At 59.8% G+C, this 55,148-nt stretch carries 58 protein-coding genes, 1 tRNA gene and 1 other RNA gene (1 of these 60 running past the window's edge); 32 read left to right on the top strand and 28 right to left on the bottom strand.

Features of this window, described 5'->3' with window-relative positions; translation table 11 throughout:
• A protein-coding gene (locus tag PMI09_RS27755; RefSeq protein ID WP_007802213.1) for an AsmA family protein crosses the window boundary here: on the top strand, positions 1-1,455 show its 3' portion. The gene continues 2,289 nt to the left of window position 1, outside the view; 1,455 of the gene's 3,744 nt are visible here — the last part of the coding sequence; the start codon falls outside the window, past its left edge; its stop codon occupies positions 1,453-1,455.
• A 195-nt stretch (positions 1,456-1,650) separates the two neighbouring features.
• On the opposite strand, the gene PMI09_RS27750 is transcribed toward PMI09_RS27755, so the two are convergent.
• The 6 genes from PMI09_RS27750 to cmoA form a co-directional block, all read right to left on the bottom strand.
• The gene (locus PMI09_RS27750; protein ID WP_007802211.1) at positions 1,651-1,869 is read right to left on the bottom strand and encodes a ribbon-helix-helix domain-containing protein; all 219 of its coding nucleotides are present in this window, start codon (positions 1,867-1,869) and stop codon (positions 1,651-1,653) included.
• A 97-nt stretch (positions 1,870-1,966) separates the two neighbouring features.
• Complete coding sequence (locus PMI09_RS27745) at positions 1,967-2,161, bottom strand: DUF4169 family protein (protein WP_007802209.1); 195 nt, start codon at positions 2,159-2,161, stop codon at positions 1,967-1,969.
• 50 nt (positions 2,162-2,211) lie between these two features.
• Positions 2,212-2,721, bottom strand: a complete 510-nt coding sequence (locus tag PMI09_RS27740) for an SspB family protein (protein WP_007802207.1) — start codon at positions 2,719-2,721, stop codon at positions 2,212-2,214.
• A 126-nt stretch (positions 2,722-2,847) separates the two neighbouring features.
• Positions 2,848-3,217: a transfer-messenger RNA gene (ssrA, locus tag PMI09_RS30770) on the bottom strand.
• Between the two features lie 57 nt (positions 3,218-3,274).
• Positions 3,275-4,021: a methyltransferase family protein gene (locus PMI09_RS27735; RefSeq protein ID WP_007802202.1), complete on the bottom strand. Its 747-nt coding sequence runs from the start codon at positions 4,019-4,021 to the stop codon at positions 3,275-3,277.
• Positions 4,022-4,035: 14 nt separating this feature from the next.
• The gene (gene cmoA, locus PMI09_RS27730) at positions 4,036-4,797 is read right to left on the bottom strand and encodes a carboxy-S-adenosyl-L-methionine synthase CmoA (protein ID WP_007802201.1); all 762 of its coding nucleotides are present in this window, start codon (positions 4,795-4,797) and stop codon (positions 4,036-4,038) included.
• 263 nt (positions 4,798-5,060) lie between these two features.
• Between cmoA and PMI09_RS27725 the strand changes: the two genes are divergently transcribed.
• From PMI09_RS27725 to PMI09_RS27705, 5 genes are all read left to right on the top strand, one after another.
• A complete protein-coding gene (locus PMI09_RS27725) occupies positions 5,061-5,855 on the top strand; it encodes a thymidylate synthase (RefSeq protein WP_007802199.1) in 795 nt (264 codons plus the stop codon).
• Positions 5,856-5,867: 12 nt separating this feature from the next.
• Complete coding sequence (locus PMI09_RS27720; RefSeq protein ID WP_007802196.1) at positions 5,868-6,383, top strand: dihydrofolate reductase; 516 nt, start codon at positions 5,868-5,870, stop codon at positions 6,381-6,383.
• Between the two features lie 153 nt (positions 6,384-6,536).
• On the top strand, positions 6,537-7,628 hold the full coding sequence (gene hflK, locus PMI09_RS27715; RefSeq protein ID WP_007802194.1) for an FtsH protease activity modulator HflK: 1,092 nt from the start codon (positions 6,537-6,539) through the stop codon (positions 7,626-7,628).
• A gap of 3 nt (positions 7,629-7,631) precedes the next feature.
• Positions 7,632-8,561, top strand: a complete 930-nt coding sequence (gene hflC, locus PMI09_RS27710) for a protease modulator HflC (protein ID WP_007802191.1) — start codon at positions 7,632-7,634, stop codon at positions 8,559-8,561.
• A gap of 188 nt (positions 8,562-8,749) precedes the next feature.
• Complete coding sequence (locus tag PMI09_RS27705) at positions 8,750-10,345, top strand: DegQ family serine endoprotease (RefSeq protein WP_007802189.1); 1,596 nt, start codon at positions 8,750-8,752, stop codon at positions 10,343-10,345.
• A gap of 124 nt (positions 10,346-10,469) precedes the next feature.
• On the opposite strand, the gene PMI09_RS27700 is transcribed toward PMI09_RS27705, so the two are convergent.
• On the bottom strand, positions 10,470-11,036 hold the full coding sequence (locus tag PMI09_RS27700; protein WP_007802187.1) for a GNAT family N-acetyltransferase: 567 nt from the start codon (positions 11,034-11,036) through the stop codon (positions 10,470-10,472).
• Entirely contained in the window at positions 11,033-11,923 is an 891-nt protein-coding gene (gene serB / locus PMI09_RS27695; RefSeq protein ID WP_007802185.1) for a phosphoserine phosphatase SerB, read from the bottom strand. The genes PMI09_RS27700 and serB overlap by 4 nt, the downstream gene beginning before the upstream one ends.
• A 1-nt stretch (position 11,924) precedes the next feature.
• Here serB and miaA point away from each other — a divergent pair, with 1 nt between their 5' ends.
• Complete coding sequence (gene miaA / locus PMI09_RS27690; RefSeq protein ID WP_007802183.1) at positions 11,925-12,815, top strand: tRNA (adenosine(37)-N6)-dimethylallyltransferase MiaA; 891 nt, start codon at positions 11,925-11,927, stop codon at positions 12,813-12,815.
• A gap of 14 nt (positions 12,816-12,829) precedes the next feature.
• Here the strand turns inward: miaA and PMI09_RS27685 are convergent, their stop codons facing one another.
• Positions 12,830-14,920, bottom strand: a complete 2,091-nt coding sequence (locus PMI09_RS27685; protein ID WP_007802181.1) for an ATP-binding protein — start codon at positions 14,918-14,920, stop codon at positions 12,830-12,832.
• Positions 14,921-15,266: 346 nt separating this feature from the next.
• Here PMI09_RS27685 and PMI09_RS27680 point away from each other — a divergent pair, with 346 nt between their 5' ends.
• Positions 15,267-17,060 (top strand): acetolactate synthase 3 large subunit, encoded by a 1,794-nt coding sequence (locus tag PMI09_RS27680; protein WP_007802179.1) that lies wholly within the window; start codon positions 15,267-15,269, stop codon positions 17,058-17,060.
• A 26-nt stretch (positions 17,061-17,086) separates the two neighbouring features.
• Positions 17,087-17,659 carry an acetolactate synthase small subunit gene (gene ilvN, locus PMI09_RS27675; protein WP_007802177.1) on the top strand — a complete coding sequence of 191 codons (573 nt, stop codon included), beginning with the start codon at positions 17,087-17,089 and terminating at the stop codon, positions 17,657-17,659.
• Between the two features lie 33 nt (positions 17,660-17,692).
• Here the strand turns inward: ilvN and PMI09_RS27670 are convergent, their stop codons facing one another.
• Positions 17,693-18,541, bottom strand: coding sequence for an aldo/keto reductase (locus tag PMI09_RS27670; RefSeq protein WP_007802175.1), 849 nt, complete (start codon positions 18,539-18,541; stop codon positions 17,693-17,695).
• Positions 18,542-18,701: 160 nt separating this feature from the next.
• Between PMI09_RS27670 and PMI09_RS27665 the strand changes: the two genes are divergently transcribed.
• Positions 18,702-19,295: a LysE family translocator gene (locus tag PMI09_RS27665; protein ID WP_007802173.1), complete on the top strand. Its 594-nt coding sequence runs from the start codon at positions 18,702-18,704 to the stop codon at positions 19,293-19,295.
• On the opposite strand, the gene PMI09_RS27660 is transcribed toward PMI09_RS27665, so the two are convergent.
• Positions 19,287-19,763 carry a DUF2269 family protein gene (locus tag PMI09_RS27660; RefSeq protein ID WP_037084390.1) on the bottom strand — a complete coding sequence of 159 codons (477 nt, stop codon included), beginning with the start codon at positions 19,761-19,763 and terminating at the stop codon, positions 19,287-19,289. The genes PMI09_RS27665 and PMI09_RS27660 overlap by 9 nt on opposite strands.
• On the bottom strand, positions 19,763-21,043 hold the full coding sequence (locus PMI09_RS27655; protein ID WP_007802168.1) for an SDR family oxidoreductase: 1,281 nt from the start codon (positions 21,041-21,043) through the stop codon (positions 19,763-19,765). The genes PMI09_RS27660 and PMI09_RS27655 overlap by 1 nt, the downstream gene beginning before the upstream one ends.
• 100 nt (positions 21,044-21,143) lie before the next feature.
• Here PMI09_RS27655 and nthA point away from each other — a divergent pair, with 100 nt between their 5' ends.
• From nthA to PMI09_RS27640, 3 genes are read left to right on the top strand one after another with little or no spacing between them, the layout of a single operon-like run.
• On the top strand, positions 21,144-21,785 hold the full coding sequence (gene nthA / locus PMI09_RS27650; protein ID WP_007802165.1) for a nitrile hydratase subunit alpha: 642 nt from the start codon (positions 21,144-21,146) through the stop codon (positions 21,783-21,785).
• Positions 21,782-22,441: a nitrile hydratase subunit beta gene (gene nthB, locus PMI09_RS27645; RefSeq protein ID WP_007802163.1), complete on the top strand. Its 660-nt coding sequence runs from the start codon at positions 21,782-21,784 to the stop codon at positions 22,439-22,441. Before nthA ends, nthB begins: the two co-directional genes overlap by 4 nt.
• Complete coding sequence (locus PMI09_RS27640; RefSeq protein WP_007802161.1) at positions 22,428-22,799, top strand: nitrile hydratase accessory protein; 372 nt, start codon at positions 22,428-22,430, stop codon at positions 22,797-22,799. The genes nthB and PMI09_RS27640 overlap by 14 nt, the downstream gene beginning before the upstream one ends.
• 3 nt (positions 22,800-22,802) lie before the next feature.
• On the opposite strand, the gene PMI09_RS27635 is transcribed toward PMI09_RS27640, so the two are convergent.
• From PMI09_RS27635 to PMI09_RS27625, 3 genes are read right to left on the bottom strand one after another with little or no spacing between them, the layout of a single operon-like run.
• A complete protein-coding gene (locus PMI09_RS27635; RefSeq protein ID WP_007802159.1) occupies positions 22,803-23,585 on the bottom strand; it encodes an anti-sigma factor family protein in 783 nt (260 codons plus the stop codon).
• Positions 23,582-24,097, bottom strand: a complete 516-nt coding sequence (locus PMI09_RS27630; protein ID WP_007802157.1) for an RNA polymerase sigma factor — start codon at positions 24,095-24,097, stop codon at positions 23,582-23,584. The genes PMI09_RS27635 and PMI09_RS27630 overlap by 4 nt, the downstream gene beginning before the upstream one ends.
• 10 nt (positions 24,098-24,107) lie before the next feature.
• Positions 24,108-24,488, bottom strand: coding sequence for a COG4315 family predicted lipoprotein (locus PMI09_RS27625; protein WP_007802155.1), 381 nt, complete (start codon positions 24,486-24,488; stop codon positions 24,108-24,110).
• A gap of 146 nt (positions 24,489-24,634) precedes the next feature.
• Between PMI09_RS27625 and PMI09_RS27620 the strand changes: the two genes are divergently transcribed.
• Positions 24,635-25,762 carry an ATP-dependent DNA helicase gene (locus tag PMI09_RS27620; protein ID WP_007802152.1) on the top strand — a complete coding sequence of 376 codons (1,128 nt, stop codon included), beginning with the start codon at positions 24,635-24,637 and terminating at the stop codon, positions 25,760-25,762.
• A gap of 16 nt (positions 25,763-25,778) precedes the next feature.
• Here the strand turns inward: PMI09_RS27620 and PMI09_RS27615 are convergent, their stop codons facing one another.
• Complete coding sequence (locus tag PMI09_RS27615) at positions 25,779-26,465, bottom strand: MerR family transcriptional regulator (RefSeq protein ID WP_007802151.1); 687 nt, start codon at positions 26,463-26,465, stop codon at positions 25,779-25,781.
• 425 nt (positions 26,466-26,890) lie between these two features.
• On the opposite strand from PMI09_RS27615, the gene PMI09_RS27610 reads away from it, so the two are divergent.
• Positions 26,891-27,643, top strand: coding sequence for a pyridoxine 5'-phosphate synthase (locus PMI09_RS27610; protein WP_007802149.1), 753 nt, complete (start codon positions 26,891-26,893; stop codon positions 27,641-27,643).
• A 57-nt stretch (positions 27,644-27,700) separates the two neighbouring features.
• Here PMI09_RS27610 and PMI09_RS27605 read toward each other — a convergent pair whose 3' ends face one another.
• On the bottom strand, positions 27,701-28,588 hold the full coding sequence (locus PMI09_RS27605) for an SDR family oxidoreductase (protein ID WP_007802147.1): 888 nt from the start codon (positions 28,586-28,588) through the stop codon (positions 27,701-27,703).
• A 117-nt stretch (positions 28,589-28,705) separates the two neighbouring features.
• On the opposite strand from PMI09_RS27605, the gene PMI09_RS27600 reads away from it, so the two are divergent.
• The gene (locus tag PMI09_RS27600; RefSeq protein ID WP_007802145.1) at positions 28,706-29,122 is read left to right on the top strand and encodes a winged helix-turn-helix transcriptional regulator; all 417 of its coding nucleotides are present in this window, start codon (positions 28,706-28,708) and stop codon (positions 29,120-29,122) included.
• Here PMI09_RS27600 and PMI09_RS27595 read toward each other — a convergent pair.
• The 4 genes from PMI09_RS27595 to PMI09_RS27580 all read right to left on the bottom strand — a co-directional run bounded on the left by PMI09_RS27595 (position 29,108) and on the right by PMI09_RS27580 (position 32,789).
• Positions 29,108-30,337 carry an MFS transporter gene (locus PMI09_RS27595; RefSeq protein WP_007802143.1) on the bottom strand — a complete coding sequence of 410 codons (1,230 nt, stop codon included), beginning with the start codon at positions 30,335-30,337 and terminating at the stop codon, positions 29,108-29,110. The two genes, PMI09_RS27600 and PMI09_RS27595, sit on opposite strands and share 15 nt — an antisense overlap.
• Positions 30,338-30,408: 71 nt before the next feature.
• Entirely contained in the window at positions 30,409-31,026 is a 618-nt protein-coding gene (locus PMI09_RS27590) for a TetR/AcrR family transcriptional regulator (protein WP_007802141.1), read from the bottom strand.
• Between the two features lie 60 nt (positions 31,027-31,086).
• On the bottom strand, positions 31,087-32,004 hold the full coding sequence (locus tag PMI09_RS27585) for a bifunctional helix-turn-helix transcriptional regulator/GNAT family N-acetyltransferase (protein WP_007802139.1): 918 nt from the start codon (positions 32,002-32,004) through the stop codon (positions 31,087-31,089).
• Positions 32,005-32,069: 65 nt separating this feature from the next.
• Positions 32,070-32,789: an aspartate/glutamate racemase family protein gene (locus PMI09_RS27580; RefSeq protein ID WP_007802137.1), complete on the bottom strand. Its 720-nt coding sequence runs from the start codon at positions 32,787-32,789 to the stop codon at positions 32,070-32,072.
• Positions 32,790-32,949: 160 nt separating this feature from the next.
• Here PMI09_RS27580 and PMI09_RS27575 point away from each other — a divergent pair, with 160 nt between their 5' ends.
• Both PMI09_RS27575 and PMI09_RS27570 read left to right on the top strand, forming a co-directional pair.
• On the top strand, positions 32,950-33,414 hold the full coding sequence (locus PMI09_RS27575) for an Lrp/AsnC family transcriptional regulator (protein WP_007802135.1): 465 nt from the start codon (positions 32,950-32,952) through the stop codon (positions 33,412-33,414).
• A 131-nt stretch (positions 33,415-33,545) separates the two neighbouring features.
• On the top strand, positions 33,546-34,817 hold the full coding sequence (locus PMI09_RS27570) for an NAD(P)/FAD-dependent oxidoreductase (protein ID WP_007802133.1): 1,272 nt from the start codon (positions 33,546-33,548) through the stop codon (positions 34,815-34,817).
• A 35-nt stretch (positions 34,818-34,852) separates the two neighbouring features.
• On the opposite strand, the gene PMI09_RS27565 is transcribed toward PMI09_RS27570, so the two are convergent.
• Positions 34,853-35,899: an NAD(P)-dependent alcohol dehydrogenase gene (locus tag PMI09_RS27565; RefSeq protein ID WP_007802131.1), complete on the bottom strand. Its 1,047-nt coding sequence runs from the start codon at positions 35,897-35,899 to the stop codon at positions 34,853-34,855.
• A 187-nt stretch (positions 35,900-36,086) separates the two neighbouring features.
• On the opposite strand from PMI09_RS27565, the gene PMI09_RS27560 reads away from it, so the two are divergent.
• The 3 genes from PMI09_RS27560 to ilvC all read left to right on the top strand — a co-directional run bounded on the left by PMI09_RS27560 (position 36,087) and on the right by ilvC (position 38,865).
• Complete coding sequence (locus PMI09_RS27560) at positions 36,087-36,992, top strand: AraC family transcriptional regulator (RefSeq protein ID WP_037084425.1); 906 nt, start codon at positions 36,087-36,089, stop codon at positions 36,990-36,992.
• A gap of 154 nt (positions 36,993-37,146) precedes the next feature.
• Complete coding sequence (locus PMI09_RS27555; protein ID WP_007802125.1) at positions 37,147-37,797, top strand: TetR/AcrR family transcriptional regulator; 651 nt, start codon at positions 37,147-37,149, stop codon at positions 37,795-37,797.
• A gap of 48 nt (positions 37,798-37,845) precedes the next feature.
• Positions 37,846-38,865 carry a ketol-acid reductoisomerase gene (ilvC, locus tag PMI09_RS27550; protein ID WP_007802124.1) on the top strand — a complete coding sequence of 340 codons (1,020 nt, stop codon included), beginning with the start codon at positions 37,846-37,848 and terminating at the stop codon, positions 38,863-38,865.
• 49 nt (positions 38,866-38,914) lie between these two features.
• Here the strand turns inward: ilvC and PMI09_RS27545 are convergent, their stop codons facing one another.
• Together PMI09_RS27545 and PMI09_RS27540 are read right to left on the bottom strand one after the other, a co-directional pair.
• Positions 38,915-39,502, bottom strand: coding sequence for a class I SAM-dependent methyltransferase (locus PMI09_RS27545; protein ID WP_007802121.1), 588 nt, complete (start codon positions 39,500-39,502; stop codon positions 38,915-38,917).
• Between the two features lie 92 nt (positions 39,503-39,594).
• Positions 39,595-39,852: a GlsB/YeaQ/YmgE family stress response membrane protein gene (locus PMI09_RS27540; protein ID WP_007802119.1), complete on the bottom strand. Its 258-nt coding sequence runs from the start codon at positions 39,850-39,852 to the stop codon at positions 39,595-39,597.
• A 151-nt stretch (positions 39,853-40,003) separates the two neighbouring features.
• Between PMI09_RS27540 and PMI09_RS27535 the strand changes: the two genes are divergently transcribed.
• Both PMI09_RS27535 and PMI09_RS27530 read left to right on the top strand, forming a co-directional pair.
• Positions 40,004-40,465, top strand: coding sequence for a YidB family protein (locus tag PMI09_RS27535; protein WP_007802116.1), 462 nt, complete (start codon positions 40,004-40,006; stop codon positions 40,463-40,465).
• 197 nt (positions 40,466-40,662) lie between these two features.
• On the top strand, positions 40,663-41,883 hold the full coding sequence (locus tag PMI09_RS27530; protein WP_007802114.1) for an aminotransferase-like domain-containing protein: 1,221 nt from the start codon (positions 40,663-40,665) through the stop codon (positions 41,881-41,883).
• 27 nt (positions 41,884-41,910) lie between these two features.
• On the opposite strand, the gene PMI09_RS27525 is transcribed toward PMI09_RS27530, so the two are convergent.
• Complete coding sequence (locus PMI09_RS27525; protein ID WP_007802112.1) at positions 41,911-42,969, bottom strand: aldo/keto reductase; 1,059 nt, start codon at positions 42,967-42,969, stop codon at positions 41,911-41,913.
• Between the two features lie 161 nt (positions 42,970-43,130).
• Here PMI09_RS27525 and PMI09_RS27520 point away from each other — a divergent pair, with 161 nt between their 5' ends.
• The 9 genes from PMI09_RS27520 (at position 43,131) to PMI09_RS30765 (ending at position 52,423) form a co-directional block, all read left to right on the top strand.
• On the top strand, positions 43,131-44,108 hold the full coding sequence (locus PMI09_RS27520) for an ABC transporter substrate-binding protein (RefSeq protein WP_007802109.1): 978 nt from the start codon (positions 43,131-43,133) through the stop codon (positions 44,106-44,108).
• A 17-nt stretch (positions 44,109-44,125) separates the two neighbouring features.
• Positions 44,126-45,820 (top strand): ABC transporter permease, encoded by a 1,695-nt coding sequence (locus PMI09_RS27515; RefSeq protein WP_007802108.1) that lies wholly within the window; start codon positions 44,126-44,128, stop codon positions 45,818-45,820.
• The gene (locus tag PMI09_RS27510; protein ID WP_007802106.1) at positions 45,808-46,836 is read left to right on the top strand and encodes an ABC transporter ATP-binding protein; all 1,029 of its coding nucleotides are present in this window, start codon (positions 45,808-45,810) and stop codon (positions 46,834-46,836) included. The genes PMI09_RS27515 and PMI09_RS27510 overlap by 13 nt, the downstream gene beginning before the upstream one ends.
• Positions 46,837-46,904: 68 nt before the next feature.
• Positions 46,905-48,014 (top strand): endonuclease/exonuclease/phosphatase family protein, encoded by a 1,110-nt coding sequence (locus PMI09_RS27505; RefSeq protein WP_007802104.1) that lies wholly within the window; start codon positions 46,905-46,907, stop codon positions 48,012-48,014.
• On the top strand, positions 48,011-48,760 hold the full coding sequence (locus tag PMI09_RS27500; RefSeq protein WP_007802101.1) for a hypothetical protein: 750 nt from the start codon (positions 48,011-48,013) through the stop codon (positions 48,758-48,760). Before PMI09_RS27505 ends, PMI09_RS27500 begins: the two co-directional genes overlap by 4 nt.
• A 65-nt stretch (positions 48,761-48,825) precedes the next feature.
• Positions 48,826-49,737 (top strand): PhzF family phenazine biosynthesis protein, encoded by a 912-nt coding sequence (locus tag PMI09_RS27495; RefSeq protein WP_007802098.1) that lies wholly within the window; start codon positions 48,826-48,828, stop codon positions 49,735-49,737.
• A 124-nt stretch (positions 49,738-49,861) separates the two neighbouring features.
• Positions 49,862-49,937 (top strand) — tRNA-Lys (locus PMI09_RS27490).
• A gap of 511 nt (positions 49,938-50,448) precedes the next feature.
• Positions 50,449-51,177, top strand: a complete 729-nt coding sequence (locus tag PMI09_RS27485) for a glycosyltransferase family 2 protein (protein WP_443216209.1) — start codon at positions 50,449-50,451, stop codon at positions 51,175-51,177.
• A gap of 979 nt (positions 51,178-52,156) precedes the next feature.
• Positions 52,157-52,423, top strand: a complete 267-nt coding sequence (locus tag PMI09_RS30765; RefSeq protein ID WP_007802092.1) for a hypothetical protein — start codon at positions 52,157-52,159, stop codon at positions 52,421-52,423.
• A 96-nt stretch (positions 52,424-52,519) separates the two neighbouring features.
• Here PMI09_RS30765 and PMI09_RS27475 read toward each other — a convergent pair whose 3' ends face one another.
• From PMI09_RS27475 to PMI09_RS27465, 3 genes are read right to left on the bottom strand one after another with little or no spacing between them, the layout of a single operon-like run.
• Entirely contained in the window at positions 52,520-53,110 is a 591-nt protein-coding gene (locus PMI09_RS27475; RefSeq protein WP_162130403.1) for a Gfo/Idh/MocA family oxidoreductase, read from the bottom strand.
• Positions 53,111-53,119: 9 nt separating this feature from the next.
• On the bottom strand, positions 53,120-54,343 hold the full coding sequence (locus tag PMI09_RS27470; RefSeq protein ID WP_007802087.1) for an NAD(P)/FAD-dependent oxidoreductase: 1,224 nt from the start codon (positions 54,341-54,343) through the stop codon (positions 53,120-53,122).
• 6 nt (positions 54,344-54,349) lie between these two features.
• Positions 54,350-54,664: a MocE family 2Fe-2S type ferredoxin gene (locus PMI09_RS27465; protein WP_007802086.1), complete on the bottom strand. Its 315-nt coding sequence runs from the start codon at positions 54,662-54,664 to the stop codon at positions 54,350-54,352.
• Positions 54,665-55,148 lie beyond the last annotated feature (484 nt).

Here is a 55,148-nt window from a genome sequence, read left to right as displayed (position 1 = left end):
ATGAACGGCATCGCCATGCCGCAGATGGGTACGGGCTTGCCGTTCAAGCTGACGACGAACGCGACCATTGACGGCGACAAGATTGCTTTTGCGAATATCGCGGGACATGCCGCTGACAACGAATTCAAGGGTGCGCTGACCGTCGACCGCAAAGCGGAGAAGACAACGGCGACGGGCGAATTGGCGCTATCCAAGGCTGATGCCGCTTGGCTCGGGGAAGCGGTCTACGGCCCAATGACGGATGCAGCGACGGGCGACCTGTCGGCCGCAGCGCTGGGCCTGCCAGTCTTCAAGGACATGGACGTCAATCTCAAGCTTTCCGCCAAGCAATTCTGGCCTGGCTGGTCGGGCCCGATTTCGGATTTCACCTCTATTGTGGCCTACAAGGGCGACGAACTGCAACTGAACGACATCAAGGGCGGCTGGGATGCCGGCAGCCTGAACGGCAGTCTGCTGTTTACCAATGCCGATGGTACAGGCTTCTTCCAGACAAAGCTGGCTCTGGCGGACGCGGACCTCGCCGGGGTTGTGTGGCCGCGCGATGGAGCTCCCGTCGCAAATGGCAAGTTCGGGCTGGCACTCTCTCTGGAAGCCTCCGGGAAGTCGATGAAGGATATAGCCGGTTCGCTGAATGGATCCGGCGAAATTCGGCTCGGCGATATCAGCGTGCGTGGGCTCAATCTCGGCATGCTGGCGCCGTTACTGGCTGCGACCGATCCGATGCAGGATCAGTTGAACGCCGGCAAAGTCCATCCGATCGTCGAGACATTGCTCAACAACGGCGAGGCGAAGCTGCCGCCGACCGCTATTCCGTTCAACGTGACGGATGGGGTTCTGCGCTTTCAGAACGTCGCCGTGACGACCGATCAGGCAACGGTTGTTGGCAACGGCCAGATCGACCTGCCGCAGGAGCGCATCAACGCGTCGCTCAATATTGCGCTGAATCCGGGCAACGAGGTGCTTCCCGGCGCGGAGCCTGCGATACGCCTCGACTTTTCGGGGCTGCTTGCGTCGCCTGGCCGTACGATGGACGTCACCGATATCACCGGTTTCCTGTCGCTGCGCGCCTTCGAGCGTGAACGCCGACGCGTCGAGCGGTTGCAGTCGAACGTCCTGGAAAAGCAGCGACTGCGCCGCGAAGTCGCTCTCTACAAGTTCAATGACGCAGAGCGCCAGAAGGCTGCCGCCTTTGAGGTACAGCGACAGGCTGAAGAGCAGCGGCTGAGGGATTTGGCCGCTCAGGCCCAGCGTGAGAGGCAAGCAGCGGAAGCGCAGGCGCAGGCTGAGGCAGAAGCCAAGTCGAAAGCCGAGGCCGAAGCGCGCGCCAGGGCGGTGCAAGAGAAGGCGGCCGCGGATGCCGCGCGACGTGCTCAAGAGCAGCTTGCCGTCCCCCCTGAGAACTCGCTCAATTTTGGAACGGTACCGGGGCTGCCCGGTGTGCAGATACCGCAGTAGTGTATTGCGGGAGTACCCTGTGGTGAGCATTGCGATGGGAGCCTGCCCACCTCTGTGCCGGCATGAACTATCTCTTCGGCCAGGAGGGCGTTCTGGCAAAGAATGTGGTCTCGAAGGGCGTGGGTCAACCGAGCTTCCCTTACGATGCGACAATCCGTACATTCGGGCCCGGCCTGCCGAAACCAGGGAGATGATCTAGCCGTCGCGCTTTGATTTCAGCCAATGAAGGACGTAGACACGGAGTGCTGAAGAGAGGTTGCTTTCGGGTTGCCGCTGATCGTCTATTTCGGAAATCAGGACTGCGAGCGGAATGGCGCGCGTCTTGGCGATTGTGTTCAGCTCAGTCCAGAATTCGTCTTCCAGAGAGAGGCTGGTGCGGTGTCCGTGCAGAGTAGCCGAGTGCTTGCGGATCATCGCAAGGCTTCAGAATTCGATTCAAGCTGCTGAGGATATGATTCCGGAAAGCTATCCAGTCGATTGATTTCGGAATATTTTTCGTTTCTCCGGACGCTCATTTGTCGTCTTCGGATTTCTCGATCCGGCCTTGTTGATGAGAGCGTTCGGCCTTCTCGTTGAGCGCGTTCGTGAGCTGCTTTTCGGCCTTGGTGCGGCCGAAGGAGATGCGGTTTTGCTCCGCCTGTTTCTCTTTCTCGGCGCGGGCCTGTTTCTTCTTGAACTGACGGAGATTGACGACTTCGGCGGTCACGGCTGGCCTCGATCGGAATTGAAAAAGGGAAGCAATTGCTTCCCTTCGTTTTACTGCTTCTTTCGGAAAGCGTCGAGCGAGACGACCGAACCAGGCTTCTTTTCCTCGCCATCCGCCTTGCCGGCGGGCGCTTCCTCGGCCTTCTCGGCCGAGACCGGATAAGCCGTGATTTCGGCGTCGGGAAGCTCGTCGCTGTCAGCGAGAGGTACGTCGAATTCCAGCTCGAAGTTGACGGAGGGATCGTAGAAGCCCCGGATGGCGTTGAACGGAATGAACAGTTTTTCTGGAACATCCGAGAAGGAAAGGCCGATCTCGAAGGTCGTCTCAGTGACCTTCAACTCCCAGAACTGGTGCTGAACAACGATGGTCATCTGCTCCGGATACTTCGCCTTCAGGTGCTGCGAGATGCGAACACCTGGCGCGCCCGTGAGAAAGGTAATGAAGAAATGATGCTCGCCCGGCAGGCGGCCCGTCGCGGCAACTTCAGACAAAACCTTACGGATGACGCCACGCAGTGCGTCTTGTGCCAGAATGTCGTAACGGATGTGATCCTGCCCCATGCTTTCCTGTCTTTCTTTGGTTCGGACTCGTTTCCCAAGGCTGTATGGCATGCCAAGACGCCCTGGAAAAGGCCTGAGCCGATTCATGCTTCACCAAACCATACATGATTTGCGCGCAAGGGAGAAGGTGAAGGCTTCTGTTGCCAGGTGCCTTCGGACCCCGCCTAGAGGTGCGAACCACTAGGGCTTTATTTGAAGTGTCACACCGCGATTAAGCAGCGAGACGAGCTTCCGCATAGTTGTCGTTTGCAACTACAATTTTAGCCCGATAACGGCGGTACAATGCCGAGCAAAAAGACGATCTTTACACCCTTGTCGATCCTGTTTCGCCCCCATCAAAAGCCGGCCATCTATTTGGCAGCCCGCCGGTTTTTGGTGGAGGCGCCGGGTACCGCCCCCGGGTCCAATAGGTTTATTACACCGCTCATTTATCGCCATAGCCGGCCCGAAGACCGGCACGGCTGATATAGTGTTTTCCGTTTCGTATGGGAAGAGGCGTCGTCACAAAACCGTGTCGTAGTCAGGCAGGAAAGCAAGAAGATTGCTAGCGGCCCTAGGAGATGGCCTTCGGATCATCGAAAATACCACGCTTCTTAAGCAGACTGACCATTCCGGTCGCGGCTCCGACGACGGCAATAAAGAAGCCAAGAAGACAGATGTAGGGGAGGGGCAACGCATTAGCTGCGCCTGCAACCCGGTAGATCTCGATCAGAAGAACAGCCAGCAGCGCGGCAGAAACAGTCGAATAGTCTTTCGCGATTACTCGCTTCACGTTGAATGCCATCCTGTGGGTCGCCTGCGCAAAATTGCTGAAATGAAGCATCCAGCGAGGGACGTCCGCGCAGTAGGCCCGATATGCATCTCCAAACTTGTCTTCGAGGAACGCTTCTTCGGCATAGACGATGCATTGGTAGATGAACATGAAGAGAGCTATGCCGACAATCACGACGGTCGGATTTCCGTGCAGCAGGAAGACCCCTGCGTAGACCAGCATGTTTCCGACATAGAGTGGATTGCGGCAAACACCGAACATGCCTTCCGTCACGAGGTCGCTGGCGTAGACGCGCTTCTTCAAACCGCCCCGCCGGATATAGGCGTAGCCGATCACTGTTGCCCGCAGGGCCAGGCCGCAAAACACGATCAGAAGCGCGATCACGTCCTTGACACGCTCGGCCGCAACGCTTCCGCCAATTTCCGCTGGTGGCGGTGACATCAGGAACAAGGCGACGATTATGATCGGAAACACCTGATTGCGGTACTTGAAGAAGAAGTTCCCGCTGTGGATCATGGTTGCTTTCATGTTGGCGTCCAGCCTTACTTGACGGCTACGATGCCGCAGAAATTGTACCAGCGGAAAAAGACCTCGACGCTGCGAAAACCGACTTCCTTCAGAAGCTGCATGTTCTCTTCAAGTCGATAGGGGATGAGCACATTTTCGAGTGCTTCGCGCTTCTGCGATATCTCGATTTCTGAGTAGCCGTTTCGTCGCTTGAAGTCGTAATAGTGCTGGATGAACAGGCGGTTGAAGGCGGTATCCTCGCTGGTCAACTTCTCGACAAGCAGCAGGCAACCCTGATCGTTCAGGCCGGAGAAGATCATCCTCATCACGCGCTCGCGAAACAGCGGGCGAATGAACTGCAGCGTCAGCAGCATGGTGACGACGCTGGCGTTCTCCATGTAGAGACCCTGGTGAAGATCGACGACTTTCAGGTCCATCGGTCGCTGCGTGTCTGCATGCTGGATTTTCTGTGCGGCTTTTTCCAGCATATCAGGGGCATTGTCGACGCCGATGAAATTGACGGTCGGATCGATCACTCGGTCGAGGGTGAGCAACGTGGTCGCCGTCGAACAGCCAATGTCGTAGAGATTGGTCTTCGGTTTGGCGTAGTCCTGCGCTAGCTCGCAGACCATCCGCTGCATTTCTTCGTAATACGGCACGGATCGGCTGACCATGTCGTCAAAAACATCGGCGACCTTCGCATTGAATGTGAAGTCGCCGATGGGCTGATCCTGCTGGGCGAATACTTCGTCGCGCAGCTCTGCTCGCAGCTGCAATCGTACTGGGCTCTCGGCCATCATTTCCCCCAAAACTTGCGGCTGGCCCCAAGGGTGGTCGGCGACATTGCCGCCAGCATCCTAATGATGATGATTCCCCGTGGAGCGCCCCCGCGCCGAATGCAGGAAGACATGTGAAGCTGACGATAACCTGAAAGTGCTCCGCGTCGCGGGTTGCATCCTGGCAGGTAGGGGCGGAGATTTGCCGGGATAATGACAGCGCGGCGATTGGTTTTGATGGTCAAAGCGCCTAAATAGGTGAGGAACAGAATCGGCGGCGGACGATGAAGCAGTATCTCGATCTCCTGAAGCATGCGATGGAACACGGAACCGATCGCGGGGACCGCACGGGCACGGGCACACGTTCCGTATTCGGCTATCAGATGCGGTTCGACCTGCAGGAAGGCTTTCCGGTTCTGACCACCAAGAAGCTGCATCTGCGGTCCATCATCCACGAACTTCTCTGGTTTTTGCGCGGCGACACCAATATCGGCTACCTCAAGGACAATGGCGTCTCGATCTGGGACGAATGGGCCGATGAAAACGGCGACCTCGGGCCGGTCTACGGCGCTCAATGGCGCTCCTGGCCGGCTCCCGATGGTGGCCATATCGATCAAATCGCCAACCTCGTCGCCGGCATCGTCAAGAATCCGAATTCACGCCGGCATATCGTTTCGGCGTGGAATCCCGCCGAGGTGGATGACATGGCGCTGCCGCCGTGCCATTGCCTGTTCCAGTTCTACGTTGCGGACGGCAAGCTTTCCTGCCAGCTCTACCAGCGTTCTGCGGACATCTTCCTCGGTGTGCCCTTCAACATTGCATCCTACGCACTGCTGACCATGATGGTGGCGCAGGTGACGAGCCTGAAGCTCGGGGATTTCGTGCATACGCTGGGTGACGCGCACCTCTATCACAATCATTTCGAGCAGGCGAAGCTGCAGCTTACCCGTACGCCGAAGCCGCTGCCTTTCATGCGCATCAATCCCAACGTCACGGACATCTTCGGCTTCACGTTCGATGATTTCGAGCTGATCGGCTACGAGGCCGATGCCAGCATCAAGGCGCCGATCGCTGTCTGATCGGAGAGTTTGATGTCTGAAGTTCGCAAGACCATTGTAGTTGCCGTTTCCGACAACGGTATCATCGGGCGGGATGGCGACATGCCATGGCGGCTCTCGACCGATCTCAAGCGGTTCAAAGCTCTAACGCTGGGCAAGCCTGTCATCATGGGCCGGAAAACCTATGAGTCCATCGGTAAGCCGCTACCGGGCCGAGCAAATATCGTTATCTCCAGGCAGGCCGGGGCGATAGATCAACCCGATGTGCACATGGCCGGTTCGCTGGCCGAAGCCGTCAGTCTTGCCGAGGAAATTGCGCGCCAGAAAGGCGAGGACGAAATCTGCATTATCGGTGGTGGGCAGATTTATGCGCAGGCAGTCGATCTAGCTGATCGACTGTACGTTACACACGTCGAAACCTCTGTTGACGGCGACACATTGTTTCCCGTGATTGACCCGTCGCTGTGGAGGGCGACGGAGACGATCGACGTGCCGGCGGGCGACAAGGATAGCTATCCCACGAAATTCGTTATCTATGACCGGCGCTAGCCGCAGAAAACCAACTATTTTCCAATAAATATCGTCAAGTTCCTCATGTTGCGTTGAAAGCAGATGCGGCGATACCTATAACGGTCACGATCGCCAGTATCCGCCGCCCCCGTGGGTTGGGCGATCGGGAGTTTAACGAATAACGAGGTTTTGATGCCCTGGAGCAATCAGAATGGCGGCGGCGGCCCTTGGGGCGGCGGCGGCGGTAACAATCAGGGACCATGGGGGCAAGGGCCCAATCGCCCGCGCGGTGGCGGCGGTGGGAAGGGCGGCCCGCCCGATCTGGAAGACATTATCCGGCGTGGCCAAGATCAGCTTCGCAACATTGTACCGGGCGGGTTCAACGGCGGCGTACTCGTCATTGTGGCGGCGATTTTGGTAGTGTTCTGGCTCTTCCAGTGCATCTACATCGTCCAGCCGGACGAGCGCGGCGTCGAATTGCGTTTCGGTAATCCGAAGGAAGAGATTTCCACACCCGGCCTGCATTTCCATTTGTGGCCGATGGAGACCGTAGAAATCGTAAAGGTGACGATGCAGCAGCAGAACATCGGTTCGGCATCGACGTCCTCCTCCTCGCCGAGCGGCCTGATGCTGTCCGGTGACCAGAACATCCTGAACGTCCAGTTCTCCGTCTTCTTCACGGTCAGCGATCCGAAGGCATATCTTTTCAACGTCGAGAATCCGGCTGAGACACTGCAGCAGGTCGCCGAAAGCGCCATGCGCGAAGTCGTCGGTCGCCGTCCGGCCCAGGACGCATTCCGTGACAATCGTCAGCCGATCGAGACAGAAGTCGCCAACATCGTCCAGGGAACCATGGACCGCTACAGGGCCGGTATCTCCATCGGCGCCGTGACGATCCAGGACGTGGCACCGCCGCGCGAAGTTGCCGATGCCTTCGAAGAGGTGCAGCGTGCCGACCAGGACAAGCAGCGACTGGTCGAAGAGGCCAATCAATACGCCAACCAGAAGCTTGGTCAGGCGCGCGGTGACGCCGCCCAGATCCGCGAAGCGGCAGCGGCTTACAAGAATCGTGTCGTCAAGGAGGCCGAAGGTGAGGCCCAGCGCTTCTCCTTCATCAACGAACAATACGCGAAAGCGCCTGACGTAACCCGTACGCGCCTCTTCCTGGAAACGATGGAGCAGGTTCTGAAGAATTCCAAGAAAGTCGTGATCGACGAGAAGCAGGGGGTTGTGCCTTATCTGCCGCTCAATGAGATCGGCAAACCGGCACAGCAGGGAGGTTGAGCCATGACATCAAACAGGCTTCCTGTCATCCTCGGCATCCTCGCCGTCATCTTGATCGCGCTCTACTCCTCGGTCTTCGTGGTGAACGCGCGTGAACAGGCAATCGTTGTCCGCTTCGGCCAGATCCAGTCGGTGAAGACTGAGCCGGGCATCTACTTCAAGCTGCCGTTTGCCTTCATGGATGCCGACCGCGTTCAGATCGTCGAAAGGCAGGCGCTTCGCTTCGACCTCGACAACATTCGTGTCCAGGTTCGGGGTGGCGCGACCTTCGATGTCGATGCCTTCGTGGTCTATGACATCAGGGACGTGCGCAAGTTCCGAGAAACGGTCTCGGGCGATCGCGAGGCAGCGGAAGCGCGCCTTCGCACGCAGCTCGATTCTTCGCTTCGCCGTGTCTACGGTCTGCGCGACTTCGATGCTGCACTGTCGGAAGAGCGTGTGGCAATGATGCTTGAGGTTCGCGACGATCTGCATCGCGATGCCGAAGACCTCGGCCTCAACATCCAAGACGTCCGCATCCGTCGGACGGATCTGACGCGTGAGGTTGCGCCGAAGACCTATGACCGTATGCGCGCCGAGCGTCTTGCCGAAGCTGAACTCCTGCGCGCACAGGGTACGGAAGAGGGCCAGCGCCGCCGAGCTATCGCAGACAGGCAGGTGGTCGAGATCACCGCCGAGGCGCAACGCGATTCCGAAATCCTGCGCGGTCAAGGCGACGCCGAGCGGAACCGGTTGTTTGCGGATGCCTTTGGCAAGGATCCGGCATTCTTCGAGTTTTATCGCTCAATGGCAGCTTATTCGACGGCTCTGACTTCGCAGGACACGACGCTGGTGATCTCGCCAAATTCGCAGTTCTTCCGCTTCTTCAACGACGCAAACGGCGCGCCACGAAACGCACCGGCGCCGGCGATGCCGACCGCGCCGACGAACTGATCGACGCATCGGGACGTACAGAAATACGAAGGGCCGGCAGCTTTGCCGGCCCTTTCTGCGTTGCGACCTGACGTTCGCGAGCGTGGCGGACATATTGCGCGGGATTTCGCGAAAAGGTGATTTCACCCTCCATCATTCCGCCTTATGCTGGTGTTCAGAGTGCGTTTTATTTGAAATGAGGATGCTTGATGGCCCCGACGAACCGCCCGACCTTCAGACGATCGCTCGCTCTCCTGGCCGGCGCTGCACTTCTGGCTAATATTGGATTCACAGGCGCAGTCCACGCACAGGGCACGCCGCCGATGAACGGGCCGGCATCTGTTGCCGATCTTGCCGAAGGGCTCCTCAATGCCGTTGTAAACATTTCGACGTCGCAAAATGTCAAGGACGATGAGGGCGTTGGTCCGGCGCCGCGCGCGCCCGACGGCTCGCCTTTCCAGGAGTTCTTCAACGACTTTTTCAACAAGCAGAAGGGTAACAAGGGCGGCAACCACAACGTCAACTCGTTGGGTTCGGGCTTCGTCATCGATCCGCAAGGTTACATCGTCACCAACAACCACGTTATCGAAGGTGCAGACGATATCGAAGTCAATTTCGCCGACGGCACCAAGCTGAAGGCGAAGCTGATCGGAACCGATACGAAGACCGATCTATCCGTCCTGAAGGTTGAGCCGAAGACACCGCTGACGGCCGTGAAATTTGGCGATTCCAGCGTGATGCGCATCGGCGATTGGGTTATGGCGATCGGCAATCCGTTCGGCTTCGGCGGGTCCGTGACTGTCGGCATCATTTCGGGACGCGGACGCAACATCAACGCCGGCCCCTACGACAACTTCATCCAGACGGATGCGGCCATCAACAAGGGCAATTCCGGCGGCCCGCTCTTCAACATGAAGGGCGAGGTCATCGGCATCAACACGGCGATCATTTCGCCGAGCGGCGGATCGATCGGTATTGGTTTTTCGGTGCCGTCTGAGTTGGCGGCCGGCGTCGTCGAGCAGTTGCGCGAGTTTGGCGAAACGCGGCGTGGCTGGCTCGGCGTGCGCATCCAGCCGGTTACAGACGATGTCGCCGACAGCCTCGGTCTTACGAGCGCCAAAGGTGCGCTGGTGGCAGGCGTCATCAAGGGCGGTCCGGTCGATGATGGCTCGATCAAGGCGGGCGATGTCATCCTGAAATTCGACGGCAAGCCCGTCAACGAGATGCGTGATCTGCCGCGCGTTGTGGCGGAAAGCCCGGTGGGCAAGGAAGTCGACGTCGTCGTTCTTCGCGATGGCAAGGAGCAGACCGTGAAGGTGACTCTCGGCCGTCTTGAAGACAGCGATCAGGCTGCCTCGAACGATGCCGACTCCAACAACAAGGGCGGGGTCATCAATCCGGATCCTGATGAAAACCAGGACATGGATGAGCCCGGTGATCAGCAGAGCCAGCCTATGCCTGATGGCAAGGGCAAGACGGATCAGGCGACACCCGATGCAACGAATCCGAAGAACGTGCTCGGCCTGTCGCTGTCGGAACTAAGCGCGGAGACCCGCAAAACCTTCGGTATCGCTGAAAGCGTAGATGGCGTGCTCGTCGCCGAGGTTGCGCCGGGCTCACTGGCGGCGGAAAAGGGCCTGAAGCCTGGCGACGTGATCGTTGAGGTGGCGCAGGAATTCATGCGTTCGCCTGAAGCGGTTGCTGCTAAGGTGCAGTCGCTGAAGCAGGAAGGCCGGCGCAATGCGCAGATGATGATCGCGTCGGCGAATGGCGACTTGCGCTTCGTCGCAGTGCCGATGGAATAGCGAGACGAGGGCTTGTTCATCCCTTCGTGAATCTTCGAAACGCTTCATCGTTCGAAGCCTGTGTCGGCGACGGAGGCAAACGGACCACATTTTCCATGTGCCTGACGTGCGTCGGCAGTCGGCGTCAGCCGATTCTACGCTCCCATTGCTGACGGCTGATCGTATAGAGAACGTGGCGTTTGAGATGCGGATGCGTGTCGGGAACGCGGGGGTGGTCGAAATCACGATCCGGTTCGTGATGCAGGCCCAGTCGGCGCATGACGGCGGTGGAACGATGATTGTCCGCCACTGCGAAAGAGACGATCTCGGGAGGATCGAACTGGGTGAAGCCATGGCGAAGTGCCTCCGCTCCCGCTTCCGTTGCATATCCCTTGCCCCAATGCCGCTTCGCAAGACGCCAGCCGACCTCGATCGTGTCCGCCGGAAGGAACGGTTCCAGTTCGGGTTTCCAGAGACCGCAAAAGCCGATCGGCTCATCGGTTTCCTTCAGGGCTATGGCGTAGAAGCCAAGCCCTGAAGTCGCAATGGCATCGCGAATACTGTCCAGCAACGAATCTGCTTCAGCGCGATCGCGACGAAAGGCGAAGAATTCCATCACTTCAGGATCGGAATTGATCTCGTGGAAAAGCGGCCGGTCCATTTCGGTCCAATTGCGCAAAAGCAGGCGGTCCGTCGTTAAGATCACTGTCATGGCGTTACGAAATCGGTTTTGCGGTAGCCCTGGATATAAAGCAGGGCGGTGAGATCGCCGTGGTTGATCTGTATTTTCGCTTGCGCGGCAACGGTCGGCTTGGCGTGCAACGCGACACCGGATCCGGCAAGTTGAAGCATCCCGAGATCGTTTGCGCCGTCGCCAACTGCGATGGCGTCGTCTGGCGAAATGCCGAGCTTTTCTGAAATATCGTTCAGCGCATCGACCTTGGCTTGTTTGCCGAGGATAGGTTCAGAGACGAGGCCGGAGAGGAGGCCGTTCTCTTCCAGAAGGACGTTCGCCCGGTTTTCGTCGAAGCCGAGCGTCTTTGCGATGGGACCGGTGAAGACAGTGAAGCCGCCAGAGACAAGCGCCGTATAATGTCCCTTCGATTTCATGGTGGCGATCAGTTCGGGGCCGCCCGGGGTTAGTGTGATGCGTCTGGCAATGACTTCGTCCACGACACCGATCGGCAATCCCTTCAACAGCGCGACGCGCTCGCGAAGGGCCGGCTCGAAGGCGATCTCGCCGTTCATGGCGCGAGCAGTGATCGCGGCGACCTTCTCCTTCAGTCCCACTTCGGCGGCGAGCTCGTCGATACATTCCTGGCCGATCATGGTGGAGTCCATATCGGCGATCAGAAGTCTCTTGCGGCGCGTCTCGGCATCCTGGACGACGAGGTCGATAGCAGCACTGTCGATGACGGCGAGAATGCTGGCTCGAGCGGCCTCCACGTCCGTCCCGTCCCTCAGCACGATATCGCAGGCGATTCCATCGGCAAGCCAGTAGAGGCCGGAAGCATTCACTGCGTCTGCCGCCTGCTCGGCAACCAGGGGCGTGAGAACAGGATTTGACGGATTGGCAACAAGCGTGGCAACGAGGGCCATGATGGAAAACCTTCTGAGCGCAGTGAACGCGATCCTGATAACCGGGCCGACCGCCAGCGGCAAGTCCGCGCTTGCCGTCGAATTGGCGAAAGAGCACGGTGGCGTCGTCGTCAATGCCGACAGCATGCAGGTCTACGATACGTTGCGCGTGTTGACCGCGCGGCCCTCGGAAGCCGATATGCAGGGCGTGCCGCATTACCTCTACGGCCATGTTCCGGCGAGCCGCGCCTATTCGACGGGCGCTTGGCTGCGTGATGTTACGGATCTGCTGGAGCGTCTTCGTGCCGAGGGACGAAAGCCGATTTTTGTAGGCGGAACCGGCCTTTATTTCAAGGCGTTGACCGGCGGGCTTTCGGACATGCCCGTGATACCGGAGGATGTGCGCAACGGCCTCCGTTCACGCCTGCAGGAAGAAGGGCCTGACGAACTTTATCGACAGCTGCAAGAGCGCGATCCCGCAGTCGCTGGTAGTCTTCGTCCGCAGGATGGACAGCGGATCGTAAGGGCGCTGGAGGTTCTCGAGGCGACTGGCCGCTCGATCGTCGATTTTCAGGCGCAAGCGGGGCCTCTGATCGTAGACCCATCGACGGCGCGCAAGATCGTCGTGCAGCCGGAGCGAAGCGTGCTTCACCAGCGGATCAACGGCCGGTTCGAAAAGATGCTGGAGCAGGGGGCAGAGGATGAGGTGAAAGCGCTGCTCGCCCTTTCGCTGTCGCCCGACATGCCTGTGATGAAGGCGATTGGCGTGGCGCAGATTGCGGCGATGCTGAACGGTGAGCTGACCCGCGACGACGTGCTGGAGCGGGGTGCGGCGACGACGCGGCAATATGCCAAGCGGCAGATGACCTGGTTTCGCAACCAGATGGATGAGAGCTGGGAGCGCTTGCCGTAAAGCCGCGAGCGGCGCTAGTCCTTATCGTTCAGGCTGCTGAGGGGCTTTTTCAGTATGCTGTCACGGAGGGACAAGCCGGGTTCGCGACGAATGCTCCCTGCGACAGTTGGCTTGTCGCCTTGTCCCGGTGACGAGTCTCCGCGGATTTCGCGTTTTAGAGCCTCGAGGCGACTGTCGATGGACGTTTCCGGCACCGCGGCGTTTGAACGCGGTGTGGCGGCTAGAGGCTCACGCTGCGAGCCTGCCCCCGGCAGCATATCGCGGCGATAGGGTTCGATCGGGGCAAGTGGCGGTGTTGCCGGCATGCGGGCAGCCATTGGTGCCGACGGGTAGGAAGATGGTGCTACCGGCCCGTCGACGTCGTCATAGTCGTCTTCGTCCTCATAAGGACCGCTGGGCGGCATCGCGGCGGAATAGCTTTGCTGGAACGCCGAAATATCGGGACCGCTGACGGCACGCATGCGCGTCACGATCTTGCGCAGGTCGACGTTATCAGGATCCTCTTCGCTGACTTTCACATTGGCGCCATTGGCCTTGGGCAAGTAGCGCTCCTCGACGCGCGAGAAGCGCATTCGCATCGGAACGCTGATCGCTTCACCGAAGGCAATCGCCTCGCCGTTGCCGATCGAGGAAATGAAACTGGTCGTCGAGATCGACGAATTGGGAATCGCCGAGCGAATGATCTCCTGGTCGCGATCATTGGCTAGGCGCATGGCAAAGAGCGTCGAGCACTGCGACAGGATCGTTTGATCGAGTTCGCCGGGGCGCTGGGTGATAATCCCCAGCGACACGCCGTATTTGCGGCCTTCCTTGGCGATGCGGGCGATAGCCTGCCGGGTCGGGAAAAAGCCGAGATTTGGGTCCGACGGAATGTAGCGGTGCGCTTCTTCGCAGACCACAAGCATGTGGATGGCGCCGTCACTCCACAATGCGATTTCAAAAGCCATGCGGCAGAGAACCGAGGCAACGGAGTTCACGACCTCGGACGGGATGCCGGACAGCTGGAAGGTGCAGATCGGTCGGCTATCGCCAGGAATACGGAAGATTTCGGCCACCGTCTCCATGATCGTGTCGCTGATCGTGTTGCTGGAGAACATGAAGTGGTAGCGAGGATCGTTGATGGCGGCGATGATACGCATCTTCAGCGATCTGAGGAGAGGCTTTTCGCCACGGCCCTCGAGCCGACCGATGCGCTCGTCGATCAAGGCGAGCAGGTCCGCCATGCGATACGGAACCGGCGTATCGGCCGTGATCGAACTTTTCTCCGTCGTACGACGGACGAGCGAGTTGTCGCTGCCGCGGAAGGCACGCTTTGCCTCCGGCAACAGGTCGCGCAGAACATCGACTTCTTCTGGAATAGGCGCGCGACCACGAAAAACGACCTCGGCGAACTCCTCCAGCTTCATCAGCCAGAAAGGCAGATCGAGCGTATCGGTGTCGATGACTACGGAGTGCTTCGGGAAGGCGGCGGCGAACTCGTTATGTGGGTCGAGGATCAGGACACGCAGCTTTGGATCGGCTTCGATTGCCTTCTGCAAGAGTAGTGAGACGGCGGTCGACTTGCCGACGCCGGTCGAGCCCACGATGGCGAAGTGTTTCGACAGCATGGAGGGGATGTGGATTGCAGCGTCGATGCTCTCGTCCTGCGTGAGCTTGCCGATGACGGCCGTCGTTCCGGTGCCGGCATCATAGATCCGCATCAGGTCGCTTGCGCGAATGCGATGGGCGATGGCGCCGAGATAGGGATAGCGGGAGATGCCGGTCGAGAACTGCTCGCGCCCATCCTCGTCGACGCGGACCTCGCCGAGCAGTTCGGTTTCGATCTGAAAGTAGTTGTCCTCTCCTTCACCCCAGCCGTGACCGCCGGTGTTCATGGAGTAGACGAGGGCGACCACGCGGTTTCGACCAACGCTGATCGAAATCAACCTGCCGACCGACCACAGTTCGGCCAACTCTGTGCCGCCAGCTTCGGCGACTGCGGCGATGGTGGCGCGAGACCCGCTACACGCAACAACGCGACCGAGAAACCGGTTGCCCGGGGTCTGGTCATCGCGGCGGTCATGCTCGCCTGCCTTGCTTGAGGTGTGCAAGTCCTTGTTCAGCAAAGGGCTACTCCCTGCGGTAGCAAAAGAGGATATGAGCGAACGTTTAAGAAAGTCTTTTTGCCAAAGGTGGGCCGTTCACGCACACGTTCGGGCGGTACGACGCTGCTCGATTTTTTATTGCGGCATGCGTTGACGATGCGAAATTTTCTGTCTATCACTTCGCCCCATGAAAATCGCAGTAGCTCTTATCGTGGTGGGAAGGCGCATGGGCAGGGTGGTGTAACCATCCGGCGATAGCCACCCATGCGCTAGATGACAGGCTCCCTCAGGGGCCTTTTTTTATGTCCGAAATTCGGGCTTCCGGACCACAAAACTCAAATCCCAGCAGTCAAAATGGAAAACAAACATGACGGGCACGGACAATCAGGCAGCAGGCAATCGGATGACGGGAGCGGAGATCGTCCTCCAGGCACTGAGGGACAACGGCGTCGAGCATATCTTCGGCTATCCGGGTGGCGCAGTGCTGCCGATCTACGACGAGATCTTCCAGCAGGACGATATCAAGCACATTCTCGTCCGCCACGAGCAGGGTGCCGGCCATGCGGCTGAAGGCTATGCCCGCTCCACCGGCAAGGTCGGTGTCATGCTCGTTACCTCGGGTCCGGGTGCGACGAATGCCGTCACGCCGCTGCAGGACGCGCTGATGGATTCCATCCCGCTCGTCTGCCTCACCGGCCAGGTTCCGACCTCACTGATCGGCTCGGATGCCTTCCAGGAGTGCGATACCGTCGGCATCACCCGCCCTTGCACCAAACACAACTGGCTGGTCAAGGACGTCAACAATCTCGCTGCGATCATCCATGAAGCCTTCCGCATCGCCCAGTCCGGCCGTCCGGGCCCGGTTGTCGTCGACATTCCGAAGGACGTGCAGTTTGCGACCGGCACCTACACGCCGCCGGCAGCCCATGCGATCCAGAAGAGCTATCAGCCCAAGGTCCAGGGCGATCTTAACCAGATCCACGCGGCCGTTGAGCTGATGGCGAGCGCAAAACGTCCGGTCATTTACAGCGGTGGTGGTGTTGTCAATTCCGGCCCCGAGGCCACCAAGCTGCTGCGCGAGCTTGTCGAGCTGACGGATTTCCCGATCACCTCGACGCTGATGGGCCTCGGCGCTTATCCGGCTTCCGGCAAGAACTGGCTGAAGATGCTCGGCATGCACGGCTCCTACGAGGCGAACATGGCGATGCATGACTGCGACGTCATGGTCTGCATCGGCGCCCGCTTCGACGACCGTATCACCGGCCGCATCAATGCCTTCTCGCCGAACTCGAAGAAGATCCACATCGACATCGACCCGTCCTCGATCAACAAGAACGTTCGCGTCGATCTCGGCATTCGCGGCGACGTCGGAAGCGTTCTGGAAGATATGGTCCGCCTGTGGCGGGCGCTGCCGAAGAAGCCGGAGAAGAGCCAGATCGCCGATTGGTGGGCCGATATCACCCGCTGGCGCGCGCGCAACTCCTTCGCCTATACCAAGAGCAATGATGTCATCATGCCGCAATACGCGCTGGAACGCCTCTATGCGCTGACCAAGGATCGCGACACCTACATCACGACCGAAGTCGGCCAGCACCAGATGTGGGCGGCACAGTTCTACGGCTTCGAGAAGCCGAACCGCTGGATGACCTCGGGCGGCCTCGGCACCATGGGCTACGGCCTGCCGGCAGCGCTCGGCGTTCAGATCGCGCATCCGGAGAGCCTCGTCATCGACATTGCTGGCGACGCCTCGATCCAGATGTGCATCCAGGAAATGTCAACGGCCATCCAGTATGAGGCGCCGATCAAGATCTTCATCATGAACAACCAGTACATGGGCATGGTTCGTCAGTGGCAGCAGCTGCTGCACGGCAACCGCCTGTCGAATTCCTATACGGAAGCGATGCCTGACTTCGTCAAACTCGCCGAAGCCTACGGTGCCGTTGGCCTGCGTTGCGACAAGCCGGAAGATCTGGACGGTGCGATCCAGGAAATGATCGACGTGAAGAAGCCTGTCATTTTCGATTGCCGCGTCGCCAATCTCGCCAACTGCTTCCCGATGATCCCCTCGGGCAAGGCTCACAACGAGATGCTGCTGCCGGATGAAGCCACGGACGAGGCGGTCGCCAATGCGATCGACGCCAAAGGCCGCCAGCTCGTTTGATATCAAGGTAGAGGAAACCCACGATCATGAATGCACACCTTCAGCCGACGGGCTCTGCCTACTTCATCTCGCCTGAGACGGCGGCCGCCGAAAGCCATACGCTTTCCGTCCTCGTCGACAATGAGCCGGGCGTCCTTGCCCGTGTCATCGGCCTGTTCTCCGGCCGCGGCTACAACATCGAGAGCCTGACTGTCTCCGAAACCGAGCATCAGGCGCATCTGTCGCGAATTACCGTCGTGACGCGCGGCACGCCGCACGTGCTTGAACAGATCAAGGCGCAGCTCGAGCGCATCGTGCCTGTTCACCGGGTAGTCGATCTGACGGTGCGCGCCCGCGAACTCGGTCAGGAACGGCCGATCGAGCGCGAAGTGGCGCTCGTCAAGGTCGTCGGCACGGGTGAGACCCGCGCTGAAACGCTCCGTCTTGCGGATGCCTTCCATGCGAAGGTCGTCGACGCGACCGTCGATCACTTCATCCTGGAAATCACCGGTAAGTCCTCGAAGATCGATCAGTTCGTCTCGATCATGAAGCCGCTCGGCCTGATCGAGGTCTGCCGCACCGGCATTGCCGCGATGAACCGTGGCCAGCAGGGCATGTAAGGCACCGTGCAGTGACGTCCAAGACCGCTGGGATCAGAGCATCTCCAGCGGTCTTTTTCTTGCCGGAGGCGGGAAGGCGGCATCCAGCACGGCCCAATCCTCGTCGGTAATGTCGAGCGAGACGGCGTCTCGGTTTTCGGCGGCGCGGGCAGCGCTCGACGTCTTCGGGATAACGATCACGCCGTCACGCTCCAGCAGGAAGGCAAGCGCCACCTGCGCCGGCGTTGCCTGATAAGCCTTGGCGATGCGGATCAGTTCCGGGTGATGCAGGATGCGTCCCTGTTCGATCGGCGAATAGGCCATGAGCGGGATCTGACGCTCCTGACACCAAGGCAGCATTTCGTATTCAACGCCGCGGCGCGACAGGTTGTAGAGAACCTGGTTGGCGGCGACATTGCGCCCCGCGGGAACGGTCAGCAATTCCTCCATGTCATCCATATCGAAGTTGGAGACGCCCCAGGCGCCGATCTTGCCGGATGTCTTTAACGCTTCGAACGCCTCGACGGTGTCCGCGAGGCGATGATCGCCGCGCCAGTGCAGCAGGTAGAGGTCAATACGGTCGGTGCCGAGGCGCGATAGGCTGCGTTCACAGGCTTCGATCGTTCCCTTCCGGCTGGCGTTCCAGGGATAGACCTTGCTGACGAGAAAGACCTCATCCCGTCGCCCTTGGATCGCTTCGCCGACGATCTTCTCCGCGCCACCTTCGGCATACATTTCCGCGGTATCGATGAGCGTCATGCCAAGATCGAGGCCAGTGCGCAGGCTTGCTATTTCCCGCTTCGCCTCGGTGGGATTCTCGCCCATGTTCCACGTGCCCTGACCGAGGGCTGGAACCTCTGCACCGTTCGGAAGTTGGATGGTTGGGATGGCGTCGTCTCGCATGATGTCATTTCCGCTTTCGAAAAAGATTGGACGGCTCCGCAATCTTTCAACCAATCCTGTCACCATGACAATGATTGCGTGGAACGGCGAATTTGGGTCAGTTATGTTGACCTAAATCAATCGAGCCCGCCCAAGCAATCGCGGGCCTCTGGGAGGTCTCATGCCGCTGGATACATTTCTGGCACTTGTTCTGTTTGCCTTTACGACATCGATAACGCCAGGCCCCAACAACATGATGCTCTTCGCATCCGGCGTGAACTTCGGCTTCCGCCGCACCGTTCCGCATATGCTGGGTATCGGAGCAGGGTTCTTCTCGCTGTTGATCGGCGTAGGATTTGGACTTGGAGCGCTGCTGCACACGGTGCCGGCGCTCTATACGACGCTGAAGTTTGCTGGCGGCGCTTATCTTGCCTGGATCGCCTGGACGATCGCGACATCGCGTACACTTAGCGAAGGCAAAAGCGGCGTGAAGCCGATGTCGTTCCTGTCGGCGGCAGCCTTCCAATGGGTCAATCCGAAGGCATGGGTCATGGCCGTAACCGCGATGGCAACCTATACCATCCCGGATATCTATCTTGCGAGTGTCCTGATTGTCGGCTTCGCCTTCGCGCTGGTCAACGTGCCGAGCGTGTCGACCTGGGCAGGGTTCGGCTCGGCGGTGCGCGATTGGCTGTCGGATCCTGTGAGGCTCAAATGGTTCAACATTACCATGGCCGTGTTGTTGGTGCTCAGCCTCTGGCCGATGCTAAAATAGTGTGATCGCCGGTTTATTGAGCATCAGCCACAGGATGCCGATAACTGCGAAGAATGCCGGAAATCCAAAGGCAAACCAGATGCGATAAAGCCGGAAATAGGTTGCGGGCAACTCCGCGCGCGCCACAGCGGCAGCGCGGGCGAGATTTCGCATACGGATCTGAATACCGACGACCGGCAGCCAGAAAAGGCCGGTAAAAACGTAGAGTAGCAATGAGAGGGTGATCCAGCCCTCTGTCAGCTCCCAGCCGATCAGTCGCACCAGCAGATAACCTGTCACCGGCTGGAGAAGTGCGGCTGTCGCCGTAAACAGCGTATCGGCGATGACGACGGTTCCCGCGACATGAGCGATCAGCTTAGGATCCCGCGTCCCGTGTGCGAGCACCATGAAGAAAGCGATGCCGGCGCCCGTACCGAACAGGACAGTCGCGCCGATCACATGTGCCAGCAGCAGCAACTGTTCGAGCATCATCTTTCATCCAAAATAGCGAGGGCGGCCAGCGTCAGCACCAGCGACGGCAGGACTTTGACCAAAGGGCCAAGCGGATCGAGCCACAAGGAAGGTTCGACGATGGTGGCACCGGCAAGATAGGTCAGCGAGACCAACATCATGCCGTGCATAGCTCTGCGGGCGAGTGGCCGGACAAGGACAGCCGCGCCGAGCAGCATATCGATCAGGCAGGTGAGGACGGCCAGCGACACGGCAGGGCCGGCCTGCAGCAGCGGCAGGAAATGCGTGGCGGCACGCCCAATATCAAGCAAGGGCAAAAAACCCGACAGCAGCCAGAATATCGACAGAGTACCGATTATCGGCGGCTTCAGGAGATAGAGCCTGGCAAACCAAAGATCCTGCACGCCGGCCGGGTTCATGCGCAAGATGTCCCGCGCCGACGCTGTAGCAATACCGGGGTCTCTGTCGGCGCTTGGCTGGATGCCTTCCGCCATGACGGTCATGGCCGTGGAGCGCAAGGGCGACCGCCATCCAAGGCGACCGGCAGCGTCTGCGACCCAGGTGGCCGGTGCGGCAGCGACGGCAGGCAGGGATACCACATCTGCGTGCGACAAACCCAGCCATTGCCGGTGGAGGGTAACGAGTTGGGCGAGCGTCAATTGCTCGGTCGATGCAAGATCCGCGTCAGTGCCAGATGGGAGATGTCCCGCCACGGCGCTACTTACCGCCGCCGCGACGTCGTCAAGTGCTACTGTTGCAACCGGACTAGCTGCATGAACTAGCGGGATGCTGAAGGGCAGGGCGGCGAGGGCGCGCAGCAGGGCCGAACCCCCATGGGCGTTGCGGCCGAGGACGAGGGCCGGGCGCAGGATGACATGAGGCAGGCCGCTTGCGGCGAGCGCTTTGTCAGCCTGACGTTTCGTTGCCAGGAACGGCAGGTCGCCGGCAGCGCCGTTCGTCCGTGCGGAAATCTGGACGATGAGAGGGCGCGTTTGCTGTGCGGCGGCGTACAGCGCCAGCATCGCCTTGTGTTGTGTCGCCGCCAGATCGTCGGCAAGGCCGTCCTGCAGAGCGCCCGCGCAATTGACGACGGCGTCATGACCTTCAATGACCGCGCGCCAATCTTCCGCGCGCAGCATTTCTGACAGATCGGCCTCAATCCATCTGATATCCGGCAATTTCAGACGAGCGCGAGATGGGTTGCGTCCGAGGCCAGTCACACTATGCCCGTCAGCCAGCAGGCGGGATGCTGCCGCCGAACCGATAAAGCCTGTCGCACCGAGAATCAGGATGTTCATGGCATCGAACTTAACCGAAAAGTTGCGTCGGCAAGAGGGCCTTGGCGAGACGCGCACGAGAGCCTAAAGATAGCGGCAGATTGGCGGAGGAGGATATCTCGTGCACGACGACGATCACCAGCACGACCACGACCACGACCACCACCACGATAACCGCTATACCGACATGCAGGCGCGGGTGAGGGCGCTTGAGACGGTTCTGACGGAGAAGGGACTGATCGATCCGGCGGCGATAGACGCGATCGTGGAGACCTACGAGACAAAGGTCGGTCCGCGCAACGGAGCGCGCGTCGTTGCCAGGGCGTGGAGTGATCATGAATTTGCCGAGTGGTTGCGGCGTGATGCGACGGCTGCCGTCGCGAGCCTCGGCTATACCGGCCGTCAGGGTGAGCACATGCGTGCGGTGTTCAACACCGCGGATACGCACAATCTCGTCGTCTGCACGCTTTGCTCCTGTTATCCGTGGTCCGTGCTTGGCCTGCCGCCGGTCTGGTACAAGGCCCCCGCCTATCGCTCGCGGGCGGTCATCGATCCGCGGGGCGTGCTGGCTGAGTTCGGCGTGATGTTGCCGGAGAATAAGAAGATCCGCGTTTGGGATTCGACTGCGGAGCTGCGTTATCTGGTCGTTCCCGAGCGACCGGAAGGCACAGAAGGGTGGAGCGAGGAGCAGCTTGCCGATCTCGTCAGCCGCGACGCGATGATCGGGACGGGTCTCGCGGCTGTGGCGGGAGTTGCTCCATGAACGGCCCTCACGACCTTGGCGGTCAGATGGGCTTCGGCCCAGTCGCGCCCGAGAAGAACGAGCCGTATTTCCATGCGGAGTGGGAGAAACGGGCGCTTGGACTTACGCTTTCCAGTGGCGCGTTTGGCGCTTGGAATATCGACGAGAGCCGGCATGCCCGCGAAAACATTCCGCCGGCGAATTATCTTGGCGCGAGCTACTATGAGATCTGGACGCGGGCTCTCGAGGTGCTGCTTGAGCGGCACGGTTTCGTCACCGCCGGAGAGATCGCTGCTGGCCACAAGCAAACGGATGGCGCGACGCCGAAGCGCGTCCTGAGGGCCGACATGGTGGCGGGCGTGCTGGCAAAGGGTGGTCCGTGTGATCGGTCGGTGACAACGCCGCCCCGCTTTGGCGCCGGGGACAGGGTCCGAACCAGGAATTTCAATCCGACCACACATACGCGGCTGCCGCGTTATGCGCGCGCCAAAATCGGCGTTGTGGAGGCGGTGCAGGGCTCCTTCGTGTTTCCGGACGACAACGCCCATGGAAAGGGCGAAAACCCGCAATGGGTCTATACGGTCGTGTTCGATGGCGGCGAGATCTGGGGCGAAGGTGCCGACCCGACGCTCAGCGTGTCGATCGATGCATGGGAGAGCTATCTTGAGCCAGTGTGAAACGCGCTCGCCGCTGGCGCAATCGCCGCAACTGCCGAAATCCTCCGATGGCGAGCCGGTTTTTCCCGAGCCCTGGGCTGCGGAAGCTTTCGCCATGACGGTGCATCTGCACGAGCGCGGCCTGTTTACGTGGAGCGAATGGGCAAAGACCCTGTCCCGGGAGTTGCATCAGCCCGGCCGCGCCGAAGACGGCAGCGACTATTTCGATTGCTGGGTGGCGGCGCTTTCGGCGATCCTTGTCAAACTCGGCGTGGCCGACGCCGACATGATCCTCGATCTGCAGAAGAGCTGGCAGCGGGCGGCGGAGGCAACGCCGCACGGCAAGCCGATCGAGCTTGCCAATGATCCGCTGTACTGAGGATCAGGACGGAAACTGCCTGTAGCATTCCTCCGCGACCTTTCTCAACACATCTCGCGAGACCTCGCCGGTCACGGCATAGCCGAGTTCGCCATCGATCCAGTAGAAGGTTTCGATATTGCCGGACGAGGCGAAGCGGAAGCTGGTAGATCTGTTATCGGCGTTGCGCCCGACGAGGACCGTCAGGCGTTCGCCAGCCTGGTCCTCGTACATGAACATCGCACCGGGACTGCCATCGACGGGCAACAGGCGACCGCCGACCAGCTTGAAGCCGAGCTCCTGCAGGTTCGGAACCTTGAGATCCTGAACAGCTAGCCGCTTGCCGAGCCAGGTCGCCAAATGAGCTTCCTCATTGGCAAAGACCTCGACAGGATGACGGACCTCACCGGCGTAAACCAGGAAGGCGTTGCGGGCTTCGTTGGGAAGCGTTTCGAGTTCCGTCAGTTGCAGATCCGGCTTTTCAAACAGCGTCGGGCCGTAGTGGCCGCTCAACGCGCCAAGGCCGAAAATCGCTATGATCGCGGCCATCGTCGCCAGGCGCTTCGGCCAATTTGCGGGCTGTCTGCGGCCAGTGACGAGCCCTATATCCGTGTCCGTGGATTTTTCATAAGCTGCGAAGAGCGATCGGATATCGGCATTTCGTGCCGTCCATTCCGCCACTCTTGCTGCATCGTCCGGATTGTCACTGAGCCACGCTTCGATGCGCGCGCGTGCCTGATCGGGAAGCTGCCCGTCGGCATAGGCATGAAGATCCGCTTCGGTCACGGTCTGGTTGATCTCGTTCATTTCGGTCTCCGAAGCGTAATGACATTGTCAGCCTTCATGCGCTCTCCTATCCGTTGGCGCGCGCGTGACAGGCGCGACATAACCGTGCCGATCGGGATGTCGAGCGCGGTCGCGACCTCCTGATAGGTATAGCCTTCGATGACGACCAGCATCAGCACCGAGCGGTTTTCCTCCGAAAGGCTGTTTAGCGCGTCCTCCAGCCGCGAGCGTTCGAGGGGATCGGGAGCGGGATCCACCGATACGGTATCCTCAGCGTCGTTGAGTTCCACGAACGGCGCGCGATCCGTCTGGCGGCGGCCGTTGCGATAGAGATTTGTCATGATCGTCAACACCCAGCCGCGCAAGTTCAGCCCCCGCCACTGTCCGCGGCGGGCCAGGACCTTCTCGACGCAGTCCTGCAGCAAATCCTCCCCGTCCGCGTCGGAGCGGGTGAGGCTGCGGGAATAGCGTCTCAGCGAGGGAAGGAGGGCCAGGATCTGGCCCTCGAAGGTATCTTGCCCTGGTGTCTTCAAATCGGTTCGCTCACGGCTTGACGAGATCCCAGTTGCCGCCGACGCCGTCACCGGTGATATCGCCCATCTTCTTGTCCTTCACCCAGAAATAGAGCGGCATGCCGTCCTTGGCCCACTGCTTGCTGCCGTCCTTCCGTTCGACAATCGAATATGCACCCTCTGGCTTCGCATCGCTAGCGGCCTTCAGCGGCGGCCAGTTCTTGGCGCAATCGTCGTAGCAATTGGAAACGCCCATTTTGTCCTTCTTGAACGTGTAGAGAGTCATGCCGTTTTCGCCGGCAAGAACCTCGCCCTTGCTGGATTTCACCGCCTTGACGGGCGGGGCCGCAAATGCGGACGTTGCGACGGCGGATGCAATGGCAAATGCGATCAGCATCTTCGCGGATTTCATGGGTTCTCTCCTCACGTGTTGGCACGCTTGATTGCGTTGCCAGACATGAGACACCATCGGCGTCGGTTTTATTCCATTGTGATCGCCCGCTCGCCCAGATTTTCAGGGTTGCCTATGTCAGGCGAATCCTGCCAAGTCGATCCACGATGCAATTTGCTCCGCAACAAGATGAAGCCCTCAAGGCCGTTTCCAAATGGCTGAAAGAAGGGCGGTCGCCGCTTTTCCGCCTGTTCGGCTATGCCGGTACGGGCAAGACGACGCTTGCGCGGCATTTCGCGGAGCATGTGGACGGTGATGTGCTGTTTGCCGCGTTTACGGGCAAGGCGGCTCAGGTGCTGCGATCGCGCGGCGCCAGCAACGCAAAGACGATCCATTCGCTGATCTATCGCCCGCGCGGCGAGGAGGCAGTCGAGGACGAGGAAACGGGCAAGACCTCCATCGCGCCGATGTTCTCCATCAACCGGCAGAGCCCGGTTGCCAAGGCTGCGCTTATTGTGGTTGACGAGTGCTCGATGGTGGACGAGGCGCTGGGCCGGGACCTGATGAGCTTTGGAACGCCGATTCTGGTGCTCGGCGATCCCGGCCAGCTGCCTCCCGTTTCCGGCGGCGGCTTCTTCACCAATCAGGAGCCGGACTATCTGCTGACGGACATTCACCGCCAGGCTCGCGACAATCCGATCATCCAGCTCGCAATGCAGGTTCGTGAGGGCAACGAAGTCAGCTACGGCGATTATGGCACCGCGCAGGTCATCTCCAAGGGCGAGGTGAACCAGTCGCTGGTACTCGATGCCGATCAGGTGCTCGTCGGCACCAACCGCACGCGACGCCGATACAATCAGCGGCTTCGCGAGCTGAAGGGTTTTACGGCCGAGTATCCGCAAACGGGCGACAAGCTCGTCTGCCTGCGCAACGATCCGGCAAAGGGCTTGCTCAACGGCTCGCTCTGGCAGGTGATGACATCGTCCAGGGAGACGACGAAGCCCGGCATCAACCTGTTGATCCGGCCTGAAGACGACGACATGGATCGCGGCGCAGCGAAGATCAAGCTGCTGAAGCAGGCTTTCGAGGATGTCGAGGGTGAGATTCCCTGGAACACGCGCAAGCGCTATGACGAATTCGACTACGGCTACGCGCTGACGGTTCACAAAGCGCAGGGCTCGCAGTGGAACAACGTCGTGCTGTTCGATGAAAGCTGGGCATTCCGCGATACACGCGAACGGTGGCTCTACACGGCTATCACGCGCGCAGCAGAAACCTTGACGATCGTGCGTTAGGCAATTTTCCTGAGCGTCAGACTTGGACGACGCCGAGCATGACGGCCTTGGCTATGGCTTGAAAGCGATTGTTGGCGTGGAATTTCTGGATGATGCCGGCTTCAAGTGATCGTGCAGTGTCATCTCGAAGGTCGAGGGTGCGTGCAATGCGCTGCGTGGAAAGCCCTGCCGCCATCAGTGCGAGACACCGCAACTCCTGATCCGTGAGTGCCGATCCGCTTTGATTGTCGTTGAGGGGTTGATCCTCGGTCGCCTCGCGATCGAGCAAATCGCTCACCTGCTGCATCTGTCGATGCAATGTGGACATTTCCGCGCTGAGTTCGCGTTTGCGGGTCACGAGCGCATCGCGAAACAGAGCCTCGGCAGCCTCCTGCGAGTCGGCCTCGATGAGGTCAGTCATCAGATCCTGGATCACGGCAACCGCCATGCCGGCCTCGCGGCAAGCGTTGATGACGGCCATGCGCATAACGTCGCCCGGCTCATAAACGCGCATCAGGCCAATTCGGCTGGCCGAAATCAGCCCTTTCTCCTCATAGAAATGCAGGGTTCGATGGGTCACGCCGAAGGCATTGGCCATGTCGGCGATCGGTACTCTTCCGCGGGGCAAGTCGGCGGGGAGAGCCGCTGACGGGAGGAAACGGTGCCGCGGTCGCGTTTGTGTCGCTAGGTCTGAGGTGAACCCCTGCTTGTAACCTTCTGCCATGGTCCCTCCCATTGTGCTCATTGTGCGTCTGCAAATTGCAAAAGGGTGCGGTTGAGTGGGGTTCCCTCTTATCGTTCCTGTTCAGGCATAGAAGCAACTGGCGGTGTTCTCTTCGATATTGTGAGCTTACGTTACCCGTGATTGACGTATTTTGTTAGTATCAAAATTAGTGACTTTTAATTTGCAGGGCAATCCAGACAGAAAGTTGCACCAGGTGAAGGCGATTCTCGTGAGGAATCAGCGTTGGAGAAACGCTTGATCGTCTAAAGTGCGAGGACCGAACCATATGTACTTTCAGTGTCGCGCTGACGGGTGAAACACTCGCGTCATCACAGATTCACATGCATTCATGTACGAATCTCGTTGGCCCATACCGACTCATTGGCCTAGAAACGATCATCCTTCGCTTCATTTGGAATCCTGCCATGCCGACCACGCTTTCCGTCAATCTCAATGCCGTCGCGATGCTGCGCAACCGCCGCGATCTGCCGTGGCCAAGTGTCGAAGGGCTGGGGCGGATCGCGCTGCAATCCGGCGCCAGCGGACTGACCGTGCATCCGCGGCCTGACCAGCGGCACATCCGTTTCTCCGACCTGCCTGTCATCCGAAACCTGATCGATGATGAGTTTCCTGCTGCCGAGTTCAACATCGAAGGCTATCCGACCGATGAGTTCCTCGAACTTTGTGTCGGCGCCGCGCCTGAGCAGGTCACGCTGGTTCCTGACGATCCCTCACAGGCAACCTCGGATCATGGCTGGGACTTCCGCAAGCACCGCGACTTCCTGACAGACGTCATCGCGCGGCTGAAGAAGATGGGAACGCGCGTATCGCTGTTCGCCGACGGCGATGGGGACGCCGAGGCCGTTGCTATCGCCAAGGCGGTCGGCGCTGACCGGATCGAACTTTATACGGGTCCTTATGGCGGGTGCTACGACGCGCCCGAACGGGCAGGGCCAATCCTTGAGGCGCTCGGCAAGACAGCGGATGCGGCGCTGGCAATCGGCCTGGGTGTCAATGCGGGGCACGATCTGACGGTTGCGAATTTGCCGCCGCTTGTAAAGCGTATTCCCAAACTTGCTGAGGTGTCCATCGGTCATGGATTGACGGCGGACGCGCTAGAATTCGGCATGGCGGAAACCGTTCGGCGGTTCTGCCGGGCGTGCGGTCAGAAGATCTAAGACCGCGAATAGGCGAAGGCCCGCTCCGGTGGTGCGAAGCGGACCTCCTTGACCGACTCAGGCAATGAGGGCGGACTTGTGCGCGATGAAGAAGTCCTTGAGTGTCTCAGGCTTCTTGCCGGTCAGTTTCTCATAATCGGCTGTTACCAGATCGAAGTTGCCCGCGCGGATGTTGGCATCGGCGGAGACCAGCATGTCGGCGACGAAATCGGGAAGACCCGCGCCGCGCATACCCTGGCCAAGCTGCTCATCCGTGACGCTAACAGCCTTCAACGGCTTTCCCACCGCATCGGTGACGGTCGCTGCGATCTGGTTTGCTGTCAGAGACTCCGCTCCGGTCAGCGTATAGGTCGCATTTTCCTTCGTCCCTGAGGCAAGAGCTGCTGCGATCGCCCGTGCGCAGTCTTCGCGAGAGATATTCGAAATCTTGCCTTCGCCGCTGCCCGTGTACCAGCTTCCCGACTGGAGATTGTGCGGCATGCCATGGAGATAGTTGTCCATGTACCAGGCATTGCGGATGATGGTGTAGGGGATGCCCGTCGCCTTGATGGCATTCTCGGTGCCGAGGTGGTCCGGTGCGAAAGTGATCAGCGATTTGTCCGGCGAGGGCATCGACGTGTAGGCGATGTGTTTCACGCCGGCCTTCACGGCCGCATCCACTGCTGCCTCGTGCTGCTTGAGACGTTGGCCGGGGACGGCAAGTGCATCGGTGCTGATGATCAGCAACCGATCGACGCCCTTGAAGGCGGCTTCTAGCGAGGCGGCATCGTCAAAGTCCGCCTGGCGGGTGACCACGCCCTTGGCGGCGAGATCTGCGAGCTTGGCGGGGTCGCGCGTTGCGGCGATGATGTTTGCAGCAGGAACCTTCTCGGTCTCGAGCAGGTGATGGATGACCCTCTGGCCAAGCTGGCCGGCGGCGCCGGTGATGAGAATGGTCTCGCTCATGTCTTTCCTCTAGGTTCGTTACTGGTCTCAAAAAGAGAGTAGCTCTAGAATAGGAATTGACTGCGAGCTGTAAAGAAGGCAGTTTTTTCGCTCTACGTTACCAAAAGGGAACCAAGGATGAGCGGCTCCGTCGTCAACCTGAAGAACAAGGCACCCGGCATTCGTCGAGACGTCGATCTCAGCAAGCTCGACTTCAGCAATTGCCCGGTCAGGGACATGATGCAGCAGATCGGCGGCAAATGGTCGACGCTGATGCTCGAGGCGCTGTCGCAACGTCCATACCGATTCGGCGAGTTGCGGCGGATGATCCCTGACATCTCGCAGCGCATGCTGACGCAGACGCTAAGAGATCTGCAGCGTGACGGCTATATCGAGCGGGAGGTGTTTCCGACCAAGCCGCCGAGTGTCGAGTATCGCATGACCGATCTTGGCCGCTCGCTCTACAGTACTCTCGCACTGCTGCTGAACTGGGCGGAAGAAAACCATAGCGCAGTTCGCGCCGCCCGGCTCAGGTTCGACTCAGGCAACGTCTGAGACTATCTGCGTGCCGCGGCCTTCCGTCAGGAAGAGAAGGAACGCGAAGGCCGGGAAACAGAAGCCGATCCAGGCAGTCATCGTCCAACCACCGGTGGCGTAAGCCCAGCCGCCCACGGCCGATCCGATCGCTCCACCGGCAAAGAATGTCGCCATGTAGAGACCGTTCAGACGGCTGCGATGCTCGGCGCTGATCGCGTAGATTGCACGCTGTCCGCAGACAAGATTGGTCGTTACGCCGAAATCGAGAAGGATTGCCGCCGCCGTCAGCAACAGCAGCGCCGTCAGCGAACCGTCCGTCGCGAAGTGGCTGATGAGAAAGGCCGACATTCCAAGCAACATCGCCAGCGTGGAGGCAGCCTTGGTCAGGCCGCGGTCGGCCAGGCGTCCGGCGATCGGCGAAGCGATGGCACCGGCAGCACCGGCCAGCGCGAACAAGGCAATGCCGTTCTGCGTCAGCCCGAATTCAGGGCCGGCCAGAAGCAGAGGCGTGGTGGTCCAGAACAGGCTGAAAGCACCAAACATGCCGGCTTGGTAGAGTGCGCGACGCTGCAGAACGCGCGAATGGAGGGCGAGATCTGCCATAGAGGCAAGCAGCTTGCCATAGCTCAGCTTGGTGTGAGGAACACGCACTGGCAGCTTAGCCCTCAAAATGACGACGAGCACGATCATCAAGGCAGCGGTGACGAAGTAGACCATGTGCCAGGAAGTCGCCTCGGCAAGGAAGCTGGCGAAGGGGCGTGCCAGCATGATGCCACAGAGCAGCCCGCTCATGACGTTGCCGACGACGCGGCCACGGCTTGCGTCCGGCGCCATGTGGGCGGCAAAGGGAACGAGCACCTGGACGGCGACCGAGGCGAGGCCGATGCACAACGAGGCGAGGAGAAACATCGCGGGCGTTGACGATAAGGCGGCTCCGACCAAAGCGACAGCTGAGGTGGTGATGAGTGTCAGCACAAGTCTGCGATTTTCCAGCAGATCGCCGAGTGGGACGATCAAGAGCAGTCCGAGACCGTAGCCGATCTGCGTCAGGGTGACGATCAGGCCGGTTGCCGCCGGCGTAAAGCCGAGGGATGTGCTGATTGGCCCGGCGAGCGGCTGGCCGTAATAGAGATTGGCGGCAACCAGCCCACATGCGGCGGCGAAAAGAAACGTCATCAACGGCGAGATCGTCTGTGGCGCGACGGTTTCCCGCGTGGTGGTCGAAAGGCTCATAGTAGGCTCCGGTGGGACTATCGGATGATTAAAAAAGGTTGCGCGTTTAGGCAGGTCGATCGCAACCCGATTCACGCAAGAAGCTTCATTGCAGTCTCGGCGACAGCGACCATGTCTTCTTCGCTTCGTCCCGTTTTGCCGACCACTCGCATTCCCTTGGTGACGCAAAGGAGGGTACGGGCGGTGGCCGCGACGTCAATTTCGGCTGCGATCGAGCCGTCGCTTTGGCCGAGGCGGAGGAGATCGGTGATCAGTTTTTCGTTGGCTGTAAAAGCCGCTGCGACACGCTCGGCGGCTTCCTCGTCGAAAAGCGCAAGGTCGTTCGCACTGCTAACGACGAGGCAGCCGCAACGACCGGAGGCGCCATGTGACGAGAGCGCATAATGGGCCAGGACCTCGCGGATTTTCTCGCGGCCGGTTCCAACCTTCGCCATGCGGGCATCCAGCAGGCCGCGACGCACGGTGCGATATCGGTCGAAGCCTGCGAGGAATATGCCGCGCTTGTCCTTGAAAGCCTTGTAGACGCTGCCGGAGGCAAGGCCCATGGCCTCGGTGAGCTCGCTGATCGACGCGGCATGATAGCCGCGCTCGGCAAACACCTGCAGCGCCTTGTCGAGCGCTGCATCGCGATCGAACTCGCGCGGCCTGCCGCGTGTCCGGGTCGTTTCAGAAAGGGTCGCCATGGTCATGGCTGACTAATTAGGAAATGATCGTTTCCAAATCAAGTGAAACTTTTGCGACGCAGCAAATCAGAGATCAAGAACCCAGGTCTGCCCGTTTTCCTCCGGCCCGAACATCCGGTGTCTTTCTTCGGAGACAAGGCGAAAGCCGGCCTTCAAGTAAATGCCGCGCGCAGCGTGCAGGATGTCGTTCGTCCAGAGCGTTATCTGTCGATATTTCTTTGTTCTGGCAAAGCGGATGCATTCGTCGACCAGCATCTTGCCGAGCCCGAGGCCGCGTGCCGCTTTGTCGACATAGAGCAGACGAAGCTTCGCAACGCCGTCGCCGCCATTGGTCACGAGAATGGAGCCGACGTTGATGCCACCACGCTCGGCAATCCAGCAATACTCCGTCGACGGATCAAAATTCGCCAGGAACTTGCCGGCGACCTCTGCAACAAGGCCCTCGAAGCGCATGTCCCAGCCGTATTCCTCGGTATAGGCCTTCCCCTGGCTCTGAACGATCCAGCCGATATCTCCGGGCCGGTGGGCGCGGATGACCAATGGAGGAGGTGAGGCGTCCGGATCGAGTAGCGAGCGGATAGCTGTCATTGCCGTTACAACGCTTTGCGGCTCGCCCTCGGCGAGGTTGCCGAAGCGCTCCGCGATCTGAGCATTTGAGCGCCTGCCAAGTTCCTCGAACTGATCGTGTCCCTTGGTGGTGACCATAATGATCTGACTGCGCAGATCGCTGGGATCGGGCTTTGTTTCGATCAGTCCGTCGGCTCGGAAGCGCTTGAGGATGCGACTAAGATAGGCGGGGTCGAGGTGCAGGTCGCGGGCAAGAGTGACCGCGCTTATACCGTTGCGAGAGCCGACCTCGAAGAGGACACGCGCGTCGGTGAGCGTGAACTCCGTATCAAGATAGGCCCGGTTCAAGACGCCGAGAAAGTTCGTATAGAAGCGATTGAAGTCGCGGGCGACGTCGATCAAGCCAGAGTCGGACATGGACAAAACCTCCTGATAGGAGATTTTGTCCTGCAATTAATTGACTGAGTCAACTAATTTGTAACTCAGGCGGCGACGATCTCTTCGACCGCTTCGTCGCCAAGCGCGAACTCGACAGCTGCCCTGGCATGGATCTCAGTCGTGTCGAAGCCGGGCAGGGGCAGATGCTTCGGGTCGAGGATGAGGCAGATTTCCGTGCAGCCGAGAATAATGCTGTCGGCGCCCTTGGCCCGCTCGCGCTCGATAATCTGCATGAGCTTGTCACGCGAACTGTCGAGCACCTTTCCGGCGCAGAGCTCATTGAAGATGATGTCATGAACGGATGTCCGGTCGGCGGCTTCGGGAACGACGACGTCGACGCCAAGGCTCTTCATGCGATCGGCATAGAAACCATGCTCCATCGTGTATCGCGTGGCGAGCAGCAGCGGGCGCTTGCGTCCGGCGGCCTTCAAGGACTTCGCGGTCTCGTCGATGATGTGGATCAGGGGAACGGAGATGCGCGAGGCGACCTGGTCGGCGATGAGATGCATGGTGTTCGTGCAGATGAGCATGCAGCGCGCGCCGGCAATCTGCAGATGCAGGGCGACGTCGCCGAGCCGGTTGGCAGCGGCGTCCCAGTCGCCCGCCCTTTGCATGGCGACGATCTCATCGAAATTGACGGAGTGCATCAGGAGGTCGGCCGAGGCGAGCCCACCGAGGCGCTCGCGCACCATTTCATTGATCAAGCGATAGTAGACCGCCGAGCTTTCGAAGCTCATCCCGCCAATCAGTCCGATTGTCTGCATTATTGTTATGCTCCCGTCTGGAATTTCCTATTGGCGAAATCATGCATCGATCATCGCGCAAATGGTTTGCTTTGTTTGTATCAAGTTCTCCGTTGGCGCTGTATTTTTGCGCCAAATTTCAGTATCGTGCGAAATCAAATCATGACTCTGGGAAGACTCGATGCTGGATGATCGCGACCGCCGAATCCTCGAACTCTTGCAAGCCGATGCGGGCATTTCGGTGACGGATCTCGCAGAGAAGGTCGCGTTATCGGTCTCGGCCTGTTCTCGGCGCATCCAGCGGCTGGAGGAGAGCGGTCACATTGCGCGGCGGATCGTGGTGCTTGACCGTGAGAAGATGGGTGTCCCGACGACGGTGTTTGCGCTGATCAAGACGGCGCACCACACCGACGAATGGATCGAAGCATTTCGTCGGGCGATCAGCGCCATTCCCGAGATCGTCGAGGCGCATCGGCTTACCGGGAACCACGACTACATTCTCAAGATCGTGCTGCCACGCGTCGAGCACTACGATGTGATCTACAAGCAGATCGTTCGCAAGATCGAACTCTTCGACGTGTCCGCATCCATCTCGATGGAGTTGCTGAAAAGCGGGACATCGATTCCGGTTGCTTACGCAGACTGAGTTGTCTCCACTCTCTGAATTCGACCTCCGCGACAACCGCTGGACGCAGGCGAGCTATACCCAAAGAGAGGTTGAAAGCCGCGGGCAATCGACGACATTTGCGGTAGCGCAATGGCACGGAAAGGCAAGTCATGAGCGAGCACCACGTTGTCGTTGTCGGTGGCGGTTTCGGCGGACTGCAGTTGGCAAACGATTTGAAGGGAGCGGGCGTCCGCATCACCCTGGTCGACCGTCGCAATCATCACCTGTTCCAACCGCTACTTTACCAGGTGGCGACGACAATCCTTTCGACCTCGGATATCGCCTGGCCCATTCGCCACCTCTATAGCGACCGGCCGGACGTTACGACGCTGCTTGGCGAGGTCGTTGGTATCGATACTGCCGCAAAGGAAGTTGCCTTACGCAGCGGCATGACTCTGCGTTATGACAGCCTTGTTCTAGCGACGGGAGCAACGCACGCATACTTCGGGCGAGACGATTGGGAGCCGGTTGCGCCAGGGCTGAAGACGCTGGAGGATGCCACGACGATCCGACGACGGGTTTTGCTCGCATTCGAACGGGCGGAGACCGAAACCGATCCCGCTATCCGTGACGCGCTTCTGACTTTCACGATTGTCGGTGCAGGGCCGACCGGTGTCGAGCTCGCCGGGATCATTGTCGAGCTTGCGCGCAATGCCTTGCCGCGCGAATTCCGCAATATTGATACGCGCAAGACACGGGTCGTGCTCGTCGAGGCGGGGCCGCGCGTACTTCCTACCTTTGCCGAAGAGCTTTCGGCCTATGCCGGCAAGGCGCTTGAAGAACTCGGTGTCGAACTGCATATCGGCGAGCGCGTCCTGGAGTGCACGGCAGCAGGCGTCGAGACAAGCGAAGGGATCATCCCAAGCCGCACGATCGTCTGGGCTGCAGGCATACAGGCGTCGCCCGCTGCCAAGTGGCTCGATGTGCCGGCAGATCGGGCGGGGCGCGTCATCGTCGAGAAGGATCTGACTGCGCCGGGGTTTCCGGATGTCTTTGTCGTCGGCGACACGGCCTCTGTCATTCAGGAGAGCGGCGCCCCGGTTCCAGGGATCGCGCCGGCCGCCAAGCAACAGGGTGCCTATGCCGCAAAGGTGATCCGCGCGCGCCTAGCGGCAAAACCGGCGCCCGCTCCGTTTCGCTATAGACATCAGGGCAGTCTTGCGACGATCGGCCAGAGCGCCGCGATCATCGATTTCGGTCGCATCAAACTGAAAGGCTGGATCGCCTGGTGGATATGGGGCATCGCCCACATCTACTTCCTGATCGGGACGCGTTCGCGCTTTGCTGTGGCCTGGAGCTGGCTCTGGATCTACCTGAGCGGTCAGCACAGCGCGCGGCTCATCACTCAAAAGGAAACAATGCGCGACGACGATCGCACATAACAAAAAGGGCGGCTCAAGGCCGCCCTTTGCGTTTGTCAGGCAGCCAGCGAGGCGATGTCGATGACGAAGCGATAGCGAACATCGCTCTTCAGAACGCGTTCGTAGGCTTCGTTGACCTGCTGGATGTTGATCTTCTCGATCTCGGAGACGATGTTGTGCTCGCCGCAGAAGTCCAGCATTTCCTGGGTTTCCTTGATCGAGCCGATCATCGAGCCGGAAATGCTCTTGCGACCGGGGATCAGCGAGAAGGCAGCGACCGGGATCGGGTTTTCCGGCGCGCCGACCACGACGAAGGCGCCATCGACCTTGATCAGGCCGAGATAGGCATTCCAGTCGATTTCGGCGCTAACAGTGCAGATCACAAGATCGAAGGCGCCGGCAAGTTTTTCGAAGGTCGCCGGGTCGTTGGTGGCGTAATATTCCTTGGCGCCGAGCTTCAGGCCGTCTTCCTTCTTGGAAAGGCTCTGGGAGAGGACGGTGATATCCGCGCCCATGGCGGCGCCGAGCTTGACGCCCATGTGGCCAAGGCCGCCCATGCCGACGATCGCGACCTTCTTGCCGGGGCCAGCATTCCAGTGGCGAAGTGGCGAATAGAGCGTGATGCCGGCGCAAAGCAGCGGGGCGGAAGCGTCAAGCGGAAGGTTGTCCGGAATGGACATCACGTAGCCTTCCTTGACGACGATCGAGTCTGAATAGCCGCCCTGGGTAGGCGTCTTGCCGTCGGCCTCGACGCTGTTATAGGTGCCGACCAGGCCCGGCATATACTGCTCGCGGTCGACGTCGCGGGTTGCGCAGCCAACGCAGCTGTCGACGAAGCAGCCGACACCGACGCGGTCGCCGACCTTGAACTTGGTCACGGCAGAGCCGACAGCCGAGACGATACCAGCGATTTCGTGACCCGGGACGATCGGGTAGACCGCATTCTTCCACTCGTTGCGAACGGTGTGGATGTCCGAATGGCAGATGCCGGCGAACTTGATGTCGATCACGACATCGTCAGGATTGGGGTCGCGACGCTCGAAGGTGAAGGGTGTTAGCGGCTTCGACGCGTCGGTGGCAGCATAGCCTTTTGCAATAGGCATCCGGGACTTCCTTTGGTTGCTGGGCGGATGGCCGAAAATGCATCGGAACGTCTCAGGTGCGGTAGAGCGATCCTCCGAGCTTTTTGCACGATCCTGCAAAATTGAGGGGATGGGCTATTCTCGGGGGCTCGAACCTATCCTAGATAGTGCACATCCCGCCGGCGCTGCAGATAAGGGTTTCTTTCGCATGACCTTGCCGTTCAATCCCTATCAGGAGATCGCTTCGATTGCCGCTCGATATGCCGGCGACGAGGGCGAAGTCCGCACCGCCATCGAGAGCCTGGGGATCAGCCGCCGGCATTCGCCGAGCGCGCCGTGCCACGGCAGCTACCGGCCTTGTATTGCCTTGGTTATCCAGGGCTCCAAGAGCCTTCGTCTCGGAACCGACGTCATCAATTATGGCGCCGGCGATTACCTTCTGACCTCGCTCGATCTGCCTGTCATCTGGCGCGTGGTCGAGGCCAGCGTGGAGGTTCCGCACTTCTGTCTGACGCTCGCCATCAACAGCGAAAAGGTTCTTGAGTTGCTGAGTCGTGCCGATATGCCACGGCCGACCATGCCGGGACGGGGCCGCGGGATCGCAGTCAATGTCGCGACGCCGGAGCTTCTGGATGCAACGGTGCGGCTGCTGCGCTTGCTCGATAGTCCGAAGGATATCGCAGCGATGGCGCCGCTGATCGAACAGGAAATCCTCTATCGCGTGCTCACGGGCCCAGATGGCGGCCGGCTGATCAGCATCGCGGTCGCGGATAGTCACGGCAATCGTATCGCACGAGCCATTGCCTGGCTCCGCCAGAACTTCGCGCGCCCACTGCGCATCGAGGATCTCGCCGAGCAGGTCAATATGAGCGTGTCGTCCTTCCATCATCATTTCAAGTCGATCACGGCAATGACGCCGGTGCAGTACCAGAAGCAGCTGCGGCTACACGAGGCACGCCGTCTGATGCTGGTCGAGCGTCTTGATGCCGGCACCGCCGGGCATCGGGTCGGCTATCAAAGTCCGTCGCAGTTCAGCCGCGAATACAGCCGAGTTTACGGTCTGTCTCCCCTACGAGACGTCGAGGCAGCGCGTGAACCGGTTGATGGTGCTTGAGTTTGTGTGAGCGAGTTGCCTGAGCTTGGCGCAGGCATAGATTCGGCAGTGCGCTGCAGCATGAATTTTTCCCTTGATGCCGCTTGACGCGCATCGAGCTTTGCAGCATAAAGCATGCGAACCGTACCGTACGGTACTTGTCGGGAGTGAGGCCGTGTCCGTCGATAATTTGGAGCCCAGCGAGTTTTCGCCGCGCCAAAACGCCGTTCTAGAGCAGGCGTTGCGGCTGCTCGTCGATGGCGGCGAGAAGGCGCTGACGACATCGGGCGTTGCCCGCGCCGCGAATTGCTCCAAGGAAAGCCTCTACAAGTGGTTCGGCGACCGCGACGGACTGCTGTCTGCCATGATCGCTTACCAGGCCAGCAAGGTGCGCACGTTCGAGCGTAACGGCGAGCGACTGACGTCGGCCAGCCTGCACGACCACCTTGTCATCTTCTCGAAGGATCTGCTTGAGGTTCTCGCCGGCGACGTCTCTCTGGCGCTCAACCGTCTTGCGATCGGCCAGTCGCATCGCGACGGCTCCAAGCTCGGCAAGCTGCTTCTGGAGCGTGGTCGCCGCCAGATCGATCGCCGCGCCATGGGGCTGATCGATTCCGGCAAGCGCGCCGGTCTGCTGCGCTTCCATGATGCCGACGAGGCATATCACACGCTTTATGGCCTGATTGTTTCCGACCTGCATGTTCGCATGCTGCTCGGCGAGCCGGGTCTCAAGGATACTGCGCGTCAGGCGGAGAGGGCGGTTTCCGCCTTCCTGCGCCTCTACGGCACGGAAAAGGTTTTGGCGGAGATGCCGCTCGTCGGCTGACACCACTCTTACAACAGTCACAGGACAAGCAAAGGGAAGGAAAGAACAATGCGCGTCTATTACGATCGTGATGCAGATCTCAACCTCATCAAGTCGAAGAACGTCGTCATCGTCGGCTACGGTTCCCAGGGTCGCGCACACGCCCTGAACCTCAAGGACAGCGGCCATGCCAACGTTGCGATCGCTCTCAAGGCCGGTTCGGCAACCATCAAGAAGGCAGAGGCTGACGGCTTCAAGGTCATGACCGTTGCCGACGCTGCCAAGTGGGGCGACCTGATCATGATGGCGACCCCGGACGAGCTGCAGGCCGATATCTACAAGAGCGAAATTGCAGCCAACATCCGTGACGGCGTTGCGATCGCTTTTGCGCACGGCCTCAACGTTCACTTCGGCCTGATCGAGCCGAAGGCTTCGCTCGACGTCGTCATGATCGCGCCGAAGGGCCCCGGCCACACGGTTCGCGGCGAATATCAGAAGGGCGGCGGTGTTCCCTGCCTCGTTGCCGTTCACCAGAACGCTTCCGGCAATGCGCTTGAACTGGCTCTCTCCTACGCCTGCGGCGTCGGCGGTGGTCGTTCGGGCATCATCGAAACCAACTTCCGCGAAGAGTGCGAAACCGACCTCTTCGGCGAACAGGTCGTTCTCTGCGGCGGTCTCGTCGAGCTCATCCGCGCTGGTTTCGAAACCCTGGTCGAAGCCGGTTATGCGCCGGAAATGGCCTACTTCGAGTGCCTGCACGAAGTGAAGCTGATCGTCGACCTGATCTATGAAGGCGGCATCGCCAACATGAACTACTCGATCTCCAACACGGCCGAGTGGGGCGAATACGTCACCGGCCCGCGCATCATCACGGCTGAAACCAAGGCTGAAATGAAGCGCGTCCTGCACGACATCCAGACGGGCAAATTCACGTCCGACTGGATGCAGGAGTACAAGGCAGGCGGTTCGCGCTTCAAGGGCATCCGCCGCATGAACGACAGCCACCAGATCGAAGAAGTCGGCGCCAAGCTTCGCGGCATGATGCCGTGGATCGGCAAGAACAAGCTGGTCGACAAGTCCGTCAACTAGGCGGTTTCAGACTGCTGTCTTAACAGGGCCGGGGCGAAAGCTCCGGCCTTTATTTTTGCGCCCGCACCGCAAGCCAGCGGGTCGGCTTTCCGTCGTAGCCGGTGCCGTCGCCTTCGCTGATGACAATGTTGTGCCAGATGCCATTGCTCAGCATTTCCGACAGAAGCTCCGCCGATGGGTAATTATAGTATCGACCGAAGCCGTCGTGCCCCTCAGCCTCGCCTGCCTTGAAGGTGGCATGGAAGGTGCCGCCGGGCCGCAGCGCGGTGCGGATCCGTTCCAGCACCTCGGGAAGGGCGGCTCGCGGGACATGCAACAGGCTGGCCTCGGCCCAGACGCCGTCGAAGGCTTCCTCCTCGTCCAAATCCTCGAAGCGCAGGACCGCAACAGGATGTCCGAGAAGCGTCTCTGCCTGCTTTGCGACTGCCGCCGATCCGTCTGTCGGCGTTACGTCGAAGCCCTTCGACAGCATGTAGGCACTGTCCTGACCGCCACCGCACCCCAAATCCAGGACGGCTGCGCCCGGAGGCAACAGCGAGAGAAAGGCATCCAGCCGTCGAATCGGCAAAATGCGCTCGCGCGAGGCGTAGCTGGCCGCGTTGTCGTCGTAGAATGAAGATGTACTCTTGTCTGCCATGATCGTTCGCCCGATGAGTCAAGGCCGGAGTTACACGCACAATGCCGCCGCCTTTGAGGCGGCGGATATTTTCTCGATGAAGAAATAGCGAACTAGATGGAGCGGCGCCCGCTGACGGCGTGGTAGAGCCAGAGAACCACAACGGCACCGATGACGGCGACGACAAGGCTGTAGATATTGAAGCCCGTCACGCCCGACGCACCGAAGAAACTGAAGATGACGCCGCCGACGATTGCACCGACGACGCCAAGGACGATGTCCATTAGCATGCCCGCGCCTGACTTGTTGACGATCTTACTGCCGATGAATCCTGCGATCAGTCCAAGGATAATCCAACCGATTACTGACATCTGCCATTCCCCTCCTTGATTGGTTGAATATTCAGACCATCTTCCCGTTTAAGCTAAATAGCTCGTCGGGGAATTCAAGGTTCGCGAGAGCCTTATGCTTTCATTCTACAGTTGTTGTTCCGTGGAATGAAGAAACCAAAAGGAGGATGGCATGGGTATCTTTGACGACGCCGTTCCAGGTGGAAATATATCAAAGCCGATCATGATTGCTCTTGGCGCGTTGTTAGTGGGAAAGCTTCTCGGTGGTGCGGGCAGCCAGACCGATCCAGCCGCCCAGCAGGCCAATCCGCAGGCTGGTCCACAGACCGGTAACGGCGGGCTTTTGGGTGGGCTCGGCGGTCTGGGTGGCCTTCTCGGCAAGCTGACCGAAGCCGGGCAGGGCGATACGGTGGATTCCTGGGTCCAGCCCGGGCAGAACAAGCCGATCGCGCCGGGCAGCCTCAATGAAGCGCTGGGCTCCAAGACGATTAGCGATCTCGCACGTCAGGCGGGAATCAGCGAGCAGGAGTTGCTGAACCAATTGTCGAGCGTCCTACCTGGGGTGGTCGACAAGCTCACGCCGCGAGGCCAGCTGCCGACACAAGAGCAGATCGCATCGCTTTTCCGCCAGTGACCCGATGCTTACGGGGAAGCCCCGCTCCCCTCGGGAGCGGGGCTTCCCCGGCGTTTTTTCCGGTCGCTGTCTCTGATTTTTTGGACTAAAAGGCGCCCAGACTTGTCACCGTGACAAACAAATAGGTCAGTAATGTTGACTTATCATTTGTTGCGTGGTTCTGTCGCCTAAAGACAAAAAATTACGAGGAAATGCCCATGTTGAATTGGGAAAGCATATTCGCGACGCGTTCTTCACGTATGCGCGCATCGGAGATTCGCGAGCTTCTTAAGCTTCTTGACCGCCCTGATATCATTTCCTTTGCTGGCGGCATCCCGGATCCGGCACTTTTCCCCGATCAGGAATTCAAGGCCGCTTACGCCGATATCTTCAACAGCTCCGCCGTAAACTCGGCGCTGCAGTATTCCGTCAGCGAAGGCTACAAGCCGCTTCGCGAATGGCTGATCAAGCAGATGGCCGCCATCGGCATCCCTTGCGACCTCGATAACGTCTTCATCGTTTCTGGTTCACAGCAGGGTCTGGATTATCTCGGCAAGCTTTTCCTCTCGCCTGATGACACGGCGCTCGTCACCTGGCCTACCTATCTCGGTGCGCTGCAGGCCTTCAACGCCTACGAGCCGACCTATGACCAGCTGACGCCGAACGGCAACCGGACGCCCGCATCGTACAAGGCGCAGGCGGCTGCTGCCGGCGGCAAGGTGAAGTTCGCCTATCTCTCGGCCGACTTTGCCAACCCAACGGGCGAAACTGTCGATCAGCCCGGACGAGAAAAGGTTCTCGCGTTGGCAGAGGAGCTCGATATCGCGGTCATCGAAGACGCAGCGTACCAGTCGCTGCGTTACGATGGGACGCCGATCGCACCGATCCTGGCGACGGAAATCGCGAAGAAGGGACACATCAACGACACACGCACCATTTATTGCGGCAGCTTCTCGAAGACGCTGGCGCCGGGCCTTCGTGTCGGCTTCATCGTTGCCAATGCTCCTGTCATCCGCAAACTGGTGCTGATGAAGCAGGCGGCTGACCTGCATTCCTCGACGATCAATCAGATGGCGATCGCGCACGTCGCCGAGCGCGGTTTCGATGCTCAGGTCGCCAAGATCAAGTCGGTCTACAGTCATCGCCGGAATGTGATGCTGGCGGCACTTGAGAAGTACATGCCGGCCGGAACGAGCTGGACCAAGCCGGAAGGCGGCATGTTCATCTGGGTGACGCTGCCGAAGGGCATGGACGGCGCGAAGCTGCTCGCCAAGTCGCTGGAAACGGCCAAGGTCGCTTTCGTCCCCGGCAAGGCATTCTTCGCCGACGGTTCGGGTGAGAATACCTTCCGCGTCAGCTTCTCCTGCGCCAACGATCAGATGATCGAAGAGGGGATCGGCCGCCTCGGCGCGCTGATCGCTGGCGAAATCGACGGCTGAAAAAGCGGCCGACATTGTCGGACGGCGTTATCGATCAAGGTGTGGGCCGAACAATTCCAGATCGGCCTCACTCAGCCGGTCGCTTGCCGTGTTGAGCTGGTGCCAATACGGATAAAGCACCGGCGGCAGGCTGACCGCGTCGAGGCGCTTGCGCTCGTCCTCGGTCAGCGTCAGGTGGGCGGCAGCCAAGTTATCCTTGAATTGAGCTTCGGTGCGACCGCCAATGATCACTGAGGTGACGGCCTTGCGGCCGATCAGCCAGGCAAGCGCCACCTGTGCTGCCGAGACGCCACGCTCGTCGGCGATCGCCACCAATGTTTCCACGATATTCCACAGGCGGTCTTCGTCGCGGATCGGCGGCTCTGTCCACCCGGCAAATTGACGCGAACCTTCCGGTGCGGCCTGGTTGCGACGATGTTTGCCGGAAAGCAGGCCGGCAGCAAGCGGGCTCCAGACAAGCACGCCGAGTCCCTGGTCTATGCTGATCGGCAGCAGTTCGTATTCCGCATCACGCGCTTCGAGCGTGTAGTGGATCTGCTGGCTGACGAACCGTTCCCGCCTTTCCCTCTCGCTGACGCCGAGCGCCTTCATGATGTGCCAGCCTGAGAAATTCGAGCAGCCGACATAGCGGACCTTGCCCTGGCGCACGAGCGTGTCGAGCGCCTCCATGGTTTCTTCGAGAGGCGTCTGTCCGTCCCATTCGTGAAGCTGGTAGAGATCGATGACGTCAGTCTTCAGACGTCGGAGGCTCGCTTCGCAGGCGCTGATGAGATGATAGCGCGAGGAGCCGGTGTCGTTTGCGCCGTCTCCCATGCGAAAGCGCGCCTTGGTCGCGATCAGTACGCCGTTCTTGCGTGGCCCGCCGATGATCTCGCCGAGAATTTCCTCGCAGACGCCCTGCGAGTAGACGTCAGCCGTATCGATCAGGTTGACGCCGGCGTCGAGGCACATGTCGACGAGCCTGCGCGCTTCGGCAACGCCGAGATCGCCGACCATCTTCGCCCAGCCTTGGCCGCCGAACGTCATCGTGCCCATCGTTACAGTCGAAATCTTGAGGCCGGAGCGGCCGAGAAGGCGGTATTCCATATGCGTCCTCCCAAAATGCTTGAGTCAAAACGTGCGGTAGAAGATAGGGGCGGGGTAAGCGGGTCAAGGGCGCGATGCGTGTCAGCGCCACGAAGACGACTGTCACAATCATGTTATCCGCGGTGGCTAAGGAACAACTCTCCCATCACCGAGGATGCATCATGAAGACGATCGTTTCCGCCGCCGCGCTGCTCGCTGCGAGCTTGCTTGCAATCCCGGCATCCGCCGCCAATCTCGTTCTCTACACGAGCCAGCCGAACGAAGATGCGCAGGCGACCGTGGATGGCTTCATGGCTGCCAATCCTGACGTCAAGGTGGATTGGGTGCGCGATGGCACGCCGAAGATCATGGCCAGGTTGCAGGCGGAAATCGAGGCGGGCAATCCCGTTGCCGACCTTCTGCTGATTGCCGACACGGTGACGCTCGAGCGCCTGAAGGAAGCCGGTAAGCTGCTCGCCTACAAGTCGCCGGAAGCCGCAAGCTATGACGCCGCGCTCTACGACGCCGACGGCTACTATTATTCGACGAAGCTGATCACCACCGGTATCGTCTGGAATACCTCCGCGGCGTTCAAACCGACGAGCTGGAAGGATTTGACCAAGGCTGAAGCGAAGGGTCTCGTGACCATGCCGAGCCCGCTGACATCTGGCGCAGCCCTCATTCACGCGCAGACGCTGGCCGCAGTCGATGGTCTTGGTTGGGACTTCTACAAGGATCTCGCCGCCAATGGCGCGACGGCTGCCGGCGGCAACGGTGCGGTCCTCAAGTCGGTCGCCTCTGGCGAAAAGGCTTTCGGCATGGTCGTCGACTACATGCCGATCCGCGAGAAGGCCAAGGGTGCGCCGGTCGAGTTTGTCTTCCCGACCGAAGGCGTTTCCGCGGTAACGGAGCCAGTCGGTATTCTCGCCAGCTCGAAGAACGCCGATGCCGCGAAGAAATTCGTGGACTACGTGCTCTCTGAAAAGGGGCAGGAAGGCTTCCTCAAGCTCGGCTACATCCCAGCTCGCAACGGCATGAAGCTGCCGGAAGGTTTTCCTGCTCGCGACAGCATCAAGGTGCTGCCGATAAATGCCCCCGAGGCGCTGAAGAACACCGATCAGGACCGCAAGACCTTCTCCGGCATCTACGGCTCGAACTGATCGTCGCTGGAAAGCCGATGTACGGATATGTCCGTCCCGGAAACAGCCAGCCTGCCTGGCTGTTTCCTTTTGTCGTTATCATCGTCCTGATCCTGAGCGTGCTGCCGTTGGCGCGGCTCGCGATTGCAGGCATTGCCGCGCTCTCAAATGGCGGCCTTGGCGCGGTACTTCGCGATCCCGCGCTCTGGTCGGCGACCTACTACACGCTCGTCACAGCCATTCTTGGGACGCTGATCTCGCTCGCCATCGGCTGCACTTTCGCATTCCTGCTGACCCTGACGGATATTCGCGGTAAAGGCCTGCTGAGCTTTCTGTTCGTCCTGCCGATGATGATCCCGCCGCAGGTGACGGCGCTTGCCTGGGTGCAGATGTCCGGGCCGTCAAGCCCGCTGCTGAAGGCGCTGCACATTGCACCTCCGCTCGGATCGTCGCAGCCGCTTTATTCGGTTGGCGGCATATCGCTGCTCTACGGCGTGCAGCATGCGCCGCTCGTTTATCTTGCTCTCCGGACCGGCCTGATGGCACTGCCCCGCGATGGCGTCGAGGCTGCGCGTCTCGCCGGAGCCGGTAGTCTTCGGGTTTTCCGCGACATCATCCTGCCGCTTTCGCTGCCCGGCATCATTGCCGGAGCTGCAATTTCTTTCGTCTCCTGCACCGGCAATTTCGGCATTCCGGCAATCCTCGGCATACCCGCCTTAATCTACACGCTCCCGACGCTGATCTTTACCAAATTCTCGGCCTTCACCAGCCGGACTTTCGGTGACGTGGCGTTGCTTTCGGCGATCATCGCGATCATTTCCGTTGCCGGACTTGCCATTCAGGACCGCGCCTTGCGTGGACGCGATTACCGCGTGCTTGGGCTCTCGGGCGCAAGCGCGGCCTTCGAATTGGGAGGCTGGAAGTTTCTCGTGCAGCCTCTGCTCTGGCTCTGCCTTTTCTTCATTCTGGCAGCACCATTCTTCGCTCTCTTGGCCGGTGCGCTCGTGCCGGCCTATGGCGTGCCGCTCACCATCAAGACGATGTCGGCAAGCGCGTTCTACGAAATCCTCTTCCGGCAAGCGGTCACGCGGACAGCGTTCGTCAACTCGCTGTCTCTCGCTGCGGGGACGGCATTGTGTCTCCTGGTGGTGACCGTGCTTGCAGCTTACGCCTTGACGCGACGCAAAGACCTTTTGAGCCGGATTGTTTCCAGCCTGATCGAGATTCCCTATTCGCTGCCCGGTATCGTCATCGCCGTGTCCTTCATTCTCGTATTTGCCGCGCCGATTCCCATCCTGCACGTGACACTTTACGGCACGATCTGGATTATCTTGATCGCCTATCTCTCGAGCTTCTTTGCTGTCGGCCTAAAGCCCGTCGTCAGTGCGTTTCATCAACTCGATCCGGCGCTAGAGGAGGCGGCACGGCTCGCGGAAGCGGGCTTCTTCCGGCGGCTTGTCGATATCATCGTGCCATTGATCGCCCCTGCCGCGGGAGCATCGGTCATTCTGGTCTTCCTGATCGCGTGCAATGAGCTCACCATCTCCGCACTCCTGTGGTCTGCCGGGACGCAGACGCTTGGCGTGGCAATCTACAATCTCGACGATAGCGGCAGCTCCGATCTGGCATCGGCGCTCTCGGTGCTCGTCGTCCTCATGGTCGTTGTCATGATGCTGCTTCTGGAACTGATGGCAAAACGTTTGCCACGAGGAGTCGTGCCGTGGCGGAACTGATCCTCAATCGTCTGGCCAAGGATTTCGGCACCGGGCGCGCTGCCGTTACAGATTTTTCCCTGAAGGTGCGGCACGGCGGCTTTCTGGCGCTGCTTGGACCGTGGGGTTGCGGCAAGACGACGGTGCTGCGGATGATCGCGGGTTTCGAGACCCCGACGGATGGCTCTATCCATCTTGGCGAGCGGCTGCTTGCAGACGCCTCCCGGTCGCTGCCGCCGGAACGGCGCAATATGGCGATGGTGTTTCAATCCTATGCACTTTGGCCGCATATGAGTGTCGCGGACAATGTCGGCTATCCCTTGAAGGTGCGCGGTATTTCCGGCGAGGCTTACAAGCACAAGGTCCGCGAGGCGCTGGCGACGGTCAGGCTCGCCGATCACGCCGAGCGCCGTCCCGCCGATCTGTCCGGTGGCCAGCGACAGCGGGTGGCACTGGCGCGCTGCCTCGTGTCGTCACCTGACGTCGTGCTGCTCGACGAGCCGCTTGCCAATCTCGACCGGCACTTGAAACAGGAGATGGAGGAAACATTTCGCGAGTTCCACCAGCGCTCGGGCGCGACGATGATCTATATCACGCACGATCAGAGCGAGGCGATGGCACTCGCAACAGACGTGGCCGTTATGTCCGAAGGACGCCTCCTGCAGGCTGCACCGCCGGCGGAGATTTATGCCCGGCCGGAGGGCCGGCTGGTTGGAGGGTTGATCGGTCGCGGCGCAATTCTCTCGCTTCCGTCTCCAGCTGGCGACATCAGACGACTCGACTGGTGCGCCCTCGAACCGCTGTTCTCCGACAAGGCCGATGATCGGCCAAAGGCGGATGTGTTGGTGCGGCAGGAGGATGTCTTTATCGCGGGTGAGGGAATCCCGGCACGCGTCGAATCCATTCTCTACGAAGGCGAGCGCTATGCCGTGGAGCTGCTGCTTGGGGACGGGCAGGTGCTTCGGGCCTTCAGCCGGGAGCGGCTGCAGGTTGGCGAAAGCGTGCGGGCGGTGGCGCGGGCCGCCTGGCGCCTCTGATTTCAAAACGTCTTTCCGAAGCAGGCGCTAGCCACTACTAATGGTGCAACGTCAACTGGAAATGCTCGATGTCGCTTCGCCTCGCCACTTTCAACGTCGAAAATCTCATGACGCGTTTCGACTTCACCGGCTTCCGCAACCAGCTGCGCCAGGATCGAGTGATCAAGCTTTTCGATGTGCGTAGTGAAGGCGTGTACCAGCAGCTCGAGCAGGCACGGGTGATTTCCTCGACCGATGATACCCGGCAGATGACGGCGCTGGCGATCGCGGATGCCGACGCCGACATTCTGTGCCTGCAGGAGGTCGACAATATGGAGGCGCTGCAGGCCTTCGAATACGGCTATCTGTTCCGGATGGTCGGCAACGGCTATCGGCAAAAATATCTGGTCGAGGGCAATGACAGCCGCGGGATCGACGTTGCGGTCCTGATGCGGGAAGAGACGCGCGACGGGCAGAAGATCGAGCTCAGGCAGATCAAGAGCCATGCGATGCTCACCTATCGCGATCTCGGGCTTTTCAACGACCAGCTGGCGCTGACCAACCGCATCGACGACAAGATCTTCAAGCGCGACTGCCTGGAACTGGACCTCGAGATTGGTGGCGTGCCATTGTCGCTCTATGTGGTCCACTTCAAATCGATGGACGGACCGCGCACGGAAGGCGTCGACAGCAGGCTCGGCACGATGCCCGTGCGGCGGGCCGAGGCGCTGGCGGTGCGCCGTATTATCGAGGACTGCTTCGGCGGTCACATCGATGACAAGCGGTTCGTCATCTGCGGCGACATGAACGACTATCAGGAGCGCGTCGACGTCATAGGACGGCGCCGCACAGGGTACCGTTTCGAGCATCGAGACGAGAGCGTCAGCGCACTCGATGTCTTCAGTCATGACGGATTTGCCGAGAACGTCGTCCGCCGCCGTGATCCGCTCGATCGCTGGACGCTCTACCATGCTCGCGGGCCCGAGGAGCAATGGCTGTGTCAGCTCGACTACATCTGGTTGTCGGACGCACTCGCCAGATCCAATGCTGGCCGCCTGCCGGAGATTATCCGATATGGTCAGCCTTATCGCACCGTCTTTCCGCCCGGCCAGGAGGTCGAGCGTTATCCCCGCACGGGCTGGGATCGACCGAAAGCCTCCGACCATTGCCCCGTTGTCATGACATTGGATTTGATATGAGCATTCATTTTTCAGAGGATTTCGCCGGCTGGCCGCCGGAGCAGACCGTATTTCCGATTGCCGGTCTGGATCTCCGCGTGCTGTCGGGAGACCATCCCTTCTATCTCGCGCAACGTGAGGCGATTCGGGAAAACTGGGAAAAGGAAACTGCTGCGAACCCGGCGCTGTTCGATGGCCGAATGGTCTTTCAGACGCGGCTGGCGCTGACCGATAGCGGTAGTATAGCGGCCGAAGGCCACGTCATACCGTTTTCGACATTTATGTGGTGGCGCCGTCAGGCGAGCCGGCAGGGTGGCATCCACCTGTTCGCCTATCCTGTTTTGGAGACATCCGATGGCGCGCTGGTAGCGATCCGCATGGGTAGCCACACAGCCAATCCCGGCCAGGTGTATTTCGCCGCCGGCTCTCTGGAGCCCGAGGACATTTCCGGAGACCGCTGCGACGTCGAGGGCAACATGCGCCGCGAGGTGCTCGAGGAGACGGGGCTTGACCTCAATGATGCCCAGGCGGGCGATCGGTACTATGCAAGCCATGTCAGGCGCACCGTAACGGTGCTGCGTCTCTTTCGCTTCGATCTGACCGCGAATGAGGTGATTGAGAAGATCCACGCACACATGCTGGTAGCCGATGACAAGGAGATTGCCGGCGCGGTTGCGATACGTTCGGCCGATCCCAAGGCGCACCCCTACAACATTGCGATGCTCCCGGTCATCGACTGGTACTTTGGAGAAAGGCGAGGCGCTTAACGCCTTGCGCTCGGTCTTCTGGTCGGGCAGGTTGGCGAAACGAGGACCGAGACAAGGAGGCCGATGTGGCGCGCAGCTACAGCGTCTACGACGTGTTCACCGACCGCAGACTCGCCGGTAACCCGCTCGCCGTCATCTTCGATGGTGACGAGCTCAGCGATGACGCCATGCAGGCGATCGCCAAGGAAACAAATCTTTCGGAAACGGTCTTCGTCCAGCCCGCAGACAATCCAGCCTATACGGCGCGGATTCGTATCTTCACGCCCGGTCGCGAATTGCCCTTTGCGGGACACCCGACGGTCGGCACAGCGATCGCTCTTGCCGAGCATGCACACGGTAAGTCGACCATCGATCTCGTTTCGGTACTGGAGGAGAATGTCGGGCCGGTGCGTTGTGCGGTTCGGCTGCGGGAGGGCGAGGCGAGCTTTGCCGAGTTCGACCTGCCGCGGAAGTCGCAGCAAATCACCATGCCGCTCGACAAGCTTGGAATTGCCAATGCGCTGTCGCTGAGGACGACGGAAATCGGCTTTGAGAACCACGTGCCATCGCTCTGGAGTGCGGGAGTGCCATTCCTCATGGTTCCCATCCACGACGTCGGCGCGGCGCAGCGAATGGATTTCGACCCGCAACTTTGGGAAGCGACCGTTCCCTTTGTCGATGGCGCGCTTGCCTCTGCCTATATCTACTGTCGGGGCGGTGTAAACCATGCCGCGAAGTTCCATGCGCGGATGTTTGCGAGCGGCATGGGGATCGTGGAGGACCCGGCCACGGGGGCGGCAGTGGCCGCGCTATCCGGCACCATTCACCATTTCGATCGCCTGACGGACGGACACCATGGGGTGATGGTCGAGCAAGGTGTGGAAATGGGCCGACCATCGTTGATCCATCTGCATATGGATATCGAAGGCGGAGCGATCTCGAATGCCCGGATTGGCGGGCAGGCGGTGCGTATCGCAAGCGGAACGCTGGACCTTTGATTTCATTGCATTTCAGCCATGCGCAAAAATCTTCGCATTTAACCAAAGAATTTTCGAGCAGGCGCTAGACAAGCCGAACGATCCTGTTTATACGCCCCCTCACACCGCGCAACACGGCGGTTACGGGTGATTAGCTCAGTTGGTAGAGCAGCTGACTCTTAATCAGCGGGTCGTAGGTTCGAGCCCTACATCACCCACCAAAACATCTTGAAATCATTACTTAATTGGGAATGCGGCGGAAGTTTTCGGCTGCCCAGTTTTTCAGTAAATCGGTTGCCAAATTCGCGTTACGTTCCTGTTCCGGAATGCGGCGGGCTCAATCTCGTTCCAGCGGCTCTCCAGGGCTTCATCGCTTCGCACGTCAAGCTGCGCAGCGCGCGCTTTGCTCTGAAACTCCCGCTCCAATGGTTCTGGCAGCGCGATGGAAGGCCAGGTGGCCGTCGTGTTTCTGAAGCGGGTGTAGAGGGTGTAAACAGTCTCGGTGCTATTTATGCATGATCACGACAGCTTCACGAGGGCTTAGGCTCCCTCTCATTGACTTAGCGCAACTGGAAGTGGCAGAGACGGCCAGCAGAACCGTCATCAAATGCATCATCTTTCCTACGAGCATCCACGTTGCGTATTATATCACTTTCCAGCATTCCATCACGTTTCGATAAACTCGCTCCGACCCTCAACAGCCTAGTAAAGCAGAACGGCCCGATAGACGAAATCCGACTTTACATTCCGAAACGGTATCGCCGGTTCCCGGAGTATGACGGTTCGCTCCCGCTGGTGCCGGAGGGCATTACAATAGTGCGGCCCGACGAGGATATGGGGCCAGCCTCCAAGGTGCTTTTTGCGGCGCGCGACCTCCGAGGTAAAAGCGTGCAAATTCTGTTCTGTGACGACGACAAGGTATTTCCGCCCAATTGGGCGTCTCAGTTGTTTGTGGCGCAGGAAGAGCGGCCAAAAGAGTGTATCGCCCTGATAGGCAAGGATGTGCCAACGGATTTTGCGAAGTCTTCGGCGTTTTTTCCGAGAGCGGTGCGCAGGCGCAAAACGAATATGGCACTCCGCGCCCGCCGACTTCGCTACAAATTAGCGACCAAGTTCCTTCGCATGGAGCTGCCGAGACCAATGCCGAGCTTGGTTGAGCGAGGCGGCTACGTTGACGTGCTTCAAGGGCTCGGCGGCGTCGTGGTGCGACCTGAGTTTTTCGATGACATCGCCTATGAAATTCCTCATGTCCTTTGGGCCGTTGATGATTATTGGTTGTCCGGCATGCTTGCCCTCAAGGGCGTTCCGATTTGGCTACCCTCAGGGCTAGAAGAGCCGAACCCCACCGAAGCACACGATGTCGATTCCCTATTCCTCGCCACCATTGAAGGTGTTGACCGAAACGAGGCTAATCGGCGGTGCATCGAGTATATGCAGACCCACTTCAATATCTGGCGTTGACTGGAGTATCGTGCCTGGATGCACGATGGCGGACATTTCAACTTGGCCGCCACACGCGCGGTGGCGGACCTTGCGGCAAGCCCGGTTTCCGAGAACGTGCCGTCGGATGCCGCCGAAGCATCGTCCCACAATGAGCACCAGCAATGGTGCGCGTCACCGTACCGGTCCTGCGATCCTGCCCGTGATACCTACTGCTCCTACAGCGGCCAATCCGGACCTGTCTGTCTCCATTTGCAGGCCCGTCCATGGTGCTTACGGGCTCAGTGAGCGTGAGTTCTAGCCACGTCGCGCGGTCCACGGCGCGCTATGCATCCTATGGGTAGAGAAGCCAATACCTACCAGCCGTATGGCGGCCCGAGGCGCGAATGTGTCTCGCCATTCCCCGGGAGATCGAGCGCCGAGACTGCCAGCCGGTGAGGCCCTTTCCCGGAACCAAGCCACATTGCGTGAAGACCATGCAAGGCAATGGGAACCAACAGTCCAGCGTCGCGTTCTAGGTAGAGTTCCAAGGCGATTCGCACACTGCGCCTTGGCCTTTCCAAATGTCCCTGTCGTTTGCCCCGCTTCCTGCGGGGCTCCTTTCCGCCTCTGGAGGAGGGAGGAACCACCGTGTCCCGGTTGAGTCCGAACGGATCGCCTCAATCATCATCGAGTTTTATCGCCAAGGAGTCCGAGACGAGAAGCAGTTGCGCGCCTTCATCGACGTGGCGCGCGGGTTCATAGATCGATCTCTAGACAATACGAACAACGGTCGGGAACAGAAACGAACCAGCGGCGTTTTTTCAGGTCGTGTCGCCTTAGGCACGTTGTTTTGAGATGTCCCGATACTAAAGAGCCCCGCCAACACCGCGGGGCTTTTCTTCTGCTGTTTTTCCATCAAGAGGCAAGTCCCTCGAAGGACTTAGGTCCTATCAGACCTCAAACGCGTGAACCATACACGGGTCTGGTGCGTTAAATCTCCAGAGAAAGGAGACTGACCATGAAACGGTTGATTATCGCAGTGGCCGGCCTCGCAGCACTACTGGCGAGCGCACCTGCCGAAGCGCAAGGTATCTATTTCGAGTTCGGTTCCGGCGACTCGAGGTATTATGACGATCCGCCACCGCCTCGTTACTACCGATACGGCCCAAGGTACCGTGACTATGACCGGCCGCGCTACGCTTACCGCGACGTATGCTGGAGGGTGCCTTACCAGCACCGAAGCCACAACCACTACATCACCAGGTACAGAACGGTTTGCCGATAGAGAAGCAGCCTCGCGTTAAGCGGGTCGTTTCTCGTTCCTAAATGACTTCCCCGTCCGGAGCGTCGCCTGCGAGCCGATTTTCGCCAGGTTTTTCCGTTACCGATAAAGAGACGGCCTTTCGGGAATCTCGACTGCCGCGCGGGTTCCCGTTTTCCAGGCCTGCAGGCAGGCCTTTGTCACCAGCATCGCCATGTAGCCGTCCCATGCACGTGAGCCCAAGGGCGTCTGCGTGAGGATGCCCGCCGTCCAGGCCTCCAATTGCGCACGATAGGCCTGCCGGAACCGTGGCCGCCAATCGGCAGGTGTTCGAAATCCGTCGTGGCCTTTGGAGCGGAGCGTGGTTGCTGGGCTCGGGTCGAGAGCGACCGTTCCATCCTCGCAGACAAGTTCAGCCCGCACGTCGTAGCCATACTGCGCGTCCGTGAAGACTTCGATGTCGATCACGACGCCGGATTCGGTCTGTAGCAAAATGAACTGCGGCTGCCTGTTCGGGGCGTTGCGGGTGGCCGGAGGGCTTGCGACAATCGCCGAGGTGATTTCTTCGCCGAGAAGATACCGCACGATGTCGAACTCGTGGCCGGCGGAATTGGCGATCACCAGTTCGGATGTAAGATAGTCGGGGCCGACGGCGTTTCGGTGAACGCAATGCAGGAAAACCCTCCCATTCGAAAATCGCCGCCCTGTCAACTGGCAAGTCTATGACCGCGACAGGAGAGATTTCAAGCTCACTGCGGGCGACGATAGCGCGTCTGGCGCAGGTTTGGCACCCTGTGCGATCAACATCTCGGCCACTTTGATGTCCCGCGCAATCCGATTGCCGCGTCCCCAGCCGCTTGCGGCTAGAATCCGATGATCGTCGGCGAGATGAAATAGCACCACCGTCTCCTCGTCGATCTGCCGAGTGATCGTGCTCGTCGTTTCATTGGCCAGGCCGGCGATCTGCAGCGAGAAATCGTATTGGTCCGACCAGAACCAAGGAACGATCTCGTAAGGCTTTTCCGCGCCGAGCATGTTAGCGGATGCATGCGCCCCCTGATCCTGTGCGTTGCGCCATGCTTCCAGACGGATCCTCTTGCCTCCATAGGGGAAGGAGCAGCAGTCCCCGGCGGCATAGATTGCGGGATCGCTCGTCTGTAGCGCTGCGTTGACGGCAATACCATTCTCGACCGAGAGACCCGCCTGCTGCGCGAGTTCGCAGCGGGGTTCGGCGCCGATGCCGACGACGAGGGTCGTCGTCTCGAGGATTTCGCCGTTGTTCAGGAAGAGGGTGATGCCAGCAGCACGCGCCGCGATTTGCCCGGTGCTTGTACCGCAAAGGATGCGGACGCCATGGGCCTCGTGGAGCGCGTGAACGCGCGCTGCGATTGCTTCCGGTACCGCTCGCATCAGGATACGCGGCAGAGCTTCGATGACCGTGACCTCGAGGCCTCTTTGCCTTGCCGCCGCAGCGAGCTCCAAACCAATGAAGCCTGCGCCGATGATCGCCAGATGCCCGCCGGGGACAAGACGCTGCGATAGCCGCTGTGCATCGTCGTGCGTGCGCAAATAGAAAACATGATCCATGCCTTCCACGGATGGGAGCCGTCGTGGTGATGAACCCGTCGCGAGTAACAGCTTGTCATAGGAAATGCGGCGTCCGCTCGCCAGTCGAATGGACCGGTTTTCTCGGTCCAATCCGACAGCCGCATCGCCCGTCATCATCTCTATCGACTGCTCTGCGAGCACCGCACTGCTGACGATAAAAGGCGGCTCGATGCCCTCCGAAGACATCAGGTGCTCTTTCGACAAGGGCGGACGTTCGTAGGGAAGGTGCCGTTCCTCTCCGATCAACGTGATGCGACCATCAAATCCCTGATCACGCAGTGCGAGCGCTGCTCTGGCGCCGCACTGGCCGCCTCCGACGATGACAAACTCTGCCATAGCGCGTCACTCCAGGCCGAGGTAGACGCTGCCGCCTTCCACCTTTGTCCGGTATGTCCTGAGATTGACGCAGACAGGGGCCCCACGTGCCTCGCCGGAACGGTAGTCAAACCTGCCATTGTGTTTTGGACACTCGATGATGTGGTCCATCACCAATCCGTCGGCGAGGTGCACCTTTTCGTGGGAGCACATTCCATCGGTTGCGTAGAAGTTGTCATCAGGGCTGCGGTATATGGCGAAGGTCTTGCCTTCGTGATCAAAACGGATCACGTCCTCATTGTCGATGTCATCGATCCCACAGGCCTTAATCCACGCGCTCATCCAATCCTCCCAAGCTTGTATTGCTTGATTGAGGCTAGGCCAAAACGCGGCTTTGTGCGGCAGAAAATATGATCAAAAAACCTCAGGTGTAGGCGCGCACCTCAGTCATGTCTTGACGACAATCCACTGTCGGTGGCCCAAAACGAGTTTGATAGAAAGATCCGAGAGATCGGTCGGCCGCTGGTCAGCTTCAGGACGAGCGCAGAAAGAGAGCTGCTCTTGATGAGAACGCTTCATCCGTCATGGCGTAGCCTGCAGGTCCGGCAATCCTAGGCAGCGCGCGGCCGTTGCAGGGGCGATAGCGGGCGGATCCTGTCTCTGGGCAAACGGTACGACCCACGAATGTGGACCGTACCTGTTATCGCCGACCGCGCCCTTGCGGCAGGCGCGCTCCTGGCGCAAGCCAGGTCTTCTTGGGTGAGGCTCAGTCTTGCACGAACGATGCCGAACCCACACCGCCCATCAATACAGTACCACGCTTCGG

This window comes from Rhizobium sp. CF122 (assembly GCF_000282035.1).
In the GTDB taxonomy this organism is placed as follows: domain Bacteria; phylum Pseudomonadota; class Alphaproteobacteria; order Rhizobiales; family Rhizobiaceae; genus Rhizobium.
Note: the sequence above shows the minus strand (reverse complement) of the source record. Positions and strands in the feature narration are given on the sequence as shown.

What these genes read in the sequence shown, in the direction of transcription:
- PMI09_RS27625 (WP_007802155.1), bottom strand. Translation starts at nt 24,488, where the DNA reads ATGAAATCCGCGAAGATGCTGATCGCATTTGCCATTGCATCCGCCGTC.
- PMI09_RS27600 (WP_007802145.1), top strand. Translation starts at nt 28,706, where the DNA reads ATGAGCGGCTCCGTCGTCAACCTGAAGAACAAGGCACCCGGCATTCGT.
- PMI09_RS27620 (WP_007802152.1), top strand. Translation starts at nt 24,635, where the DNA reads ATGCAATTTGCTCCGCAACAAGATGAAGCCCTCAAGGCCGTTTCCAAA.
- PMI09_RS27515 (WP_007802108.1), top strand. Translation starts at nt 44,126, where the DNA reads ATGTACGGATATGTCCGTCCCGGAAACAGCCAGCCTGCCTGGCTGTTT.
- miaA (WP_007802183.1), top strand. Translation starts at nt 11,925, where the DNA reads ATGGAAAACCTTCTGAGCGCAGTGAACGCGATCCTGATAACCGGGCCG.
- hflK (WP_007802194.1), top strand. Translation starts at nt 6,537, where the DNA reads ATGCCCTGGAGCAATCAGAATGGCGGCGGCGGCCCTTGGGGCGGCGGC.
- PMI09_RS27530 (WP_007802114.1), top strand. Translation starts at nt 40,663, where the DNA reads ATGTTGAATTGGGAAAGCATATTCGCGACGCGTTCTTCACGTATGCGC.
- PMI09_RS27635 (WP_007802159.1), bottom strand. Translation starts at nt 23,585, where the DNA reads ATGAACGAGATCAACCAGACCGTGACCGAAGCGGATCTTCATGCCTAT.
- PMI09_RS27535 (WP_007802116.1), top strand. Translation starts at nt 40,004, where the DNA reads ATGGGTATCTTTGACGACGCCGTTCCAGGTGGAAATATATCAAAGCCG.
- PMI09_RS27680 (WP_007802179.1), top strand. Translation starts at nt 15,267, where the DNA reads ATGACGGGCACGGACAATCAGGCAGCAGGCAATCGGATGACGGGAGCG.
- PMI09_RS27750 (WP_007802211.1), bottom strand. Translation starts at nt 1,869, where the DNA reads ATGATCCGCAAGCACTCGGCTACTCTGCACGGACACCGCACCAGCCTC.
- PMI09_RS27590 (WP_007802141.1), bottom strand. Translation starts at nt 31,026, where the DNA reads ATGACCATGGCGACCCTTTCTGAAACGACCCGGACACGCGGCAGGCCG.
- PMI09_RS27735 (WP_007802202.1), bottom strand. Translation starts at nt 4,021, where the DNA reads ATGAAAGCAACCATGATCCACAGCGGGAACTTCTTCTTCAAGTACCGC.
- PMI09_RS27585 (WP_007802139.1), bottom strand. Translation starts at nt 32,004, where the DNA reads ATGTCCGACTCTGGCTTGATCGACGTCGCCCGCGACTTCAATCGCTTC.
- PMI09_RS27525 (WP_007802112.1), bottom strand. Translation starts at nt 42,969, where the DNA reads ATGGAATACCGCCTTCTCGGCCGCTCCGGCCTCAAGATTTCGACTGTA.
- serB (WP_007802185.1), bottom strand. Translation starts at nt 11,923, where the DNA reads ATGGCCCTCGTTGCCACGCTTGTTGCCAATCCGTCAAATCCTGTTCTC.
- PMI09_RS27500 (WP_007802101.1), top strand. Translation starts at nt 48,011, where the DNA reads ATGAGCATTCATTTTTCAGAGGATTTCGCCGGCTGGCCGCCGGAGCAG.
- PMI09_RS27505 (WP_007802104.1), top strand. Translation starts at nt 46,905, where the DNA reads ATGTCGCTTCGCCTCGCCACTTTCAACGTCGAAAATCTCATGACGCGT.
- PMI09_RS27725 (WP_007802199.1), top strand. Translation starts at nt 5,061, where the DNA reads ATGAAGCAGTATCTCGATCTCCTGAAGCATGCGATGGAACACGGAACC.
- nthB (WP_007802163.1), top strand. Translation starts at nt 21,782, where the DNA reads ATGAACGGCCCTCACGACCTTGGCGGTCAGATGGGCTTCGGCCCAGTC.
- PMI09_RS27565 (WP_007802131.1), bottom strand. Translation starts at nt 35,899, where the DNA reads ATGCCTATTGCAAAAGGCTATGCTGCCACCGACGCGTCGAAGCCGCTA.
- ilvN (WP_007802177.1), top strand. Translation starts at nt 17,087, where the DNA reads ATGAATGCACACCTTCAGCCGACGGGCTCTGCCTACTTCATCTCGCCT.
- PMI09_RS30765 (WP_007802092.1), top strand. Translation starts at nt 52,157, where the DNA reads ATGAAACGGTTGATTATCGCAGTGGCCGGCCTCGCAGCACTACTGGCG.
- PMI09_RS27740 (WP_007802207.1), bottom strand. Translation starts at nt 2,721, where the DNA reads ATGGGGCAGGATCACATCCGTTACGACATTCTGGCACAAGACGCACTG.
- PMI09_RS27570 (WP_007802133.1), top strand. Translation starts at nt 33,546, where the DNA reads ATGAGCGAGCACCACGTTGTCGTTGTCGGTGGCGGTTTCGGCGGACTG.
- PMI09_RS27540 (WP_007802119.1), bottom strand. Translation starts at nt 39,852, where the DNA reads ATGTCAGTAATCGGTTGGATTATCCTTGGACTGATCGCAGGATTCATC.
- PMI09_RS27545 (WP_007802121.1), bottom strand. Translation starts at nt 39,502, where the DNA reads ATGGCAGACAAGAGTACATCTTCATTCTACGACGACAACGCGGCCAGC.
- PMI09_RS27605 (WP_007802147.1), bottom strand. Translation starts at nt 28,588, where the DNA reads ATGAGCGAGACCATTCTCATCACCGGCGCCGCCGGCCAGCTTGGCCAG.
- PMI09_RS27665 (WP_007802173.1), top strand. Translation starts at nt 18,702, where the DNA reads ATGCCGCTGGATACATTTCTGGCACTTGTTCTGTTTGCCTTTACGACA.
- PMI09_RS27615 (WP_007802151.1), bottom strand. Translation starts at nt 26,465, where the DNA reads ATGGCAGAAGGTTACAAGCAGGGGTTCACCTCAGACCTAGCGACACAA.
- PMI09_RS27705 (WP_007802189.1), top strand. Translation starts at nt 8,750, where the DNA reads ATGGCCCCGACGAACCGCCCGACCTTCAGACGATCGCTCGCTCTCCTG.
- PMI09_RS27670 (WP_007802175.1), bottom strand. Translation starts at nt 18,541, where the DNA reads ATGCGAGACGACGCCATCCCAACCATCCAACTTCCGAACGGTGCAGAG.
- PMI09_RS27465 (WP_007802086.1), bottom strand. Translation starts at nt 54,664, where the DNA reads ATGAGCGCGTGGATTAAGGCCTGTGGGATCGATGACATCGACAATGAG.
- PMI09_RS27655 (WP_007802168.1), bottom strand. Translation starts at nt 21,043, where the DNA reads ATGAACATCCTGATTCTCGGTGCGACAGGCTTTATCGGTTCGGCGGCA.
- PMI09_RS27560 (WP_037084425.1), top strand. Translation starts at nt 36,087, where the DNA reads ATGACCTTGCCGTTCAATCCCTATCAGGAGATCGCTTCGATTGCCGCT.
- PMI09_RS27700 (WP_007802187.1), bottom strand. Translation starts at nt 11,036, where the DNA reads ATGACAGTGATCTTAACGACGGACCGCCTGCTTTTGCGCAATTGGACC.
- PMI09_RS27660 (WP_037084390.1), bottom strand. Translation starts at nt 19,763, where the DNA reads ATGCTCGAACAGTTGCTGCTGCTGGCACATGTGATCGGCGCGACTGTC.
- PMI09_RS27470 (WP_007802087.1), bottom strand. Translation starts at nt 54,343, where the DNA reads ATGGCAGAGTTTGTCATCGTCGGAGGCGGCCAGTGCGGCGCCAGAGCA.
- PMI09_RS27575 (WP_007802135.1), top strand. Translation starts at nt 32,950, where the DNA reads ATGCTGGATGATCGCGACCGCCGAATCCTCGAACTCTTGCAAGCCGAT.
- PMI09_RS27595 (WP_007802143.1), bottom strand. Translation starts at nt 30,337, where the DNA reads ATGAGCCTTTCGACCACCACGCGGGAAACCGTCGCGCCACAGACGATC.
- PMI09_RS27580 (WP_007802137.1), bottom strand. Translation starts at nt 32,789, where the DNA reads ATGCAGACAATCGGACTGATTGGCGGGATGAGCTTCGAAAGCTCGGCG.
- ilvC (WP_007802124.1), top strand. Translation starts at nt 37,846, where the DNA reads ATGCGCGTCTATTACGATCGTGATGCAGATCTCAACCTCATCAAGTCG.
- hflC (WP_007802191.1), top strand. Translation starts at nt 7,632, where the DNA reads ATGACATCAAACAGGCTTCCTGTCATCCTCGGCATCCTCGCCGTCATC.
- cmoA (WP_007802201.1), bottom strand. Translation starts at nt 4,797, where the DNA reads ATGGCCGAGAGCCCAGTACGATTGCAGCTGCGAGCAGAGCTGCGCGAC.
- PMI09_RS27610 (WP_007802149.1), top strand. Translation starts at nt 26,891, where the DNA reads ATGCCGACCACGCTTTCCGTCAATCTCAATGCCGTCGCGATGCTGCGC.
- PMI09_RS27520 (WP_007802109.1), top strand. Translation starts at nt 43,131, where the DNA reads ATGAAGACGATCGTTTCCGCCGCCGCGCTGCTCGCTGCGAGCTTGCTT.
- PMI09_RS27720 (WP_007802196.1), top strand. Translation starts at nt 5,868, where the DNA reads ATGTCTGAAGTTCGCAAGACCATTGTAGTTGCCGTTTCCGACAACGGT.